This is a genomic window from Pseudomonas sp. DVZ6, assembly GCF_024259445.1.
In the GTDB taxonomy this organism is placed as follows: domain Bacteria; phylum Pseudomonadota; class Gammaproteobacteria; order Pseudomonadales; family Pseudomonadaceae; genus Aquipseudomonas; species Aquipseudomonas peradeniyensis.
In genome coordinates, this window is sequence record NZ_JANCLM010000004.1 from 111,700 (window position 1) to 163,807 (window position 52,108).

The 52,108-nt window shown below is 65.6% G+C and carries 45 protein-coding genes (1 of these 45 cut by a window edge); 22 read left to right on the forward strand and 23 right to left on the reverse strand.

What is annotated here, in order from left to right:
- The 5 genes from NMG10_RS03950 to mtnA all read right to left on the reverse strand — a co-directional run.
- Positions 1–740: the 5' portion of a bifunctional prephenate dehydrogenase/3-phosphoshikimate 1-carboxyvinyltransferase gene (locus NMG10_RS03950; RefSeq protein WP_232856451.1), read on the reverse strand. 1,468 nt of this gene lie to the left of the window's left edge; 740 of the gene's 2,208 nt are visible here — the first part of the coding sequence; it begins with the start codon at positions 738–740; the stop codon falls past the left edge of the window.
- A 128-nt stretch (positions 741–868) separates the two neighbouring features.
- Positions 869–1,963 carry a prephenate dehydratase gene (gene pheA, locus NMG10_RS03955; RefSeq protein ID WP_254463855.1) on the reverse strand — a complete coding sequence of 365 codons (1,095 nt, stop codon included), beginning with the start codon at positions 1,961–1,963 and terminating at the stop codon, positions 869–871.
- Positions 1,963–3,048, reverse strand: a complete 1,086-nt coding sequence (serC, locus tag NMG10_RS03960) for a 3-phosphoserine/phosphohydroxythreonine transaminase (RefSeq protein WP_232856434.1) — start codon at positions 3,046–3,048, stop codon at positions 1,963–1,965. The genes pheA and serC overlap by 1 nt, the downstream gene beginning before the upstream one ends.
- Positions 3,049–3,279: 231 nt before the next feature.
- Positions 3,280–6,042: a DNA gyrase subunit A gene (gene gyrA, locus NMG10_RS03965; protein WP_254463856.1), complete on the reverse strand. Its 2,763-nt coding sequence runs from the start codon at positions 6,040–6,042 to the stop codon at positions 3,280–3,282.
- A gap of 248 nt (positions 6,043–6,290) precedes the next feature.
- Positions 6,291–7,367, reverse strand: coding sequence for an S-methyl-5-thioribose-1-phosphate isomerase (mtnA, locus tag NMG10_RS03970; RefSeq protein WP_203647632.1), 1,077 nt, complete (start codon positions 7,365–7,367; stop codon positions 6,291–6,293).
- Positions 7,368–7,478: 111 nt separating this feature from the next.
- On the opposite strand from mtnA, the gene NMG10_RS03975 reads away from it, so the two are divergent.
- From NMG10_RS03975 to NMG10_RS03990, 4 genes are all read left to right on the forward strand, one after another.
- Positions 7,479–8,804 carry a TRZ/ATZ family hydrolase gene (locus tag NMG10_RS03975; protein WP_232856436.1) on the forward strand — a complete coding sequence of 442 codons (1,326 nt, stop codon included), beginning with the start codon at positions 7,479–7,481 and terminating at the stop codon, positions 8,802–8,804.
- 63 nt (positions 8,805–8,867) lie between these two features.
- Positions 8,868–9,566 (forward strand): bifunctional 2-polyprenyl-6-hydroxyphenol methylase/3-demethylubiquinol 3-O-methyltransferase UbiG, encoded by a 699-nt coding sequence (gene ubiG, locus NMG10_RS03980; protein WP_050704607.1) that lies wholly within the window; start codon positions 8,868–8,870, stop codon positions 9,564–9,566.
- A gap of 2 nt (positions 9,567–9,568) precedes the next feature.
- A complete protein-coding gene (gene mupP / locus NMG10_RS03985) occupies positions 9,569–10,240 on the forward strand; it encodes an N-acetylmuramic acid 6-phosphate phosphatase MupP (protein WP_102684341.1) in 672 nt (223 codons plus the stop codon).
- A gap of 139 nt (positions 10,241–10,379) precedes the next feature.
- Positions 10,380–11,120, forward strand: a complete 741-nt coding sequence (locus NMG10_RS03990) for a YciK family oxidoreductase (RefSeq protein ID WP_203647634.1) — start codon at positions 10,380–10,382, stop codon at positions 11,118–11,120.
- A gap of 244 nt (positions 11,121–11,364) precedes the next feature.
- Here the strand turns inward: NMG10_RS03990 and NMG10_RS03995 are convergent, their stop codons facing one another.
- From NMG10_RS03995 to NMG10_RS04025, 7 genes are all read right to left on the reverse strand, one after another.
- Entirely contained in the window at positions 11,365–12,150 is a 786-nt protein-coding gene (locus tag NMG10_RS03995) for a TenA family transcriptional regulator (RefSeq protein ID WP_203647635.1), read from the reverse strand.
- Between the two features lie 38 nt (positions 12,151–12,188).
- Positions 12,189–14,645, reverse strand: a complete 2,457-nt coding sequence (locus tag NMG10_RS04000) for an EAL domain-containing protein (RefSeq protein WP_203647636.1) — start codon at positions 14,643–14,645, stop codon at positions 12,189–12,191.
- Positions 14,646–14,873: 228 nt separating this feature from the next.
- Positions 14,874–16,706: an ABC transporter ATP-binding protein gene (locus NMG10_RS04005; RefSeq protein WP_232856437.1), complete on the reverse strand. Its 1,833-nt coding sequence runs from the start codon at positions 16,704–16,706 to the stop codon at positions 14,874–14,876.
- The gene (locus NMG10_RS04010; protein WP_254463857.1) at positions 16,699–17,331 is read right to left on the reverse strand and encodes a DsbA family protein; all 633 of its coding nucleotides are present in this window, start codon (positions 17,329–17,331) and stop codon (positions 16,699–16,701) included. The genes NMG10_RS04005 and NMG10_RS04010 overlap by 8 nt, the downstream gene beginning before the upstream one ends.
- Before the next feature lie 3 nt (positions 17,332–17,334).
- Positions 17,335–18,267 carry a rhodanese-related sulfurtransferase gene (locus NMG10_RS04015; protein ID WP_110736504.1) on the reverse strand — a complete coding sequence of 311 codons (933 nt, stop codon included), beginning with the start codon at positions 18,265–18,267 and terminating at the stop codon, positions 17,335–17,337.
- A gap of 204 nt (positions 18,268–18,471) precedes the next feature.
- Complete coding sequence (locus NMG10_RS04020; protein ID WP_203647638.1) at positions 18,472–18,768, reverse strand: BolA family transcriptional regulator; 297 nt, start codon at positions 18,766–18,768, stop codon at positions 18,472–18,474.
- A gap of 10 nt (positions 18,769–18,778) precedes the next feature.
- The gene (locus tag NMG10_RS04025; protein ID WP_050704598.1) at positions 18,779–19,303 is read right to left on the reverse strand and encodes a DUF2059 domain-containing protein; all 525 of its coding nucleotides are present in this window, start codon (positions 19,301–19,303) and stop codon (positions 18,779–18,781) included.
- A 153-nt stretch (positions 19,304–19,456) separates the two neighbouring features.
- Between NMG10_RS04025 and NMG10_RS04030 the strand changes: the two genes are divergently transcribed.
- On the forward strand, positions 19,457–20,851 hold the full coding sequence (locus tag NMG10_RS04030) for a class II fumarate hydratase (protein WP_232856440.1): 1,395 nt from the start codon (positions 19,457–19,459) through the stop codon (positions 20,849–20,851).
- A 139-nt stretch (positions 20,852–20,990) separates the two neighbouring features.
- On the opposite strand, the gene NMG10_RS04035 is transcribed toward NMG10_RS04030, so the two are convergent.
- Both NMG10_RS04035 and pap read right to left on the reverse strand, forming a co-directional pair.
- Complete coding sequence (locus tag NMG10_RS04035) at positions 20,991–21,941, reverse strand: DMT family transporter (RefSeq protein ID WP_203647639.1); 951 nt, start codon at positions 21,939–21,941, stop codon at positions 20,991–20,993.
- Between the two features lie 196 nt (positions 21,942–22,137).
- On the reverse strand, positions 22,138–23,631 hold the full coding sequence (pap, locus tag NMG10_RS04040) for a polyphosphate:AMP phosphotransferase (protein ID WP_232856441.1): 1,494 nt from the start codon (positions 23,629–23,631) through the stop codon (positions 22,138–22,140).
- Between the two features lie 135 nt (positions 23,632–23,766).
- Here pap and mnmC point away from each other — a divergent pair, with 135 nt between their 5' ends.
- From mnmC to NMG10_RS04065, 5 genes are all read left to right on the forward strand, one after another.
- Positions 23,767–25,737, forward strand: a complete 1,971-nt coding sequence (gene mnmC / locus NMG10_RS04045) for a bifunctional tRNA (5-methylaminomethyl-2-thiouridine)(34)-methyltransferase MnmD/FAD-dependent 5-carboxymethylaminomethyl-2-thiouridine(34) oxidoreductase MnmC (RefSeq protein ID WP_232856442.1) — start codon at positions 23,767–23,769, stop codon at positions 25,735–25,737.
- Positions 25,738–25,984: 247 nt separating this feature from the next.
- Positions 25,985–27,772, forward strand: coding sequence for an N-acetylglutaminylglutamine amidotransferase (locus NMG10_RS04050; protein WP_254463858.1), 1,788 nt, complete (start codon positions 25,985–25,987; stop codon positions 27,770–27,772).
- Between the two features lie 3 nt (positions 27,773–27,775).
- Positions 27,776–29,521: an N-acetylglutaminylglutamine synthetase gene (gene ngg / locus NMG10_RS04055; RefSeq protein ID WP_254463859.1), complete on the forward strand. Its 1,746-nt coding sequence runs from the start codon at positions 27,776–27,778 to the stop codon at positions 29,519–29,521.
- A gap of 181 nt (positions 29,522–29,702) precedes the next feature.
- On the forward strand, positions 29,703–30,887 hold the full coding sequence (locus tag NMG10_RS04060; RefSeq protein WP_203647644.1) for an osmoprotectant NAGGN system M42 family peptidase: 1,185 nt from the start codon (positions 29,703–29,705) through the stop codon (positions 30,885–30,887).
- Positions 30,888–31,063: 176 nt separating this feature from the next.
- Complete coding sequence (locus NMG10_RS04065) at positions 31,064–31,291, forward strand: YheU family protein (RefSeq protein WP_203647645.1); 228 nt, start codon at positions 31,064–31,066, stop codon at positions 31,289–31,291.
- 7 nt (positions 31,292–31,298) lie between these two features.
- On the opposite strand, the gene csrA is transcribed toward NMG10_RS04065, so the two are convergent.
- A complete protein-coding gene (gene csrA, locus NMG10_RS04070; protein ID WP_203647646.1) occupies positions 31,299–31,484 on the reverse strand; it encodes a carbon storage regulator CsrA in 186 nt (61 codons plus the stop codon).
- Between the two features lie 124 nt (positions 31,485–31,608).
- Entirely contained in the window at positions 31,609–32,424 is an 816-nt protein-coding gene (locus NMG10_RS04075) for an SDR family oxidoreductase (protein WP_203647647.1), read from the reverse strand.
- A 202-nt stretch (positions 32,425–32,626) separates the two neighbouring features.
- On the opposite strand from NMG10_RS04075, the gene NMG10_RS04080 reads away from it, so the two are divergent.
- On the forward strand, positions 32,627–32,779 hold the full coding sequence (locus NMG10_RS04080) for a DUF3309 family protein (RefSeq protein ID WP_082337667.1): 153 nt from the start codon (positions 32,627–32,629) through the stop codon (positions 32,777–32,779).
- An 80-nt stretch (positions 32,780–32,859) separates the two neighbouring features.
- Here NMG10_RS04080 and NMG10_RS04085 read toward each other — a convergent pair whose 3' ends face one another.
- The 3 genes from NMG10_RS04085 to NMG10_RS04095 form a co-directional block, all read right to left on the reverse strand.
- On the reverse strand, positions 32,860–34,524 hold the full coding sequence (locus NMG10_RS04085; RefSeq protein WP_232856443.1) for a cation acetate symporter: 1,665 nt from the start codon (positions 34,522–34,524) through the stop codon (positions 32,860–32,862).
- On the reverse strand, positions 34,521–34,832 hold the full coding sequence (locus NMG10_RS04090) for a DUF485 domain-containing protein (protein WP_110736475.1): 312 nt from the start codon (positions 34,830–34,832) through the stop codon (positions 34,521–34,523). Before NMG10_RS04090 ends, NMG10_RS04085 begins: the two co-directional genes overlap by 4 nt.
- Before the next feature lie 247 nt (positions 34,833–35,079).
- A complete protein-coding gene (locus tag NMG10_RS04095) occupies positions 35,080–35,940 on the reverse strand; it encodes a glycine betaine ABC transporter substrate-binding protein (RefSeq protein ID WP_254463860.1) in 861 nt (286 codons plus the stop codon).
- A 217-nt stretch (positions 35,941–36,157) separates the two neighbouring features.
- Between NMG10_RS04095 and NMG10_RS04100 the strand changes: the two genes are divergently transcribed.
- Entirely contained in the window at positions 36,158–37,705 is a 1,548-nt protein-coding gene (locus NMG10_RS04100) for a beta (1-6) glucans synthase (RefSeq protein WP_254463861.1), read from the forward strand.
- Between the two features lie 85 nt (positions 37,706–37,790).
- On the opposite strand, the gene NMG10_RS04105 is transcribed toward NMG10_RS04100, so the two are convergent.
- Positions 37,791–38,153 carry a hypothetical protein gene (locus NMG10_RS04105; protein WP_234560819.1) on the reverse strand — a complete coding sequence of 121 codons (363 nt, stop codon included), beginning with the start codon at positions 38,151–38,153 and terminating at the stop codon, positions 37,791–37,793.
- A 217-nt stretch (positions 38,154–38,370) separates the two neighbouring features.
- On the opposite strand from NMG10_RS04105, the gene NMG10_RS04110 reads away from it, so the two are divergent.
- Both NMG10_RS04110 and NMG10_RS04115 read left to right on the forward strand, forming a co-directional pair.
- A complete protein-coding gene (locus tag NMG10_RS04110; RefSeq protein WP_203647652.1) occupies positions 38,371–39,669 on the forward strand; it encodes a serine/threonine protein kinase in 1,299 nt (432 codons plus the stop codon).
- Between the two features lie 73 nt (positions 39,670–39,742).
- Positions 39,743–40,477 (forward strand): VacJ family lipoprotein, encoded by a 735-nt coding sequence (locus NMG10_RS04115; RefSeq protein WP_232532265.1) that lies wholly within the window; start codon positions 39,743–39,745, stop codon positions 40,475–40,477.
- Positions 40,478–40,612: 135 nt separating this feature from the next.
- Here NMG10_RS04115 and NMG10_RS04120 read toward each other — a convergent pair whose 3' ends face one another.
- Positions 40,613–41,761: a patatin-like phospholipase family protein gene (locus NMG10_RS04120; RefSeq protein WP_232856735.1), complete on the reverse strand. Its 1,149-nt coding sequence runs from the start codon at positions 41,759–41,761 to the stop codon at positions 40,613–40,615.
- 270 nt (positions 41,762–42,031) lie between these two features.
- A complete protein-coding gene (locus tag NMG10_RS04125; RefSeq protein ID WP_203647654.1) occupies positions 42,032–42,967 on the reverse strand; it encodes a lipid A biosynthesis lauroyl acyltransferase in 936 nt (311 codons plus the stop codon).
- Between the two features lie 100 nt (positions 42,968–43,067).
- Here NMG10_RS04125 and minC point away from each other — a divergent pair, with 100 nt between their 5' ends.
- The 7 genes from minC (at position 43,068) to NMG10_RS04160 (ending at position 49,824) form a co-directional block, all read left to right on the forward strand.
- Positions 43,068–43,829, forward strand: a complete 762-nt coding sequence (gene minC, locus NMG10_RS04130; RefSeq protein ID WP_203647655.1) for a septum site-determining protein MinC — start codon at positions 43,068–43,070, stop codon at positions 43,827–43,829.
- Positions 43,830–43,925: 96 nt separating this feature from the next.
- Positions 43,926–44,738 carry a septum site-determining protein MinD gene (gene minD, locus NMG10_RS04135; protein ID WP_203647656.1) on the forward strand — a complete coding sequence of 271 codons (813 nt, stop codon included), beginning with the start codon at positions 43,926–43,928 and terminating at the stop codon, positions 44,736–44,738.
- Between the two features lie 3 nt (positions 44,739–44,741).
- Positions 44,742–44,996 (forward strand): cell division topological specificity factor MinE, encoded by a 255-nt coding sequence (gene minE / locus NMG10_RS04140; protein ID WP_023631120.1) that lies wholly within the window; start codon positions 44,742–44,744, stop codon positions 44,994–44,996.
- Positions 44,997–45,143: 147 nt separating this feature from the next.
- Positions 45,144–45,779: an RluA family pseudouridine synthase gene (locus NMG10_RS04145; RefSeq protein ID WP_084941741.1), complete on the forward strand. Its 636-nt coding sequence runs from the start codon at positions 45,144–45,146 to the stop codon at positions 45,777–45,779.
- Between the two features lie 162 nt (positions 45,780–45,941).
- Positions 45,942–47,231 carry a M18 family aminopeptidase gene (locus NMG10_RS04150; protein ID WP_203647657.1) on the forward strand — a complete coding sequence of 430 codons (1,290 nt, stop codon included), beginning with the start codon at positions 45,942–45,944 and terminating at the stop codon, positions 47,229–47,231.
- 224 nt (positions 47,232–47,455) lie between these two features.
- Positions 47,456–47,626 carry a hypothetical protein gene (locus NMG10_RS04155; RefSeq protein ID WP_167388396.1) on the forward strand — a complete coding sequence of 57 codons (171 nt, stop codon included), beginning with the start codon at positions 47,456–47,458 and terminating at the stop codon, positions 47,624–47,626.
- 44 nt (positions 47,627–47,670) lie between these two features.
- Positions 47,671–49,824: a mechanosensitive ion channel family protein gene (locus NMG10_RS04160; RefSeq protein WP_254463862.1), complete on the forward strand. Its 2,154-nt coding sequence runs from the start codon at positions 47,671–47,673 to the stop codon at positions 49,822–49,824.
- A gap of 99 nt (positions 49,825–49,923) precedes the next feature.
- Here the strand turns inward: NMG10_RS04160 and NMG10_RS04165 are convergent, their stop codons facing one another.
- Positions 49,924–50,637: a UTRA domain-containing protein gene (locus NMG10_RS04165; RefSeq protein WP_203647658.1), complete on the reverse strand. Its 714-nt coding sequence runs from the start codon at positions 50,635–50,637 to the stop codon at positions 49,924–49,926.
- A gap of 327 nt (positions 50,638–50,964) precedes the next feature.
- Between NMG10_RS04165 and NMG10_RS04170 the strand changes: the two genes are divergently transcribed.
- Entirely contained in the window at positions 50,965–52,023 is a 1,059-nt protein-coding gene (locus NMG10_RS04170; RefSeq protein WP_050704574.1) for an ABC transporter substrate-binding protein, read from the forward strand.
- Positions 52,024–52,108: the final 85 nt, after the last annotated feature.

Consider the following 52,108-nt stretch of genomic DNA (forward strand, 5'->3'; position numbering starts at 1 on the left):
AGAGTGCGCAGGACCGCCTCGCGGTTGGCGAGGAAGATGTCGTGCCACATGATCGGGTCGCTGCCGGCGATTCTCGTGAAATCGCGAAAGCCCCCCGCAGCGTACCGGAAGATCTCCAGGTTTTCATTGCGCTTGGCCAGCGAATCGACCAGGCCGAAGGCCAGCAGGTGCGGCAGGTGACTGGTGGCGGCCAGGACTTCGTCATGGCGCTCCACCGGCATGTGCTCGACATCGGCGTCCAGCGCGCGCCAGAGGCGATCGACCAGGTGCAGCGCTTGCGGATCGGTTTCCGCCAGCGGCGTGAGGATCACCTTGTGGCGACGGAACAACGCGGCATTGGAAGCCTCCACGCCACTTTGCTCGGAACCGGCGATCGGGTGTCCGGGCACGAAGCGCGGCAGGCGCTCGGCGAACGCTTCGCGAGCGGCGCGCACGACATTGCCCTTGGCACTGCCCACGTCAGTGATCACCGCGTCACCCAGGTCGAGCTGGGCGAGGCGGGCCAGGACTTTCTCCATGGCCAGGATCGGCACCGCCAGCTGGATGACGTCGGCGCCGACACAGGCGGCGGCCAGGTCGGCCTCGCAACGATCGACCACGCCCAGCACCACGGCCTGCTTGCGCGACTCGGCATCCAGATCGACGCCGACCACTTCGCGGCACAGGCCGCTTTCACGCAGCCCCTTGGCGAAGGAGCCGCCGATCAGGCCGAGACCGACCACGACCAGGCGACCGACAATCGGTGCGGATTTGTTTGTTACAGCATCAACCACGAGTGCGAACCCTGTTCAGAAATCAAGACAGCCTGTAAGCCCATCGCGGGACAAGCCTGCTCCCACGAGGCCCGCGATGAACCTTGAAACATACGTCAGAGCACCGCCTTCGGATACGACCCCAGCACCTTCAGCGCCACAGCCTCCTGGCTGATCTGCTCCAGCACCGCCTTGATCAGCGGATCGCGGTGATGGCCGACGAAGTCGATGAAGAACACGTAGGTCCACTTGCCGCTGCGCGACGGACGGGTCTCGATGCGCGTCAGGTCGATGCCGTTCTCGTGGAACGGTACCAGCAGTTCATGCAGCGCGCCCGGCTTGTTGCTCATGGAAACGATGATCGAGGTCTTGTCGTCACCGGTCGGCGGCACTTCCTGGCTGCCGATCATGAGGAAGCGCGTGGAGTTGTCCGGGCGGTCCTCGATCTTCTCGGCCAGACGGGTCAGCCCGTACAGGTTGGCCGCCATGTCACCGGCGATCGCCGCCGAATTCCACTCGCCCTTGACCCGCTTGGCCGCCTCGGCGTTGCTGGAGACAGCCACGCGCTCGACGTTCGGGTAATGGGCATCCAGCCACTTGCGGCACTGGGCCAGCGACTGGGCATGGGAGTAGATGCGGGTGATGCTGTCGGTCTTGGTGTTCTCGCCCACCAGCAGGTGGTGGTGGATACGCAGCTCCACCTCGCCGCAGATGACCATGTCGTGCTCGAGGAAGCTGTCCAGCGTATGGCTGACCGCGCCCTCGGTGGAGTTTTCCACCGGCACCACGCCGAAGTTGACGGCACCGGCCGCCACTTCGCGGAACACCTCGTCGATGGCCGCCATCGGACGGCTGACCACGGCGTGACCGAAGTGCTTCATGGCCGCCGCCTGGGTGAAGGTGCCTTCCGGGCCGAGATAGGCGACTTTCAGCGGCTCTTCCAGGGCCAGGCACGAGGACATGATCTCGCGGAACAACCGCGCCATCTCTTCGTTGTCCAGCGGCCCCTTGTTGCGCTCCATGACGCGCTTGAGCACCGCGGCTTCCCGCTCGGGGCGATAGAACACCGGCGCCTCGCCTTCGGCCAGCGACGCGGTCTTGACCTTGGCCACTTCCTGGGCGCAACGGGCGCGCTCGCTGATCAGCTCGAGGAGCTTCTCGTCGAGGCTGTCGATGCGCACGCGCAGGGCCTTGAGTTCCTGGTCGGACATCAGCCGTGCTCCTTCTCGAATTCAGCCATGTACTGCACCAGCGCCTCGACGGCCTCCAGGCCCAGGGCGTTGTAGATCGACGCGCGCATGCCGCCGACCGAACGGTGCCCCTTGAGATTGAGCAGGCCACGGGCGTCGGCGCCGGCCAGGAAGGCCTTGTCCAGGCGCTCGTCGGCCAGGCGGAACGGCACGTTCATCCACGAACGGGCGTTGTGGCTGATCGGGTTGGTGTAGAACTCGCTGGCGTCGATGAAGCCGTACAGGCGGTCCTTCTTGGCGCGGTTGCGCTGCTCCATGGCCTCGACGCCACCCTGCTCCTTGAGCCATTCGAACACCAGGCCCGAAAGGTACCAGGAATAGGTGGCCGGGGTGTTGTACATCGAACCGTTGTCGGCCGCGATCTTGTAGTCGAGCATGGTCGGGCAGCTGCTGCGGGCGTGGCCCAGCAGGTCTTCACGGACGATCACCACCACCAGGCCGCTGGGGCCGATGTTCTTCTGCGCGCCGGCGTAGATCATGCCGAACTGCGACACGTCGGTCGGACGCGAGAGGATGTCGGAGGACATGTCGACCACCAGCGGCACGTCGCCGGTCTCGGGCACCCAGTCGAACTGCAGGCCGCCGATGGTCTCGTTGGACGCATAGTGGACGTAGGCCGCGTTCTTGCTCAGCTGCCACTCGTTCCGGCCCGGGATGGCCAGGTAGTCGTAGGGCTTGGCGCTGGCGGCGACGTTGACGTTGCCGAAGCGACGCGCTTCCTCGATGGCCTTCTTCGACCAGATGCCGGTCTCGATGTAGTCGGCGGTGCCGTTCTCCGGCAGCAGGTTCAGCGGAATCTCGGCGAACTGCTGGCTGGCGCCGCCCTGCAGGAACAGCACCTTGTAGTTGGAGGGGACGGACAGCAGGTCGCGCAGGTCCTGCTCGGCCTTTTCGGCGATGGCCACGTAGTCGTCGCTGCGATGGCTCATTTCCATCACCGACAGACCCTTGCCGCGCCAGTCCAGCATTTCGGCCTGGGCACGCTGCAGGACAGCATCGGGAAGCGCGGCGGGGCCGGCGCAGAAGTTAAAGGCTCGTTTGCTCACATCCACTCTCGCTCTGCCAAATAGAACAAATCGTAAATCTTCGATGCCAGCGGAAACCCTGTGGGAGCGGGTTTACCCGCGAACAAGGGCGAAGCCCTTGCCATGCACCGCGGTGTCTTCTTCGCGGGTAAACCCGCTCCCACAGGTTATGCGACCAACCTGCGGATCGGGCCAGGCCCTTATCAGTCAAACGGGGCGACCTTGGTCGCCCCGTTCGGGTTGTTGCTTCGGTTATTCCTGAGGCGCCTCTTCGGCACCGGCGTTGTCCTCGCCCGCCGCATCGAGCGGGGCGCCCTCCTCATCCGTCTCGACCAGATCGTCGAGCTCTTCCTCGGAAGGCTCCTGGACACGCTCCAGGCCTACCAGCGTTTCGTCGGTGGCCAGCTTGATCAGCGTAACACCCTGGGTGTTACGGCTCAGGCTGGACACTTCGCCGACCCGGGTACGCACCAGGGTGCCCTGGTCGGAAATCAGCATGATCTCCTCGCCTTCCTGCACCTGGATGGCGCCGATCAGCAAGCCGTTGCGCCCCTTGGTGCCCATGGCGATCACGCCCTGGCCGCCACGGCCGCGACGCGGGAACTTGGACAGCGGGGTGCGCTTGCCGAAGCCACGCTCGGAGGCGGTGAGGATCTGCGCGCCGGACTCGGGGATCAGCATGGAGATGATCTGCTGACCCTTGCCCAGTTTCATGCCGCGCACGCCACGGGCGGTACGGCCCATTTCGCGGACCACGCTCTCGGCGAAGCGGATCACCTTGCCGGCGTCGGAGAACATCATGACTTCCTTGGCGCCGTCGGTGATGGCCGCGGCGATCAGGGTGTCACCTTCCTTGAGCTTCAGGGCGATCAGGCCGTTGGAGCGCGGACGGGCGAACTGCACCAGCGGGGTCTTCTTCACGGTGCCGGAGGCGGTGGCCATGAAGATGTAGGCGCCGGTCGGTTCGGCGGCCCACTCAGGGGTGTCGCCGTCTTCCTCGTCGATCTCTTCGGCTTCCACCAGCTCGCCTTCGATCACGCTGTCGTCGCTGTCTTCCAGTTCCTCGTCGGGATCTGCGTGCTGCTGCAGCGCCTCCAGGTCGATCTGCAGCATGGCGGTGATGCGCTCACCTTCCTCCAGCGGCAGCAGGTTGACCAGCGGACGACCACGTGCGGCGCGAGAGGCCTCGGGGATTTCGTAGGTCTTCTTCCAGTACACCTTGCCCTTGCTGGAGAACAGCAGCAGGGTAGCGTGGCTGTTGGCGACCAGCAGGTGCTCGATGTAGTCCTCGTCCTTGACGCCGGTGGCCGACTTGCCCTTGCCGCCGCGGCGTTGGGCCTGGTACGCGGACAATGGCTGGGTCTTGGCGTAACCACCGTGGGAGATGGTCACCACGCGCTCTTCTTCCGGGATCATGTCGCCGTAGTTGAGGTCGTGGCTGGCGTTGAGGATCTCGGTGCGGCGGACATCGCCGTACTCGGCGCGGATCGCTTCGAGTTCTTCGCGGATTACTTCCATCAGGCGCTCGGCGCTGCTGAGGATGCGGATCAGCTCGCCGATCTGCTCGAGGATCTCCTGGTACTCGGCCAGCAGCTTCTCGTGCTCCAGGCCGGTCAGGCGGTGCAGGCGCAGCTCGAGGATGGCCTGGGCCTGCTCCGGCGACAGGTAGTACTTGCCTTCACGCAGGCCGTACTGCTCCGGCAGGTCTTCCGGACGGCAGGACTCGGCGCCGGCGCGCTCGACCATGACCTGCACCGCGCTGGATTCCCAAGCGGTGCTGATCAGCGCTTCCTTGGCTTCGGACGGCGTCGGCGAGGCCTTGATCAGGGCGATGACCGGGTCGATGTTGGACAGCGCGACCGCCTGGCCTTCGAGGATGTGGCCACGCTCGCGGGCCTTGCGCAGCTCGAACACGGTGCGGCGGGTGACCACTTCGCGACGGTGGCGAACGAACGCTTCGAGCAGGTCCTTGAGGTTCAGCAGGCGCGGGCGACCGTCGATCAGCGCGACGATGTTGATGCCGAACACGCTCTGCAGCTGGGTCTGCTGGTAGAGGTTGTTGAGCACCACCTCCGGCACCTCGCCGCGACGCAGCTCGATGACGATGCGCATGCCGTCCTTGTCGGACTCGTCGCGCAGCTCGGTGATGCCTTCGATCTTCTTCTCTTTGACCAGCTCGGCGATCTTCTCGATCAGCCGCGCCTTGTTCAGCTGGTACGGCAGCTCGGTGACGACGATCTGCTGGCGGCCACCGACCTTGTCGATGTCCTCGATCTCGGAACGGGCGCGCATATAGATGCGGCCACGGCCGGTGCGGTAGGCCTCGATGATGCCCTGGCGACCGTTGATCTGGCCGGCGGTGGGGAAGTCCGGACCCGGGATGAACTGCATCAGCTCATCGACCGTGATGTCGGAGTTGTCGATCAGCGCCAGGCAGCCATCGATCACTTCGCCGAGGTTGTGCGGCGGGATGTTGGTGGCCATGCCCACGGCGATACCGCTGGAACCGTTGACCAGCAGGTTGGGGATCCTGGTCGGCATGACCGCCGGGATCTGCTCGGTGCCGTCGTAGTTGGGCACCCAGTCGACGGTTTCCTTGTGCAGGTCGGCCAGCAGCTCGTGGGCCAGCTTGGACATACGCACTTCGGTGTATCGCATGGCCGCGGCGTTGTCGCCGTCCACCGAACCGAAGTTGCCCTGGCCATCGACCAGCAGGTAGCGCAGCGAGAAGGGCTGGGCCATGCGCACGATGGTGTCGTACACGGCGGTGTCGCCGTGCGGGTGGTACTTACCGATCACGTCACCGACCACACGGGCGGATTTCTTGTACGGCTTGTTCCAGTCGTTGCCCAGTTCGCTCATCGCATACAGAACGCGGCGATGCACGGGCTTCAAGCCGTCACGCGCATCGGGCAGCGCTCGCCCGACAATAACGCTCATCGCGTAGTCGAGGTAAGACTGTCTCAGTTCGTCTTCGATATTGACCGGGAGGATTTCTTTGGCCAGTTCGCCCATGAGAAGCCTGATTCCTTTTTCTGGTGAAACTTCGCCTGATCCCTCGAAGGACGAACGAAGCTCGCCGCCGCAGCGCATATAGGGTGCGACGACTTACGACAAATCAATGAGTTGTGACATGGATCTGCGCAATGAAGGCCGCCGTAAAGAGCAGCCTTGGAAACTGCCGGATGGTATCACAAACACGGGACGCATGGGAGATGTGGCAGGTTGCCTTGCAGTGCCATCCAAACGGGTGAAAAAACGCCTCAATGGAGGCGCTTTCGACACATCAACTGGGCGATTTTCGCCGTATCCGGGCGCTCGACCACACCCTTCTCGGTAATGATCACATCAATCAGGTCCGCCGGCGTGACATCGACCACCGGATTGTAGGCCTCGACATCGGCCGTCACCTGGATGCCCGCCACTTCCAGCAGCTCTTCCTCGCCACGGGTCTCCAGCGGAATGTCCTCGCCGGTGGCCAGGTTCAGGTCGATGCTGGTGCTCGGCGCCACCACCATGAAGCGCAGGCCATGGTGCATGGCGGTCACCGCCATCTGGTAGGTGCCGATCTTCGCCGCCACGTCGCCATTGGCGGCGATGCAGTCGGCACCGACCACCACCCAGGTGATGCCCTTGGTCTTCATCAGGTGGCCCATGGCCGCGTCGGCGACCACGGTCACCGGCACGCCGTCGGCGGCCAGCTCCCAGGCGGTCAGGCGCGAGCCCTGCAGCCAGGGCCGCGACTCGCAGGCGTAGACCTGTTCGACCATGCCCTCCAGGGTCGCGGCGCGGATCACCCCCAGGGCGGTGCCGAAGCCACCGGTGGCCAAGGCGCCGGCGTTGCCGTGGGTGAGCAGGGCCTGTTCGCTGCCCTGATGGCGGCGGATCTGCTCGACGCCGAACTGGGCCATGGTCAGGTTGGCCTCGCGATCGCTTTCGTGGATGGCCACCGCCTCGGCCTCCATCACCGCCAGCACGTCCTCGCCGGGACGCAGGCGCTGCAGGCGTTCGCGCATGCGATTGAGCGCCCAGAACAGGTTGGCCGGGGTCGGACGCGCCTCGCCCAGCAACATGAAGTCTTCCTCGAGGGATTCCTCCCAGCCTTCGCCCTCGGCCAGTCTCCGGCGCAACGCCAGCACCAGGCCGTAGGCGGCGCAGATGCCGATCGCCGGGGCACCGCGCACGGCCATGTCGCTGATCGCCTCGGCCACCTCGGCCGCCTCGGTGCAGGCCAGCCAGCACTGTTCCAGCGGCAGCAGGCGCTGGTCGAGCAGGTACAGCACGCCGTCGCGCCACTCGATGCCCGTCACCGTCTCCGCCGCCATCAGTTGCTCGCGCATCGCCTCTCCCCGTCGCCCTGGCATCAAAAGCCGGCGATTATAGCGACCCTCAGCCGCGGACGCTCGGGTATACTGCGCGTTTAGCCGAACCGACCCAGGTATATGCCGCGCATGCCCACCGCCACTCCCCTCCTCGACCTGCTGCTTGTGCCGGACTGGCTGGTCCCCGTGGAGCCGGCCGGCGTGGTGCTCGAAGGCCATGCGCTGGGCGTTCTGGACGGCCGGATCGCCTGGCTCGGCCCCCGCGAGCGGGCGCCCATGGCCCGGGAGGTACGCGAGCTGCCCGACTGCGTGCTGACGCCCGGACTGGTCAACGCCCACGGCCACGCCGCCATGGTCCTGTTCCGCGGCCTGGCCGACGACCTGCCGCTGATGACCTGGCTGCAGGAACACATCTGGCCGGCCGAGGGCCGCTGGGTGGATGAAGCCTTCGTGCGCGACGGCACCGACCTTGCCATTGCCGAGCAGCTCAAGGGCGGCATCACCTGCTTTGCCGACATGTACTTCTTCCCCCGCGAGGCCTGCGACCGCGTGCACCAGAGCGGCATCCGCGCGCAGATCGCCGTGCCGTTGCTGGACTTCCCGATCCCCGGCGCGCGCACCCCGGACGAGGGCCTGCACCTGGCCATCGAGCTGTTCGGCGACCTGCGGCACCACCCGCGCATCACCGTCGCCCTCGGCCCGCACGCGCCGTACACGGTCAGCGATGCGAACCTGGAGAAGATCCGGGTGATCGCCGACCAGCTCGACGCACCGCTGCACATGCATATCCACGAGACCGCCGGCGAAGTCGAGCAGGCGCTCAAGGACAACGGCGAGCGCCCGCTGGCCCGCCTCGCCCGCCTGGGCCTGCTGGGGCCAAACCTGCAGGCGGTGCACATGACCCAGGTCAGCGACGAGGATCTGGCCCTGCTGGTAGAAAGCAACACCAGCGTGGTCCACTGCCCCGAATCCAACCTCAAGCTGGCCAGCGGCTTCTGTCCGGTGGAGCGCCTGTGGCAGGCCGGAGTGAACGTGGCGGTGGGCACCGACGGCGCCGCCAGCAACAACGACCTCGACCTGCTCGGCGAAACCCGTACCGCCGCGCTGCTGGCCAAGGCCGTCGCCGGCTCGGCCACCGCCCTGGACGCCCACCGGGCGCTGCGCATGGCCACGCTCAACGGCGCCCGGGCGCTGGGTCTGGAGGCGACGACCGGCTCGCTGGAAGTGGGCAAGGCCGCCGACCTGGTCGCCTTCGACCTGTCGGGGCTGGCGCAGCAGCCGGTGCACGACCCGGTCTCGCAACTGATCTACGCCACCGGCCGCGATTGCGTGAAGGACGTCTGGGTCGCCGGCCACGCCCTGGTGCTGGACCGCCGCCTGACGCGAATGGACGAGCAGGCCCTGGCCGCCAATGCCCGCGCCTGGGGAGCCCGCATCGGCGGGCGCAACGAATAACCGGGCGCCAGCCATGGCTGGCGCCCCGTGACACTTTCATAGAAGCTTCAGAGGACTGTTCAGATGAGCAACGTCGACCACGCCGAAATCGCCAAGTTCGAAGCCCTGGCCCACCGCTGGTGGGACCGCGAGAGCGAGTTCAAGCCACTGCACGACATCAACCCGCTGCGGGTCAACTGGATCGACGAGCGCGTCGCCCTCGCCGGCAAGAAGGTGCTGGACGTCGGCTGCGGCGGCGGCATCCTCAGCGAGGCGATGGCCCAGCGCGGCGCCACCGTGACCGGCATCGACATGGGCGAGGCGCCGCTGGCGGTGGCCCAGCTGCACCAGCTGGAGTCCGGCGTGGCGGTGGAATACCGGCAGATCACCGCCGAGGCCCTGGCCGAGGAGATGCCTGAACAGTTCGACGTGGTCACCTGCCTGGAGATGCTCGAGCATGTGCCCGATCCTTCGTCGGTGATCCGCGCCTGCTACCGCATGGTCAAGCCGGGCGGCCAGGTGTTCTTCTCGACCATCAACCGCAACCCCAAGGCCTACCTGCTGGCGATCATCGGCGCCGAGTACATCCTCAAGATGCTGCCGCGCGGCACCCATGACTTCAAGAAGTTCATCCGCCCCTCCGAGCTGGGTGCCTGGAGCCGCGCCGCGGGCCTTGAGGTCAAGGACATCATCGGCCTGACCTACAACCCGCTGACCAAGCACTACAAGCTGAACAACGACGTCGACGTCAACTACATGATCCAGACCCTGCGCGAGGAATGAGCATGCGCCTGCGAGCAGTACTCTTCGACATGGACGGCACCCTGCTGGACACAGCGCCCGACTTCATCGCCATCTGCCAGGCGATGCTCGCCGACCGCGGCCTGCCGGCCATCGACGACGCGCGCATCCGCGAGGTGATCTCCGGCGGCGCCCGCGCCATGGTCGCCGCGACCTTCGCCATGGACCCCGAGGCCGACGGCTTCGAGGCCCTGCGCCTGGAATTCCTCGAGCGCTACCAGCGCGACTGCGCGGTGCACAGCAAGCTGTTCGACGGCATGCCGGAGCTGCTGGCCGACATCGAGAAAGGCAACCTGTTGTGGGGCGTGGTCACCAACAAGCCGGTGCGCTTCGCCGAGCCGATCATGCAGCGCCTGGGCCTGGCCGAGCGCTCGGCCCTGCTGATCTGCCCGGACCACGTGAAGAACAGCAAGCCCGATCCCGAGCCGCTGATCCTGGCGTGCAAGACCCTGGACCTGGACCCGGCCAGCGTGCTGTTCGTCGGCGACGACCTGCGCGACATCGAGTCCGGCCGCGACGCCGGCACCCGCACTGCGGCGGTGCGCTACGGCTATATTCATCCAGAGGACAACCCCAACAACTGGGGCGCCGACGTGGTGGTGGACCACCCGCTGGAACTGCGCAAGGTGATCGACAGCGCGCTGTGCGGCTGCTGAAGAACCAACAGTCATAGACGCCCGTGGGAGCGGGCTTGCCCCGCGAGGCTGCCCGCCCAGGCAATGATGGTGTCCGCCCTGACGCCATCGCGGGGCAAGCCCGCTCCCACGGAGCTATGCCATCAACAGGGAACCCGTTATGTTCGACTACACCGCCCGCCCCGACCTGCTCAAGGGCCGAATCATCCTGGTCACCGGCGCCGGCCGCGGCATCGGCGCCGCCGCCGCCAAGGCCTACGCCGGCCTGGGCGCCACCGTGCTGCTGCTGGGCAAGACCGAGGCCAACCTCAACGAGGTCTACGACCAGATCGAGGCCGCCGGCCATCCGCAACCAGTGGTGATCCCGTTCAACCTGGAAACCGCCCTGCCCCACCAGTACGACGAACTGGCGGTGATGATCGAGGAGCAGTTCGGTCGCCTCGACGGCCTGCTCAACAACGCCTCGATCATCGGCCCGCGCACGCCGCTGGAGCAGCTGTCGGGCGACAACTTCATGCGCGTGATGCACATCAACGTCGACGCCACCTTCATGCTGACCAGCACCCTGCTGCCGCTGCTCAAACTGTCGGAGGACGCCTCGGTGGTGTTCACCTCCAGCAGCGTCGGGCGCAAGGGCCGGGCCTACTGGGGCGCCTATGGCGTGTCGAAGTTCGCCACCGAGGGGCTGATGCAGACCCTGGCCGACGAGCTGGAAGGCGTGGCGCCGGTGCGCTCGAACAGCATCAACCCGGGCGCCACGCGCACGGCGATGCGCGCCCAGGCCTATCCGAGCGAGAATCCGCAGAACAACCCGCTGCCCGAGGACATCATGCCGGTGTACCTGTACCTGATGGGGCCGGACAGCAAGGATGTGAACGGGCAGGCGCTGAACGCGCAGTAAAACCCATCGCGGAGCAAGTCGCATCGGCGAACCGCCGCTCCCACATATGCTGCACGACAACTGTAGGAGCGGCCTTGTGCCGCGATAGGGCTGCGCAGCAGCCCCAGGATTTCAGCGTTGATGCAGTAAAGCTGGGGCTGCTGTGCAGCCCTATCGCGGCACAAGGCCGCTCCTACAGCGAACGTGCAAGTTCATTGAGTGTGCGGTTTGCCGGCGAATAGGCCTGCAAATCCAACGACTATCCTCAGCCCGCCGCCAATGCCGGGCGCAGACGCCCCTGCTGACGCCCTTCGAGCTGCATGCAACGCTCCAGGAACAGGAACATGCAGTCGTAGCTCTTGCAGATCGCCCGACGCAGCTCGGTACGCAGCCCCAGCGTCGGGCTCTCGCCTGCCAGGGTGCAGATGATCTCCAGCGCCTCCCACGGGTGCGCGTCATCGTACTGCGCATGCATCTTCAGCCACTTCATCGCGCGCTTGCGGGTGTCCTCGGGGAAACCCTGGGCGTAGGTGTCCTCGGCGCAGACCACCGCCGACCACTCGCCGGTGGCACCTTCGATGGCGTAATTGGTGGCCGCCATGGCGATGGCCAGCGACTCCGTGGCGCACACCCGCCAGCACCAGTCGTTGAGGCCATTGAGCTCTGGCGGCACCTCCTGGGACTGCAGCTCATGCAGATGGACGCCGTGCGCCTGGCACCAGTGCACCCAGTAGTCGGCATGGTTGAGCTCGACCCGGATGTTGCGCATCAGCCAGCGACGCGCCATGTCTTCGCCGGGGTGTCGGGCGTAGCGGGTCTTGGTCAGGTTGTGGGCCATGTAGAGGGAGAACTGCTCGACCACCGGCCAGCCGCCGATCAGGTACTGGCGGATGGTCGACTGCTTGAGCTGGCCATCGCGCAGTCGCTGGTAGAACTCATGCTCCACCACCCGGCGCTTGCTTTCGCGGCAATCCTCTATCAGTTGTTGGGCCCACTGCGGATAACTGGCCGGATCCATCAATGGTCCGATCCTTACGAACGCGTCGATCACTGTCAGCTCCTTGATTCCCTGTGATTTCCGGGCGTTGTTCAGCGAAAGGTCCCCGGCGCCCGGTGCAGAAGGGGCCTCGCGGCAATCCGTTGGCGCTGCAGGCTGTCGCAGGTGAAGACCTGCGGGCGTTCGATGAGGTATCCCTGGGCGTAGTCCACGCCGATCTCCTGCAAAGCCTGCTCGATCAGCGGCGTCTCGACGAACTCGGCAATGGTCCGCTTGCCCATGACGTGACCGATGTGATTAATCACTTCGACCATCGCCCGGTTGATCGGGTCATCGAGCATGTCTTTGACGAAACTTCCGTCGATCTTCAGGAAGTCTACAGGCAAATGCTTCAAATAGGCGAATGACGACATTCCGGCGCAGAAGTCGTCGAGGGAGAATCTGCAGCCCAGTCCTTTCAATTCATTGATGAATCGGATCGCGCTGCCCAGATTGGCGATGGCGCTGGTTTCGGTAATTTCAAAACAGATCAGCCGTGGCGGGATGTCGAACTCGCTGAACAGCCGTTGCAGGTACTCGAGGAACTTGTCGTCGCCGATGCTCGAGCCCGATAAATTGATGGCGCACATCGCCAAGGGCCCCTCCCGACCTTCGTCCAGGCACTGGCGGATTACCTGGAACACGCTGCGCACCACCCAACGGTCGAGCGCGGTCATCAGGCCATAGCGCTCCGCTGCGGGGATGAAACTGTCGGGCAGGATGGTGCGCCCGCTTTCGTCGTGCAGGCGCAGGAGAATCTCGATATGCCCGGGGCTCTCGTGGGGGTGCAGGGGGGCGATCTCCTGGGCGTAGAGGCAGAAGCGGTTTTCCTCCAGCGCCACGTGCAATCGCTGGATCCAGGCCATCTCGCCAAAGCGCATGGACAATTCGCTGTCGTCGGCGTGATACACCTGGACCCGGTTGCGGCCCTTCTCCTTGGCCATGTAGCAGGCCATGTCCGCCGCACGCAACGACGCCTCCAGGGTGCTGGGCACCTGGGCGATGTGCACCAGGCCGAGGCTGACCGTGGTCACGAAGGGGCGCCCCTTCCACACGAAATGCAGGCTCTGCACGGCCTGGCGTAACTGCTCGGCAATCCGCTCGGCCTGCTCCGGCGGGCAGTTCTCCAGGAGCACGCCGAACTCGTCGCCGCCCAGGCGCGCCAGGGTGTCACCCTCGCGCAGGCCCGACTGCAGTACCGCGCAGATATGCCGCAGCAGCTCGTCGCCGGCGGCATGGCCGCAGGTATCGTTGACCAGCTTGAACTGGTCGAGGTCGAGGAACATCAGCGAATGGCGCCCGGCCTGGCGGGCCAGGCCGTTGAGCGCCTGCTCCAGGCGGTATTCGAACTCGCGGCGGTTGGCCAGCCCGGTCAGGGCGTCGTGAGTGGCCTGCCAGGACAGGTTGGCGATGTACTGGCGCTCCTGGGTCATGTCGTGCAGCACCACCACGATGCCACTGACCTGCCCCTCTGTAAGAATGGGCGAGCCCACCAGGTTGACCGACACCGTACTGCCGTCCAGGCGCTGGATCAGCCGGGCATGCTCGGCGCCGCCCTTGAGGCTGCCGCTGAGCACCTGCTCGACCAGCGTCAGGCTGTCGCCCTCGGCATTCTCGTCCAACAGACTGAACAGCGCCGCCAGCGGCAGGCCCTGGGCCTGGACCGCCTGCCAGTGGGTCAACTGCTCGGCGGCCGGGTTCATGTAGCTGATGCAACCATCGACATCGGCGGTGATCACCGCATCGCCGATCGACTCCAGGGTGATCTGCGCCCGCTCCTTCTCCTCCTGCAGCGCGCTGGCGAACGCCTGGCGCTGGGCCAGCAGCTTGCTTGAACGCCGCCAGGCCATGGCGATCAGGAACAGCGCGGTGGCCAGGTTGGTCAGCATCAGCACCTTGAGCAGCATCCGCGAGCCTTCGCCCAGGGCATCGCTGAAGGCCTTGGCGGCGGGGGTCACGCCGTCATTGATGGCGACGATGCGCGCCTTCCAGTTGGCCACCTGGTGCGGGTCGATCACGCCGCCGGCGAAGCCTTCGCGCATCTGCTGGGCCAGCACGTCGAGCTGACGCAGGTAATCGTCACCGATGTCCCAGTAATCGATGGCGGTTTCCATATAGCTGATATGCCGGAAATTGCGATAGAACCAGATGATCCGGGCGACGTCCTCGGGATGGTTGCCACCCTGCAGCACACCCTGGCGCGCTGCTTCCAGGTCCGGTTCAGGTCGGTCCAGGGCCAGGCGCAGGTTGTGATCGCCCTGGGGTACCAGGATCGCCCGGCGGTAGCGGGCATAGGTCAGCGGATCGCGGTCGTCGGCGTAGAGGTTGAGGTAATAGATGGCGTCCTTCTGTGCCTTGGACCACAGGCTCTCGCCCGCCACGTAGGCGCGCACGGCGGACAATGCATAAAGGCTCAGACTGCCCAGCAGTACCTGGAAAACCACAACGGCGACGAAGGGCCAGATGATACCCAGCAGCCTTGGCGCTTCGAGAGTCCGATTTCCCTTCATGTAATCCCTGTCATGGCGGCAGATAAGGCACGAATCGACCTAGACAAGCACAGCGTAGGCCATTTGCCATGCCTGTGGCGTGGTTTTTGATGACGGGGAAAGGGGCGCAGCACCTGTAGGAGCGGCCTTGTGCCGCGAAAGGGCTGCGCAGCAGCCCCACAAGATCGCCGGGGGCCGCTCTGCGGCCCTTTCGCGGCACGAGGCCGCTCCTACATGGACGTAGGTGGCTCAGGTCTGCTGCAGGTGACCGTAAAGCTTGGCGTACAGGCCGCCCTCGGCGATCAATTGCTGGTGGCCGCCGTCCTCGGCCACATGGCCGCCGTCGAACACCAGCACGCGGTCGGCCTGCTTCACCGCCGACAGGCGGTGGGCGATGATCAGCGTGGTGCGGCCGCTGAGGAAGCGCGCCAGGGCCAGGTGCAGGTTGTACTCGGTGGCGGCGTCCAGCGCCGAGGTGGCCTCGTCGAGGATGACCACCTTGGGCTCGGCCAGCACCATGCGGGCGATCGCCAGGCGCTGGCGCTGGCCGCCGGACAGGCGCACGCCGGAGCGCCCGACGATGCTGTCCAGGCCCTGGGGCAGCGCGGCGATGGTGCCGTCCAACTGGGCGATGCGCAGCGCCTGCCAGCAGGCATCGTCGCTGCAATCGCGGCCCATGGTCAGGTTGGCGCGCACGCTGTCGTTGAACAGCGACGGATGCTGCAGCACCACCGCGACGTTCTCGCGCAGGGTCTCCAGGCCGATCTCCTGCAGGCTGGAGCCGCCGAAGCGGATGGTCCCGGCCTGGGCGCTGTACAAACCCAGCAGCAGTTGCACCAGGGTGCTCTTGCCACCGCCGCTGGCGCCGACGATGGCAACCTTCTCGCCCGGGGCGATGGACAGGTTCAGCTGATCCAGCACCGGCTCGTCGGCGTAGGCGAAGCGCAGGTCGCGCACCTCGATGCCGACCGTCTCGCGCCCGGCGAACGGGTCGCTGCCCGCGGGGTACTGCGGCTCGTCGGCCCGCGCCAGCAGCTCGTTCAAGCGGCTCAGCGCGCCTCCGGCGGCGTAGTAGGCATATTGCAGGTTCAGCAACTGCTCCACCGGGCCGATCATGAACCACAGGTAGCTGAACACCGCCAGCATCTGGCCGATCGACAAGTCGGAGAACAACACGGTGAGCATCGCCGCGGCACGGAAGATGTCGATGCCGAACTGGAACAACAGGCCACTGGCCCGGCCACTGGCATCGCTCTTCCACTGCGAGGCCACCGCGTAGTCGCGCACCTCGCGGGCACGCAGGCCAAGGCGACCGAGGAAATAGCCCTGGCGGTTGCCGGCACGGATTTCCTGGATCGCATCGAGGGTCTCGGTCAGCGCCTGGGTGAAGCGCGCGGTGCTGTCGTTCTCGAGTTTCTTCAGGTGCTTGACGCGCTTGCCCAACTGCACGGTGAAGAAGATCACCAGCGGGTTGAACAGCAGGATCAGCAGCGCCAGCTGCCAGTGCATCCAGATCAGGATGGCGGCGGTGCCGGTCAGCGTCAGCACCGCCACCAGGAAGCGGCTCAGGGTTTCGCCGACGAACTTGTCGAGGGTGTCCAGGTCGGTGACCAGGTGGGTGGTCACCGTACCGCTGCCCAGGCTTTCATATTCCTTGAGCGAAATGCGCTTGAGCCGCTCGATCAGGCGGATACGCAGGCGGTAGACGATGTCCTTGGCCAGGCCGGCGAACAGCTTGGCCTGGACCACGTTGAACGCCAGCGCCGCCAGGCGCAGGCCCAAGGTGGCGCAGAGCATCAGGCCGATATAGCCCGCGGCCACCTGCCAGCCAGCGGGCAGGAAGTTGTTCATCCACTTAAGCGCGGCGTCACCATGGCCCAGCAGCACTTCGTCCACCAGCAGCGGCAGCAGCAACGGGATCGGCACACTGCACAGGGCGGCGAGCACGGCTACCAGGTTGGCAGTCCACAAAGCCTTCTTGTGGTGCAGGGCCAGGCGGCGGATTTCCGCCCAGCTCAGGCGATCAGGCACAGCGGGGGACTTCCCTGGCACAGGGTCTGGCGACCCTGGCAGGTCAAGCACAGGCGGCCTGCTGCAGCCAGCGGCCGAGCAGCGACTGCAGGCTGTCCAGCGACTGGTAGCCGTTGGTCAGCAGGGCCAGCTGACCATTGCGCTCGGCCAGCAGCGTGGGGAAACCGGCAATGCCCAGGTCCTGTACCCAGCCGAAGTCGGCGCTGGTGGCGGCGCGGGTATCGGCATTGGTGAAGCACTGCGAGAACGACTCGCGGTCGAAACCGGCCTGTTCGGCCAGCTCCACCAGCTGCGGGGCGCGGGTGACATCCAGCCCCTGCTCGTAGAACGAGCGCTGGATCAGCTTGAGCAGCGTCCAGGCCCGCTTGTCGTCCAGCTCACGCGCCGCGACCAATGCGCGGCACGCAGGCTCGGTGTCGTAAACAAAGCCGTCGGGCATCGCGCCGTCGAAGCGGAACGGCTGCCCGGTGGCGTCATGCACCGCCTGCCAGTGCTCGAGGATGTACTTGCGGGTCGAGGCATCCAGGGCGCTGCCGCCGCTGCGCAGGCCACCGGGCACCAGGCGGGTGACGACACCCGCCTCACGCGCCTGGGCGATCAGCGCCTCGGCCACCGGGGCGAAACCCCAGCACCAGGAACACATCGGGTCCATCACATAGAGCAGGCGTGCGGACATGCATCAGGCCTCGGCTTTGTAGTTGTAGCCGATCGGGTGTGGCTGGTTGCGCGCCTTGGCCAGTTCGATCTGCTTCTGGCGGTCGATGGCGCTGCGCCGGGTCTTCTCGCTCAGGCTGTCCCAGCAATGCGGGCAGCTCACGCCTGGCGAATAGTGTTCCGACTCCCGGTCCTTCACGTCGATCGGGTGGCGGCAGGCATGGCACTGGTCGTACTCGCCCTCGCTCAGGTCGTGACGCACGGTGACCCGGTTGTCGAAGACGAAGCAGTCGCCGTCCCAGAGGCTTTCTTCCTGGGCTACTTCCTCGAAGTATTTCAGGATGCCGCCCTTAAGATGATAGACGGCTTCATAGCCCTCACCGAGCATGTAGCTGGAGGCCTTCTCGCAGCGGATGCCACCGGTGCAGAACATGGCGACCTTCTTGTGCTTGCTCGGGTCGAAGTTGGCCTTGATGTAGTCGGGAAACTCGCGGAAGGTCTCGGTCTTCGGGTCGATGGCGCCCTTGAAGGTGCCGATGGCCACTTCGTAGTCGTTGCGGGTGTCGATCAGCAGCACTTCCGGGTCGCTGATCAAGGCGTTCCAGTCTTTCGGATCGACGTAGGTGCCGACCGCCTTGTTCGGGTCCACGCCCGGCACGCCGAGGGTGACGATCTCTTTCTTGAGCTTGACCTTGGTACGGTAGAACGGCTGCTCGTCGCAATACGACTCTTTGTGGTCGACATCCACCAGGCGTGGGTCGCTGCGCAGCCAGGCCAGCAGCGCGTCGATGCCTTCACGGGTGGCCGAGACCGTGCCGTTGATGCCTTCGTTAGCCAGCAGCAGGGTGCCTTTGACGCCGTTGTCGGCCATGGCCTTGAGCAGCGGCTCGCGCAGTTCGACGTAGTCTTCCAGGGTGACGAACTTGTACAGCGCCGCCACGACGATCGGTTGGGTCATGAATCTGAAACTCCTGGTGGTTGCCCTCGTAAGGGGCGGACCGGGTTTGACATAAAAAGCATGGGGGCGCTTTGCGCCCCTTTCGCGGCACAAGGCCGCTCCTACAGGGAACTGCATACTCCTGTAGGAGCGGCCTTGTGCCGCGAAAGGGCTGCAAAGCAGCCCCCGGATTTTGCGAGATTGTACCAGAACGACGGAAAGGATTCAGTGCCCGCCGCCGGCGCACACCGGCGAGGCTGGCGCCGCGCCGACTGCCGCCCATTCCTCGGGCGTGTAGGTGTGGATCGCCAGGGCGTGGATCTCGCCCATCAGCTCACCCATGGTGGCGTAGACCTTCTGGTGGCGCTTGACGCTATTCAGCCCGGCGAACTGCTCGCTGACCAGCACCGCCTTGTAGTGCGTTTCCTGGCCACGGCTGTGCATGTGGCTTTCGTTGCGCACTTCGAGGTGGTCGGTGCCCAGCGGCGCCAGCTGCTGTTCGATGCGTTGCTGCATGTTCATCGCGTCAGGCTCACTTCTTCGCCGGAGCGGCTGCCTTGCCGGCGCTCGGGTCGAGTTCCTTGGTCATGTCGTCGAGCAGCTTGTTGACCACCGGCACCGCCGGTTCCAGGCTCTGCTGGGTCAGCTGGGCCGACTGCTGGGTGACCTTGGGCATCTCGCGCAGGACTTTCTTGCCCAGCGGCGACTCGTAGAACTTGACCAGGTCGTTCAGCTCGGCCTCGGTGAAGGTCGCGGTGTACAGGTCGACCATCTTCGGCTTGAGCTTCTTCCAGCCGATGGCGTTGTCCAGGGCGGCGTTGGCCTTGGCCTGATAGCTGTCGAGCACGGTTTTCTTGGCAGCCGGCGCCTTGGTCTGTTCGAAACGCTGGGCGAACATCTGCTGGACCTGCATGTACACCGGGGTGCCCAGCTTGTCGGCATTGGCCAGGGTCAGGAATTTCTCGGCGGCGGCATTGTGGCTCGCGGTGGCGGCGAGTACCTGGCCGCTGGCGCAGGCCAGGGCAACGGCGGCAAAGAGGACACGAAGACGGGTCATTGCATTTCCTTCAAGAAAGGGAGGCGAGTACCTCAGGGTAGAGCATTCTGCGCCGTGATGGCGAAGTGCTCAAGTGGCACGACGAGCGACTGAACCGCTGTGTCGAATCAGGGCCTAAACTGCGATTTCTGACTACAAAGGAGTGAGCGCAGCATGAGCCGTATCGAGACAGACAGCCTGGGCCCGGTCGAAGTTCCAGAGGACGCCTACTGGGGTGCGCAGACCCAGCGTTCGCTGATCAACTTCGCCATCGGCAAGGAGCGCATGCCGCTGGCGGTGCTGCACGCCCTGGCGCTGGTCAAGAAAGCCGCTGCCCGGGTCAACGACCGCAACGGCGACCTGCCCGCCGACATCGCCCGGCTGATCGAGCAGGCCGCCGACGAAGTGCTTGCCGGCGACCACGACGAGCAGTTCCCGCTGGTGGTGTGGCAGACCGGCAGCGGCACCCAGAGCAACATGAACGTCAACGAGGTGATCGCCGGACGCGCCAACGAACTGGCCGGCAAGGGTCGCGGCGGCAAGCTGCCGGTGCACCCCAACGATCACGTCAACCGCTCACAGAGCTCCAACGACTGCTTCCCCACCGCCATGCACATCGCCGCCGTCCAGGCCGTGCATGAACGACTGCTGCCGGCGATCACCGAGCTGTCGGGGGGGCTGGCCGAACTGTCGGCGCGCCACACGCACCTGGTCAAGACCGGGCGCACGCACATGATGGACGCGACGCCGATCACCTTCGGCCAGGAGGTCTCGGCCTTCGTCGCCCAGCTCGACTACGCCCAGCGCGCCATCCGCGCGACGCTGCCGGCGGTCTGCGAGCTGGCCCAGGGCGGCACCGCCGTGGGTACCGGCCTCAACGCCCCGCACGGTTTCGCCGAAGCCATAGCCGCGGAGCTGGCGGCGCTGTCCGGCCTGCCGTTCGTCACCGCGCCGAACAAGTTCGCCGCCCTCGCCGGACACGAGCCGCTGACCAGCCTGGCCGGCGCGCTGAAGACCCTGGCCGTGGCCCTGATGAAGATCGCCAACGACCTGCGCCTGCTGGGCTCCGGCCCGCGCGCGGGGCTTGCCGAGGTGCGCCTGCCGGCCAACGAGCCGGGCAGCTCGATCATGCCCGGCAAGGTCAACCCGACCCAGTGCGAGGCACTGTCGATGCTGGCCTGCCAGGTGCTGGGCAACGACGCGGCGATCGGCTTTGCCGCAAGCCAGGGCCATCTGCAGCTGAACGTGTTCAAGCCGGTGATCATCCACAACCTGCTGCAGTCGATCGAGCTGCTGGCCGATGGCTGTCGCAACTTCCAGCAGCACTGCGTGGCCGGCATCGAGCCGGATGCCGGGCAGATGGCCGCGCACCTGGAGCGCGGGCTGATGCTGGTGACGGCGCTGAACCCGCACATCGGCTATGACAAGGCGGCGGAAATCGCCAAGAAGGCCTACAGCGAGGGCAAGACCCTGCGCGAAGCGGCGCTGGAGCTGAAGTACCTGACCAATGAGCAGTTCGACCAGTGGGTAAGGCCGGAGAACATGCTGGCGCCTGGCGGGAAAGGCTGACTCATCACCTGTAGGAGCGGCCTTGTGCCGCGAAAGGGCTGCGCAGCAGCCCCAGGATTCGGCATTTAATACAAAGATCGCCGGGGCTGCTGCGCAGCCCTTTCGCGGCACAAGGCCGCTCCTACAGGTACCGCGAGGGTTATTGAGCCTGGCTCTTCGCTCTCCACCCCGCGATCAGCGACGGCCCCAACGCCACCAATGCCGACCCCAGCACCACCGTCACCGCCCCGACATAGCCCAGGCCATTGATCTGCTCGGCATGCACGTAATCCGGCCACAGCCAGGCCGCCAGCGCCACCGCGACGAACGTCACCAGCGGCGTCAGTGCCAGGGTCGCGCTGACCCGCGAGGCCTCCCAATGTGCCAGCGCCTCGGCGAACGCGCCATAGGCCACCAGCGTGTTCAGGCAGCAGGCCAGCAGCAACCAGCCCTGCAACGGGCTGAGCTGCAACACCTCCAGCGGATGCACCCAGGGCGTGAGCAGCAGTGCGCAGCACAGGTAGATCACCATCATCACCTGCTGCGAGTTCCACACCGTCAGCAGTTGCTTCTGGCTCAAGGCATAGAACACCCAGATGCTGGTCGCCAGGATAATGGTCAGCACGCCGGTGGTGTAGGTGCCAAGTGATGTGAGCAGCTCTTCCAGGCGCTGGTTGAAGAACAGCCCGAATCCCGCCAGCAGCACCAGCAGGCCCAGGCCCTGCCCCAGGCTGAAACGCTCCTTGAACACGAACACGCTGGCCACCAGCAACAGCACCGGCCCCAGCTGCACGACCAGTTGCGCGGTGCCGGGGCTGAGCAGGTTGAGGCCGACCAGGTACAGCACATAGTTGCCGACCAGGCCGGCCACCGCGACGGCCACCAGGCCCTTGCCCTTCATTCCAAGACGACTGAACGACGGCAGCCGCCGATTGGCCGCCAGCCAGGCGAACAACAGGCCGCCGGAAACGCTCAGGCGGTACCAGGTGACGGTTACCGGGTCCATCACCTGCAGCACCTGCTTGAGCTTGATCGGCAGGATGCCCCAGAGCAACGCGGTCAACAGCGCCAGCAGAAGGCCCTGGACCCAGCGTCCGGAAGAAATGTGCATGGTGTCCTCGAGTCGAGCCTTGGTGGGGGAAGGTGCAGTCTACGGGCTTGGCGGGGAACGTGTGGCGGGAAAAGATTTCATCAGGTCATTCCCTGGATGCATGCTTAATGCGTGGGCGGGCTTTCGTAGGAGCGGGCTTGCCCCGCGATTGCAGGCTCGGCCCTATCGCGGGGCAAGCCCGCTCCCACGAACTCGCTTACTTCTTGTCCTTGGCGAACGCCGCCTCCAGTGCCTGGTTGATCGTGCGCAGCACCTTCACCCGCGCCCAGCGCTTGTCGTTGGCCTCCACCAGGGTCCACGGCGCGATCTCGGTGCTGGTGCGGTCGACCATGTCGCCCACCGCCTCGGAATAGACGTCCCACTTGTCGCGGTTGCGCCAGTCCTCCTCGGTGATCTTGTAGCGCTTGAACGGGATCTGCTCACGCTCCTCGAAGCGCTCCAGCTGGGTCTGCTGGTCGATGGCCAGCCAGAACTTGACCACCACCACCCCGGCGTTGCTCAACTGCTCCTCGAAGTCATTGATCTCGCCATAGGCGCGCATCCAGTCCGCCGGGCTGCAGAAGCCCTCGACCCGCTCCACCAGCACCCGGCCATACCAGGAGCGGTCGAAGATGGTGAACTTGCCCCGCGCCGGAATGTGTCGCCAGAACCGCCACAGGTATGGCTGGGCACGCTCTTCCTCGGTGGGCGCGGCGATTGGCACAATGCGGTACTGGCGCGGATCCAGCGCCGCCGCCACGCGGCGGATCGCCCCGCCCTTGCCGGCCGCGTCGTTGCCTTCGAACACCGCCACCAGGGCGTGGCGGCGCATGCGCTTGTCGCGCAGCAGACCGGCCAGGCGCGCCTGTTCGGTGACCAGCTGTTCCTGGTAGTCGTGCTTGTCCAGGCGCAGGGTCATGTCCAGGGCGCCGAGCAGGCTCTTCTGGTCGATGCTGCGCCCCAGCGGCGTGACGTTACCCTGATGCTTGCCCTTGGGGTTGTTGGCCAGGGCGGCCTGCAGGCCCTCCAGCAGGATGCGCCCGACTGCCAGGCTGCGGTAGTGCGGGTCGACGCCCTCGATCACATGCCAGGGCGCGTAGTCGCGGCTGGTGCGGCGCAGCACACGCTCGCCGAAACGCACGAAACGGTCGTAGGTTTCCGACTGCTGCCAGTCCAGCGGGCTGATGCGCCAGTTGTGCAGCGGATCTTCCTTGAGCGCCTTGAGTCGCGCCTTCATCTGCTTCTTGGACAGGTGGAACCAGAACTTGATGATCAGCGCGCCTTCGTCGCAGAGCATCTGCTCCAGGCGCTCGGCGCCGGCGATGGCCTGGTCGAGCACGGCATCCTTGAACTGGCCGTGCACGCGGCCTTCGAGCATCTGGCTGTACCAGTTGCCGAAAAACACGCCCATCCGCCCTTTCGGCGGCAACGCCCGCCAGTAGCGCCAGGCCGGTGGCCGGGCCAGTTCCTCGTCGGTCTGCTGGTCGAAGGTGCGCACTTCGATCAGTCGCGGGTCCATCCACTCGTTGAGCAGCTTGACCGTCTCGCCCTTGCCGGCGCCCTCGATGCCGTTGATCAGCACGATCACCGGGAAGCGCGCCTGCTGCTTGAGTTCGTACTGGGCTTCGAGCAGCGCCTCGCGCAGGGCGGGGACTTCTGCTTCGTAGGTGTCCTTGTCGATGCTGTGACCGATTTCGGCGGATTCGAACATGGAGGGCTCCTTCAATGGATAAGCAAGATTAGCGGATTTGCGCCATCCGTATCGATCCTGTCGCGCCTTGCGATAAGACCGGCACTCGCCGCTCGGATCGCTTAAAATCCGTCATCCGCTGCAACCGAGCCGACCATGTCCGACACCACCCTCCCCCTGCACGCCCAGATCGACTGGGACGACCAGGGCCGCCCCCACTCCCGGCAATACGACGATGTCTATTTCGCCGTCAACGAAGGCATCGACGAGACCCTGCACGTGTTCATCGAGCAGAACCACCTGCGCCAGCGCTTCGCCGAGCTGGCGCCGCGGGACTGCCTGGTGATCGGGGAAACGGGCTTTGGCACCGGCATGAATTTCTTCTGCGCCTGGCAGCTGTTCGCCGAGCTGGCCCACGCCGAGGCGCGCCTGCACTTCGTCAGCGTGGAAAAGTACCCCCTGAGCCGCGACGACCTGGAGCGCGCCATGCAACTGTGGCCGGCGCTGGCGGCCTTCACCCGGCCCCTGCTCGATCAGTACGTGGCGATCCATCCGGGTTTCCAGCAACTGAGCCTCGATGACGGCCGCGTCACCCTCACGCTGATGATCGGCGATGCGCTGGCGCAACTGCCGCAACTGGACGCGTGCATCGACGCCTGGTTTCTCGACGGCTTCGCCCCGGCGAAGAACCCCGACATGTGGACGCCGGAGCTGTTCGCCCAGTTGGCGCGGCTATCGCACCCCGGCACCACCCTCGGCACCTTCACCACCACCGGCTGGGTCCGCCGCTCGCTGATCGAGGCCGGCTTCACCATGAAGAAGGTGCCCGGTATCGGCAAGAAGTGGGAGGTGATGCATGGCGTCTACAGCGGCGCGCCAGCCGCCCCCGCGGCGCCCTGGTACGCACGCCCGGCGCCCTTGCCGGGGCCACGCGAGGCGCTGGTGATCGGTGCCGGCCTGGCGGGCAGCGCCACGGCGCGCAGCCTGGCGGCCCGGGGTTGGCAGGTCAGCGTGCTGGAGCGTCACGACGGGCCGGCCCAGGAGGCCTCGGGCAATCCCCAGGGCGTGCTGTATCTCAAACTGTCCGCCCATGGCACCGCCCTGTCGCAGATGATCCTTTCCGGCTTCGGTTACACCCGTCGCTGGCTCGAGCACCTGCAACGTGGCCAGGACTGGGATGCCTGCGGTGTGCTGCAACTGGCCTTCGACAACAAGGAAGGCGAACGCCAGGCCAAGCTGGCGACCGCCTTCGACAACAGCCTGCTGCGCCAGCTCGACCGCGAACAGGCCGAAGCCGTGGCAGGCGTGGCGCTGGCCAGCGGCGGCCTGTTCTACCCCGAGGGTGGCTGGGTGCACCCGCCGGCGCTGTGCCAGGCGCAGCTGGACCATCCGCGCATCCGCCTGCTCGGCCATGCCAACGTCATCGCGCTGCGCAAGGCCGACGGTCTGTGGCAGGCCTGGGACGGCGAGCGCCTGCTGGCCAGTGCGCCGCTGGTGGTGCTGGCCGGGGCTGCCGATGTCCGTGACTTCCCGGCTTGCGCCGGGTTGCCGCTCAAGCGCATTCGCGGGCAGATCACCCGCCTGCCGGCCACCGTGGCCAGCCAGGAACTACGCACGGTGGTCTGCGCCGACGGCTACGTCGCGCCACCTCGCGGCGATGAGCACACCCTGGGCGCCAGCTTCGACTTCCACAGCGAGGACCTGGCGCCGACCGTGGCCGAGCACCAGGGCAACCTGGCGCTACTGGATGATATTTCCGCAGACCTGGCCACCCGCCTGCGCACCGCCGAGCTGGATCCGGCGCAACTACAGGGTCGGGCAGCGTTCCGTTGCACCAGCCCGGACTACCTGCCCATCATCGGGCCGCTGGCCGATGTCGAGGCGTTCAACCAGGCCTACGCCATGTTGGCCAAGGATGCGCGACAGGTGCCCGATGTGGCCTGTCAGTGGCTGGAGGGGCTGTATGTGAACAGTGGGCATGGGTCGCGGGGATTGATTACTGCACCGCTGTCCGGGGAGCTGATTGCGGCGTGGGTCAGTGGTGAACCATTGCCGGTGCCCCGAGCCGTGGCCGAGGCCTGCCACCCGAACAGGTTCGCGTTGCGCCGGTTGATTCGCGGTAAATAGCGGGATTGCTGGGGGCGCTGTGCGCCCCTTTCCGGCCGGTCCGACACCTCGGCAAGGCCGCTCCTACACAGGCGACCGCGATCTCCTGTAGGAGCGGCCTCGTGCCGCGAAAGGACCGCACAGCGGTCCCAGTCCCCGACAACCACATATAACAGATTGATCTAAAACTCTCACAAGCTACCCCGGTCCCTACCTAAGTGCCCACCTTCGCGGCACACCTCCCCAACGGCAAAACCGGTAAGGACTTATGTGCGGATTAGCAGGAGAGTTACGTTTCACCCCCATCGACCAAGCCCCTCGCCCGGCGGACCTCGCCGCGGTGGAGCGCATCACCCACCACCTGGCGCCCCGCGGCCCCGACGCCTGGGGCTTCCATAGCCAGGGCCCGATCGCTCTCGGCCACCGGCGCCTGAAGATCATGGACCTGTCCGACGGCTCGGCCCAGCCCATGGTCGACAACACCCTGGGCCTGGCGCTGGCCTTCAACGGCGCCATCTACAACTTCCCCGAACTGCGCGAGGAGCTACAAGCCCTGGGCTACAGCTTCTGGTCCAACGGCGACACCGAGGTGCTGCTCAAGGGCTACCACGCCTGGGGCGCGGCGTTGCTGCCCAAGCTCAACGGCATGTTCGCCCTGGCCATCTGGGAGCGCGACAACCAGCGCCTGTTCCTGGCCCGCGACCGTCTGGGCGTCAAGCCTCTGTACCTGTCGCGCAACGGCGAGCGCCTGCGCTTCGCCTCGACCCTGCCGGCACTGCTCAAGGGCGGCGATATCGACCCGGTGATCGACCCGGTGGCACTGAACCACTACTTGAACTTCCACGCCGTGGTACCGGCGCCACGCACCCTGCTGGCCAATGTGCAAAAGCTCGAGCCCGGCACCTGGATGCGCATCGACCGCCATGGCGAGGTCGAGCGCCAGACCTGGTGGCAACTGCACTACGGCCCGAACCCGGACGAACGCGAACTCGACCTGGAGGGCTGGACCAGCCGCGTGCTCGATGCCACCCGCGACGCCGTGGCGATCCGCCAGCGCGCCGCGGTGGACGTCGGCGTGCTGCTCTCCGGCGGCGTCGACTCCAGCCTGCTGGTCGGCCTGCTGCGCGAGGCCGGCGTGGACGACCTGTCGACCTTCTCCATCGGTTTCGAGGACGCCGGCGGCGAGCGCGGTGACGAGTTCCAGTACTCCGACCTGATCGCCAGGCACTACCACACCCGCCACCACAAGCTGCGCATCGCCGAGCACGAGATCATCGAACAGTTACCGGCGGCCTTCCGCGCCATGAGCGAGCCGATGGTCAGCCATGACTGCATCGCCTTCTACCTGCTCTCGCGGGAGGTGGCCAAGCATTGCAAGGGCGTGCAGAGCGGCCAGGGCGCCGACGAGCTATTCGCCGGCTACCACTGGTACCCGCAGGTGAACGGCGCCGAGGATGCCTTCGGCGCCTATCGCGAGGCGTTCTTCGACCGCAGCCACGCCGAATACCGCGCCACCGTGCAGGCGCCGTGGCGCCTGGACAACGACGCGGCCGGCGACTTCGTCCGCGAACACTTCGCCCGCCCCGGCGCGCCGGACGCGGTGGACAAGGCCCTGCGCCTGGACAGCACGGTGATGTTGGTGGACGACCCGGTCAAGCGGGTGGACAACATGACCATGGCCTGGGGCCTGGAGGCGCGCACGCCGTTCCTCGACTACCGCCTGGTGGAGCTGTCGGCGCGCATTCCGGCACGCTTCAAGCTGCCCGACGGCGGCAAGCAGGTGCTCAAGCAGGCGGCGCGTCGGGTCATTCCCCACGAAGTGATCGACCGCAAGAAGGGCTATTTCCCGGTTCCCGGCCTCAAGCACCTGCAAGGCGCCACCCTGGACTGGGTACGCGAGCTGCTGACCGACCCCAGCCAGGATCGCGGGCTGTTCGACCCGGCCATGCTCGACCGCCTGCTGAGCAACCCCCACGGCCAGCTAACCCCGCTGCGCGGCTCCAAGCTGTGGCAGTTGGCGGCCCTGAACCTGTGGCTCAGCGAACAAGGAATCTGACCGATGAAAGCCCACGAGATCGCCTATGGCCAGCGCCTGCTGCGCGGCCAGGCGCCGTCCTACGAGCGCTTGCAGGCACGCCTGGCCGGCGACGGCAGCGACCCCCACGACCAGCCGCGAGCCGTGCATTGCGGCTGGGGGCGGCTGCTGATCGGGCATACCTACCCCGATCCGCTCAGCCTGGCCGAAGCGCTGCTGCAAGAGCAGGCCGGCGAGCGCGACATCGCCCTGTACGTCGCCGCCCCGCAGCAGGTACTGGCCCAGGCGCCGCAACAGCTGTTCCTTGACCCGTCGGATACCCTGCGCCTGTGGTTCACCGACTACCGGCCGGCGCGGCGCGTGTTTCGCGGCTTTCGCATTCGCCGGGCGCAAGGACCGGCGGACTGGCAGGCGATCAATGCGCTGTACCAGGCCCGCGGCATGCTGCCGGTCGACCCCGAACTGCTCACCCCACGCCACCTCGGCGGGCCGGTGTACTGGCTGGCCGAGGACGAAGACAGCCACGCGGTGATCGGCAGCGTAATGGGCCTGGACCACAGCAAGGCCTTCGACGACCCCGAGCACGGCTGCAGCCTGTGGTGCCTGGCGGTGGACCCACAGTGCACCCGCCCGGGCGTCGGCGAAGTGCTGGTGCGTCACCTGATCGAGCACTTCATGAGCCGTGGCCTGGCCTGCCTCGACCTGTCGGTGCTGCACGACAACCGCCAGGCCAAGCGGCTGTACAAGAAGCTTGGTTTGCGTACCCTGCCGACCTTCGCCATCAAGCGCAAGAACGGCATCAACCAGCCGCTGTTCCTCGGCCCCGGTCCCGAGGCCGGGCTCAACCCCTATGCACGGATCATTGTCGACGAGGCGCTGCGCCGGGGCATCGAGGTGCAGGTGGAGGACGCGGGTGTAGGGCTGTTCACCCTGACCCTGGGCGGACGGCGCATCCGCTGTCGGGAATCGTTGAGCGACCTGACCAGCGCCGTGACCATGACCCTCTGCCAGGACAAGCGTCTGACCCGCCAAGCCCTGTACAACGCGGGTCTGCAGGTACCGGCGCAGCAACTGGCGGGCAATGCCGATGACAACCAGGCATTCCTCGACGAGCACGACACGGTGGTGGTCAAGCCGGTGGATGGAGAGCAGGGCCAGGGGGTGGCGGTCAATATCACCACGCTTGAAGCGCTGAGCCATGCCGTGGAACAGGCCCGCGTCTTCGACAGCCGCGTGCTGCTGGAGAGTTTCCATGCAGGCGTCGACCTGCGCATCGTGGTGATCGGCTACGAGGTGGTGGCGGCTGCAATCCGCCATCCGGCCCAGGTGATCGGCGACGGCAAGCACAGCCTCCGTGCGCTGATCGAAGCCCAGAGCCGGCGCCGCCAGGTGGCCACCGGCGGCGAGAGCCGCATTCCACTGGACGAAGAGACCGAGCGCACGCTCAAGGACGCGGGGCTGGGCTACGACGACATCCTGCCCGCCGGGCAACGATTGGCCGTGCGCCGCACCGCCAACCTGCACACCGGCGGTACCCTGGAGGATGTCACCGCGCGCCTGCACCCGGTACTGGCCGATGCCGCCGTGCGTGCTGCCCGCGCCCTGGAAATCCCGGTGGTGGGCCTGGATTTGATGGTCCGCGATGCCGAACATCCGGACTACGTGATCATCGAGGCCAACGAGCGTGCGGGATTGGCCAATCATGAACCGCAGCCTACGGCCGAGCGCTTTGTCGATTTGTTGTTCCCACATAGCCGACCTGTGGCCTGACAACCCCTCGTTATTTGTAGGAGCGGCCTTGTGCCGCGAAAGGGGTGCGAAGCGCCCCCAGGATTTCAGCTTCGCTGCATCTATCGCCGGGCCCGCTTTGCGGGCCTTTCGCGGCACAAGGCCGCTCCTACAAAGGCCTTGCCCGCAGTTTGGAAATTTCACCCCGACCGGAGACCTGGACATGTCCGAACGACTCCCCGAACCCGATCTCGACTACCTCAAACGTGTGCTGCTGGAGATGCTCGCCATCCCCAGCCCCACCGGCTTCACCGACACCATCGTGCGCTATGTCGCCGAGCGCCTGGACGAACTGGGCATCCCCTTCGAGCTGACCCGTCGCGGCACCATACGCGCCACGCTGAAGGGCCGCCAGAACTCGCCCGACCGCGCCGTCTCGGCGCACCTGGACACCATCGGCGCCAGCGTGCGCCAGTTGCAGGACAACGGTCGCCTGGCCCTGGCACCGGTGGGTTGCTGGTCGAGCCGCTTCGCCGAGGGCAGCCGGGTCAGTGTGTTCACCGATACCGGCGTGTACCGCGGCAGCGTGTTGCCACTGATGGCCAGCGGGCACGCCTTCAACACCGCCATCGACCAGATGCCGATCAGCTGGGAACACGTTGAAGTGCGCCTGGACGCCTACTGCGCCACCCGCGCCGATTGCGAGGCGCTGGGGATCGCCATCGGTGACTGCGTTGCCTTCGATCCGCTGCCGGAGTTCACCGAAAGCGGCCATATCAGCGCCCGCCACCTGGACGACAAGGCCGGCGTGGCGGCCTTGCTGGCGGCGCTCAAGGCCGTGGTGCAAAGCGGCCGTCAGCCACTGATCGACTGCCACCCCTTGTTTACCATCACCGAGGAGACCGGCTCGGGCGCCGCGGCCGCCCTGCCCTGGGACGTCAGCGAATTCGTCGGCATCGACATCGCCCCGGTGGCGCCGGGGCAGGCCTCCAGCGAGCACGCGGTGAGCGTGGCCATGCAGGATTCGTCCGGTCCCTACGACTATCACCTGTCGCGCCACTTGCTGAAGCTGGCCGGCGATGCTGATTTGCCGGTACGCCGCGACCTGTTCCGCTACTACTTCAGCGACGCCCACTCGGCGGTGACCGCCGGGCACGATATCCGCACCGCCCTGGTGGCCTTCGGCTGCGATGCCACCCATGGCTACGAGCGCACCCATATCGACAGCCTGGCGGCGCTCAGCCGGCTGCTCGGCGCCTACCTGCTCAGCCCGCCGGTGTTCGCCAGCGACTCGCAGCCGGCCAATGCCTCACTGGAGCGCTTCAGCCACCAGCTGGAACACGACGCGCAGATGGAAAGCGATACCCGGGTGCCGGCGGTGGACAGCCTGGTGGGCAACAAAGGCTAAGCTCAAACGCCTATCCCTGTAGGAGCGGCCTTGCGCCGCGAACGGGTCGCGTAGCGGCCCCTGGATCAAAGATCGCCGGGGCCGCTTTGCGGCCCGTTCGCGGCACAAGGCCGCTCCTACAAGGGAATTGCAAATTCACGTAGCATGCCCCCATTCCCACAACCACTGCCCAGACCATGCTGATCCCCTACGACCAACTCGAAGCCGAAACCCTGACCCGCCTGATCGAGGACTTCGTCACCCGCGACGGCACCGACAACGGCGACGACACCCCACTGGAAACCCGCGTGCTGCGGGTACGCCAGGCCCTGGCCAAGGGGCAGGCGTTCATCCTGTTCGACATGGACAGCCAGCAGTGCCAGTTGCTGGCCAAGCATGACGTGCCGCGGGAGCTCTTCGAGTAGCCGGCCTTCAGGCCTGCTGCTTCTCCAACTCCAGTGCCTTGATGCGTTTGTACACCTCGACCCGGTGCACCTCCACTTCGCGCGGCGCGCAAATGCCGAAACGGACCTGGCCGTTCTCCACGGACATCACCTGGATCCTGATGTTGTCGGAAATGACGATGACCTCGCCCACTTCTCGTCCGATTACCAGCATGCTCCGATCCTCCCGCTCAATGGAAAATCGGAGACTGCCCCGCCAGCTTTGGCCTACTCAATCCTTCTTCGGATAAATAGACATGCCCTACTGGCGAGGGTAAAAAAACCTACAGAAACTTCCCTCAATGTGCGGCTTTGCGTGCCTTCGCCCGCATTTTCACCGCCATGTCCGCCATTTCATCGTACAGCCGCTGGGGCGACTGGCATTTGAGCTGCCAGGCCTGACGCCCGGCTTCGTGGGGCAGGATCAGGAACTCGCCAGCCGCAACCCGCTGATGGATATACTCGGCGATATCGGCGGCATTGATCGGCGAGCCTTCCAGCAGTTTGCCCACCTGCGCCTTCATCGCCGGATCCGGCCCGCGGAACGAGTCGAGCAGGTTGGTCTGGAAGAACGACGGGCACACCACATGCACCGCCACCTCGACCTGGCGCAGCTCCACCAGCAGGCTCTCGGACAAGGCCAGCACCCCGGCCTTGGCCACGTTGTAGTTGCTCATGCCCGGCCCCTGCATCAGGGCGGCCATGGAGGCAATATTGATGATCCGCCCACGGCTGCGCTCGAGCAGCGGCAGGAACGCCTTGCAGCCCTTGACCACGCCCATCAGGTTGACCGCGATCTGCCAGTCCCAGTCCTCCAGGGACAAATCGGCGAAGAACCCGCCCGACGCCACCCCGGCATTGTTGACGATCACGTCGATGCCGCCGAGCTTCTCCTCGCAGGCCTGGGCCAGGGCGGTGAGCTGGCTGTAGTCGCGCACGTCGCAGCGCTGGATGAAGCCGTCACCACCGGCGCCACGCACCAGCTCCAAGGTCTCGCGCAGGCCCGCTTCATTGACATCGGCCAAGGCCAGGCGCCAGCCATCGCGGGCCCAGCGCAGGGCGATCTCGCGACCAAGGCCGGAGCCGGCGCCAGTGATCATCATTCGGTTGTGCATGGTCAGCTGCCTTGAACAGTGGGATTGGCCTGGAGTCTAGCCAGAACGCGGGCCACAGCGGTGCAGCATCAGAATGCTGAATGAGGATTCATCCACCCGGGGCCTGCACAACCGATGGAATCTTTGCCCACCGCCAACGGTCGGAACAGTAAGCGCCCAGCATTCCGAGGCCCTTGACCCTCAACTACGCAAGGACTCCATCATGACCACGATCCTCATCATCATCCTGATCCTGCTGCTGGTCGGTGGCTTACCGGTCTTCCCGCACTCGCGCAGTTGGGGCTACGGTCCTTCCGGCATCATCGGCGTGGTGCTGGTGGTGTTGTTGATCCTGTTGCTGCTCGGTCGGATCTGAGCCAGCCATTGCAGCTGGCTCCCTGTTGAACGAAAACGCCCCGGCAAGCCGGGGCGTTTTCGTTCAGGCAACAACCAGGATCAGTGGGAAACCGCCCCGCTGGCCCCAAGGCCGGTCTGCGAACGGACGAACTGCGGGAAGAACAGCGCGCGCTCGTTCTCGGCAGCCTTGGACTTGTCGGTGACCGAGAAGAACCAGATGCCGGCGAAGGCAATGATCATCGAGAACAAAGCCGGGTACTCGTACGGGTAGATGGCTTTCTCGTGACCGAGGATCTGCACCCAGATGGTCGGGCCCAGGACCATCAGGCCCACCGCGCTGACCAGGCCCATCCAGCCGCCGATCATGGCGCCGCGGGTGGTCAGTTTCTTCCAGTACATCGAGAGCAGCAGCACCGGGAAGTTGCAGCTGGCGGCGATGGAGAAGGCCAGGCCGACCATGAAGGCGATGTTCTGCTTCTCGAACAGGATACCCAGGCCGATCGCCAGCACGCCCAGGGCGATGGTGGTGATCTTCGACACGCGGATCTCGTCCTTGTCGTTGGCCTTGCCCTTGCGCCAGACGCTGGCATACAGGTCATGGGACACCGCCGAGGCACCGGCCAGGGTCAGGCCGGCGACCACCGCCAGGATGGTGGCGAAGGCCACCGCCGAGATGAAGCCGAGGAACACGCTGCCGCCCACGGCATCGGCCAGGTGCACCGCCGCCATGTTGTTGCCGCCGATCAGGGCGCCGGCGGCGTCCTTGAAGTCGGGGTTGGTGCTGACCAGCAGGATCGCGCCGAAGCCGATGATGAACGTCAGGATGTAGAAGTAGCCGATGAAGCCGGTGGCGTACAGCACGCTCTTGCGCGCTTCCTTGGCGTCGCTGACGGTGAAGAAGCGCATCAGGATGTGCGGCAGACCGGCGGTGCCGAACATCAGCGCCAGGCCCAGCGAGAACGCCGAGATCGGGTCCTTGACCAGGCCGCCCGGGCTCATGATCGCCTCGCCCTTGGCATGCACCTTGATCGCCTCGGAGAACAGGGTGTTGAAGTCAAAGCCCACGTGCTTCATCACCATCAGCGCCATGAAGCTGGCACCGGACAGCAGCAGCACCGCCTTGATGATCTGCACCCAGGTGGTGGCGAGCATGCCGCCGAACAGCACGTACAGGCACATCAGGATGCCCACCAGGATCACCGCCACGTGGTAGTCCAGGCCGAACAGCAGCTCGATGAGCTTGCCGGCACCGACCATCTGCGCGATCAGGTAGAACGCCACCACCACCAGCGAACCGGAGGCCGACAGGGTGCGGATCTCCTTCTGCCCGAGGCGGTACGAGGCCACGTCGGCGAAGGTGTACTTGCCCAGGTTGCGCAGGCGCTCGGCGATCAGGAACAGGATGATCGGCCAGCCGACCAGGAAGCCGATGGAGTAGATCAGGCCGTCGTAGCCCGAGGTGAACACCAGTGCGGAAATACCCAGGAACGAGGCCGCCGACATGTAGTCACCGGCAATCGCCAGGCCGTTCTGGAAGCCGGTGATCTTACCGCCGGCGGCGTAGTAGTCGGCCGCCGACTTGTTGCGTTTGGAGGCCCAGTAGGTAATGCCCAGGGTGAAGGCGACGAAGGCCACGAACATGGCAATCGCCGAGACGTTCAGCGGCTGTTTCTGCACCTCGCCGGTCAGGGCATCGGCGGCCCACACGGCGGGTGCGAAAGCGCCGCAGGCCAGGACGGCCAGGGTTTTGGCGTGACGGATCATTGCTTGGCCTCCTCGAGAATGGCCTTGTTCAGTTCATCGAACTCGCCGTTGGCGCGACGCACGTAGAGCGCGGTGAGCACGAAGGCCGAGAGGATCAGGCCGACGCCCAGGGGAATGCCCCAGGTGATCGACGACTCGGGGCTGAGCTTGGCGCCCAGCACGTGCGGGCCATAGGCGATGAGGAGGATGAAGGCGCAGTAAAGGCCGAGCATGATCGCCGAGAGAATCCAGGCGAAGCGCTCGCGCTTGGTAACCAGTTCCTTGAAGCGCGGACTGTTCTGTATCGATTGGTAAATGCTGTCGTTCATTGTTTTTGTCCTAGCAGCACAGAGTAGGGATAACCCGACTCCAACTTTATGCTGCCGCTGGACGCCAACCAGACGACCTTAGTCTTAGATGCAACGGTGTTTTACAGTTTTCGCAACAACCAAAACCCGAGTAGGGGCATTCGCGGGTAAACCCGCTCCCACAGGTAAGCCACAATGTTCAAGTTTGTGGTGATCCTGTGGGAGCGGGTTTACCCGCGAAATGGTCGCACTGGCCTCTACGGCGAGGTTACTTGCCGGTCCACTCCTTGACCCGCTCCGGATGCTTGGCCACCCAGTCCTTGGCAGCGGCCTCGGGCTTGGCGCCTTCCTGGATCGCCAGCATCACCTCGCCGATCTCATCCTTGGACTGCCACTGGAACTTCTTCAGGAACTCGGCCACTTCCGGCGCCTTGCTCGCCAGTTCCTTGCTGCCGATGCTGTTGACCGTTTCGGCGGCGCCGTACACGCCCTTGGGGTCCTCAAGGAACTTGAGTTTCCACTTGGCGAACATCCAGTGCGGTACCCAGCCGGTCACGGCGATGGACTCGTTCTTCTTGTAGGAGCGGCCCAGCTCGGCGGTCATCGCCGCGCCGGAGCTGGCCGTCAGTTTGTAGCCGGTCAGGTCGTAGTCCTTGATGGCCTGCTCGGTCTTGAGCATGACCCCGGAGCCGGCATCGATGCCGACGATCTTGTTCTTGAAGCTGGCATCGGTCTTGAGGTCGGCGATGCTGCTGGCCTTGACGTACTCGGGGACGATCAGGCCGATCTTGGCATCCTTGAAGTTCGGCCCGTAGTCGACGACGTTGTCCTTGTTCTTGGCCCAGTACTCGCCATGGGTCACCGGCAGCCAGGCCGAGAGCATGGCGTCGAGCTTGCCGGTGGCCACGCCCTGCCACATGATCCCGGTGGCCACGGCCTGCAGCTTCACGTCATAGCCGAGTTTCTGCCTGATCACCTCGGCGGCCACGTTGGTGGTGGCCACGCTGTCCGACCAGCCGTCCACGTAACCGATGCTCACTTCCTTGGCCATGGCCTGCGCAGTGCTCATGGTCAATACCAGGGCGGCGCCCACACTCAGGAAACGTCGTACTCTTGTAAAAGTCGCCATCAAAGCATCCCCTCGTCAGGTCTTGGAGAGAGCATCATCGACCTGCCCCCGCGCACGACCTGCTCTGTCAGCGACCTCCAGCGAACGATCAGCGACAGCACTGTGCCATTAGCGCCATGCCAGCCGAGCGGCCTGCGCGATCCTTGCATGCCAAAGGCTTGGCGCCGGTCATTTGCGGCTATCATCTAGCCCTTTGTGCTTGCCGACGGACCGCCCGATGCCCAGTAACACCCGACTGCTCCTGCCTGCTTACCTGCTCGCCTGCCTGCTCGCCCTCATCGGGCTGTGGGCGCTCTGGTACGGCCTCGGCAAGCCGGTGCACCTGCCCGATGCGGCGAGCCCGACGCACAAATTGCAGTGCGCGTCCTACACCCCGTTCGACAAGGACCAGTCGCCGTTCGACCAGCCGTTTCGCCTGCGCCCGGCGCGCATGGACGCCGACCTGGCGTTGCTGAGCGAGCGATTCCAGTGCATCCGCACCTATTCGATGACCGGCCTGGAGGCGATCCCGGCGCTGGCCCGCAAGCATGGCCTGAAGGTGATGCTCGGTGCCTGGGTCAACTCAAGCCCCGTGGACACCGACAAGGAAATCGAATTGCTGATCGCCGCGGCCAACGCCAACCCCGACGTGGTCAGCGCGGTGATCGTCGGCAACGAGGCGCTGCTGCGCAAGGAAATCACCGGCGAGCGCCTGGCCGGGCTGATCGAGAAAGTGAAAAGCCAGGTGAAGGTGCCGGTGACCTACGCCGATGTCTGGGAGTTCTGGCTGCAACACCCGCAGATCGCACCGGCGGTGGACTTCCTCACCATCCACCTGTTGCCCTACTGGGAAGACGATCCACGTGGCATCGATGCGGCGCTGGCCCATGTGGCCGAAGTGCGCCAGGTATTCGGCAACCGCTTCGCGCCCAAGGACATCCTGATCGGCGAGACCGGCTGGCCCAGCGAAGGACGCCAGCGTGAGACGGCGGAGCCGAGTCGGATCAACGAGGCGCGTTTCATCCGCGGCTTCGTCGCCCTGGCCGAGGCTAACGGCTGGCGCTACAACCTGATCGAGGCGTTCGACCAGCCCTGGAAGCGTGCCAGCGAAGGCGCCGTGGGCGGCTACTGGGGGCTGTACGATGCCGACCGCCAGGACAAGGGCGTGCTTGAAGGGCCGGTGAGCAACCTGGCGCTGTGGCCGCAGTGGTTATTGGCCAGTGTGATACTGATGCTGACGACCCTGGCTCTGGCCGGGCGCCCGGCAAGCCGCCGCGCCGCCCTGCTGCTGCCGTTGCTGGCGGCCTTGGGCGCCGGCAGCCTCGGGCTGTGGGGGGAACTGATGCGCACCAATGCCCGCTTTGCCGGGGAATGGCTGTGGGCGGTGGCCCTGGCCGGTTTGAACCTGTTGGTGCTGGCCCATGGCGCGCTGGCCCTGGCTCGCAGAGACGGCTGGCGCCAGCGGTTGTTCGCCTGGCTGGAAAAGCATGCCGGCACATGGCTGCTGGCGGCCGGATTCGCCGCGGCGGTGAGCATGCTGGCGATGGTGTTCGACCCGCGCTATCGCAGCTTCCCCAGTGCGGCGCTGCTGCTGCCGGCAGTGGTCTATCTGCTGCGGCCGGTGTCGGCGCGGCGGGCGGAGGTGGCGTTGCTGGCCTTTATCGTGGGCGCTGGAGTGGCGCCGCAGTTGTTCCAGGAAGGGTTGGCGAATCGACAGGCCTGGGGTTGGGCGGTGGTCAGCGTGTTGATGGTTGGCGCGTTGTGGCGCAGCTTGCGCAAAGCCTGATGGCCCATCGCGGGGCAAGCCCGCTCCCACGTTGAGGTCAACGCCTTGTTTGAGCGTGGGAGCGGGCTTGCCCCGCGATACGACCTCAAGCCGTGCGCCGTACCAGCCGCAACCCCGCCAGCACCACGGCAAACACCGCGATGCTCGCGGTATACAGCACCAGCGCCGGAATCCCGAACAACAGCGCCAGCGCCGCCAGCCACCACCCACCTCGGCCAGGCACCAGTTGGCAGAGCAACGCCAACCCCAATGCCCCCCAGGCAATTATCTGGAAATGTATCCCCAACCCCAGCAGCGATCGCACCTGGCATTGCCAGACCTCCCCCGGCACGCTGCACAGCCCGACCCACCGGGCATCCTCCATCAGCCCATAGCGCACGCCATAACTGGCCGCGAGCCACAGCGGCAGGAACAGCAACAGGGCAACGACCGGCCACCAACGCGCCATGCGGATCTCCAATAGCGGTAATCGAAACGTTGCATGATCGCCCAGGGGCCGCGACAAGGCAAAATCATGGCCCTGCAGCTATGTTGCACAAGACAAACGTTGTCCGGCGCGGCAACATCTTGTGCGACGAACGACAGGGCAACGGGCAACTTTGTCCGACTTGTCGTGGTCCTAGCCTGCGAACTGCACGACCTTGCGTTTTCCCTGGGGGACATAAATGCTTCGATCTTTGCGCCTCGCCGCCCTGCTGGGTGGCCTGCTCATGGCTGCGGCCGCTTCGGCGCGGGATATCGACGCGGCGAGCTACGGCTATCCGTTGACCAACCCGTTCGAGGCGACCATCGCCACCACGCCGCCGGAACAGCGCCCGACGCTGCCCAGCGACGACGACATCGACCAGGCCGACTACAGCCTCACCCTGCGCCCGGAGCGCGAGTTCACCCTGCCCGATAACTTCTGGTCGGTGAAAAAACTGCGCTATCGCCTGGCCAGGCAGGACCACGAAGCGCCATTGATCTTCCTGATCGCCGGTACCGGCGCGCCCTATTCCAGCAGCATCAACGAGTACCTGAAGAAGCTGTTCTACCAGGCCGGCTACCACGTGGTGCAGCTGTCGTCGCCGACCAGCTGGGACTTCATGAGCGCCGCCTCGCGCTTCGCTACCCCCGGGGTGACCAGCGAGGATGCCAAGGACCTGTACCGGGTCATGCAGGCGGTGCGCGCCCAGCAGGCACACCTGCCGGTCAGCGAGTACTACCTCACCGGCTACAGCCTCGGGGCGCTGGATGCGGCATTCGTCAGCAAACTCGACGAAACTCGCCAGAGCTTCAACTTCAAGCGCGTCCTGCTGCTCAACCCACCGGTCAACCTGTACACCTCGATCAGCAACCTGGACAAGCTGGTGCAGACCCGGGTCAAGGGCATCGACCGCAGCACCACGTTCTACGAGTTGATGCTGGAGAAGCTCACCCGGTATTTCCAGGACAAGGGCTACATCGACCTCAACGAAGCGCTGCTGTACGACTTCCAGAAGTCGCGCCAGCACCTGTCCAACGAACAGATGGCCATGCTCATCGGCACCTCGTTCCGCTTCTCGGCCGCCGACATCGCCTTCACCTCCGACCTGATCAACCGCCGCGGCCTGATCATCCCGCCGAAATTCCCGATCACCGAGGGCAGCAGCCTGGAGCCCTTCTTCAAACGGGCCCTGCAATGCGACTTCGACTGCTACCTGACCGAGCAGGTAATCCCCATGTGGCGAGCGCGCACCGACGGCAACAGCCTGCTGCAGCTGGTCGACCAGGTGAGCCTGTACGCACTGGAGGACTACCTGCGCGCCAGCCCCAAGATCGCCGTGATGCACAATGCCGACGATGTGATCCTCGGCCCCGGCGACATCGGTTTCCTGCGCCGGGTGTTCGGCGAACGCCTTACGCTCTACCCCCATGGCGGCCATTGCGGCAACCTCAACTACCGCGTCAACAGCGACGCCATGCTGGAGTTCTTCCGTGGTTAACAGACTGCTGCTCGTCACCGCCCTGCTCGCCAGCGGCTGCGCCCTGGCCGAGGAAGTCGCGCCGCGTGCCAGCGTGGTCGAGGCCGACAAGACCGAAACCCTCACCGTGGAGGCCGACGGTTTCGTCGATCCGCTGCGCGAGCTCAAGTTCAACCCCGGCCTGGACCAGCGCGAGTTCGAACGCTCGACCCTCGCCGCGCTGAACATCTACGACCCGCTGGAATCGCTGAACCGGCGCATCTACCACTTCAACTACCGCTTCGACCAGTGGGTGTTCCTGCCGGTGGTCGATGGCTACCGCTATGTCACCCCAGGCTTCGTGCGCACCGGGGTGAGCAACTTCTTCAACAACCTGGGTGATGTGCCCAACCTGTTCAACAGCGTGCTGCAGCTCAAGCCCAAGCGCTCGGCGGAAATTACCGCGCGGCTGATGTTCAACACCATCATCGGTGTTGGCGGCCTGTGGGACCCGGCGACCAAGATGGGCCTGCCCCGCCAGAGCGAGGACTTCGGCCAGACCCTGGGCTTCTATGGGGTGCCGGACGGGCCGTACCTGATGCTGCCGATCCTCGGGCCATCCAACCTGCGCGACACCACCGGGCTGGTGGTCGACTATGTGGGAGAGAAGGAGATCAACTACCTGAACGTGCCCGACACCGCCAGCGACCACCCGGAACTCACCGTGCTGCGGGCGGTGGACAAGCGCTACACCACCAACTTCCGCTATGGGCAGACCAACTCGCCGTTCGAGTATGAGAAGCTGCGGTACGTGTATACCCAGGCGCGCAAGTTGCAGATCGCTGAATAACGGCAACCCCGATCCCCTGTAGGAGCGGCCTTGCGCCGCGAAAGGGCCGCAAAGCGGCCCCGGCAGTCTTGAGATGGGCACACATCCTGGGGCTGTTCTGCAGCTCTTTCGCGGCACAAGGCCGCTCCTACAGGGTCAGGCGGGCAATCCCAGGAACTGACACAACTCCCGCTTCTTGGCCAATGCATCCTTGCGCCCCAGTTCGATCAGCTCGCTGCAATAGCTCGCCTCGAACAGCAGGTAGCTCAGCACCCCCGCGCCGCTGGTCTTGGTAGCGCCAGGCCCACGCAGGAACAGCCTCAGCGCCGCCGGCAGCTCGCGCCGATGACGGGCGGCGATCTCGTCCAGCGGCTGGCTGGGCGCTACCACCAGCACCTCGATCGGCGCCAGCCCCAGGCGCCGGGCGTCCAGGTGCGCCGGCATCAGGTGGCTCAGATGGTTGAGCCGCTGCAGCAGCTCGATATCGTCCTCGAGGCTGTCGATGAAGGTGCTGTTGAGCATGTGCCCGCCGATCTGCGCCAGGCTTGGCTGCTGGCCGCTGAACACGCGCTGGGTCGGCAAGGGCGGCGCCGGGCGCTGGGGGTTGCCACTGACGCCGACCACCAGCACGCGGCTGGCGCCCAGGTGCAGCGCCGGGCTGATCGGCGCCGACTGGCGCACCGCGCCGTCGCCGAAGAACTCATCGCCCAGGCGCACTGGCGCGAACAGCAGCGGGATCGCCGAGCTGGCCAGCAGGTGGTCGATGGTCAGCGGCGTGGGCATGCCGATGCGCCGGTGGCGCAGCCAGGGTTCGATGGTGTCGCGGCCCTGGTAGAAGGTCACCGCCTGGCCGGACTCGTAGCCGAAAGCGGTCACGGCAATGGCGCGCAGCTGATTGGCCGCCAGGGAGTGGGCGATGCCATCCAGGTCCAGGTGTTCATGCAGCAGACGGCGCAGCGGGCGGCTGTCGAGCAGCGCCACCGGCACCTGGCCGCCAAGCCCCAGCAGGCTGTGGCCGACGAAGCGGCTGGCCTGGCGAATCACCCCGGGCCAGTCGCTGCGCAGCACCAGGTGGCTGCGAAAGTTCTGCCAGAAGGCGGTCAGGTGCTGCACCGATTCGGCGAAGCGGGTGGCGCCGCTGGCCAGCTTGACGGCGTTGATGGCGCCGGCGGAGGTACCGACGATCACCGGAAAGGGGTTCGCCGCCCCAGGGGGCAGCAGCTCGGCGATGCCGGCCAGCACGCCAACCTGGTAGGCGGCGCGGGCGCCGCCGCCGGAGAGGATCAGGCCGGTGGTTGGGGACATGCTTCCTTCCTGGATCATAGTTGACAGGTCTGGCCTCTTCGCGGGTAAACCCGCTCCCACAGGTACAGTGCCGGCCTTAGCATATACATACCCCCTGTGGGAGCGGGCTTGCCCGCGAAGAGGCCGGCCCTGCTATAGCAACAGCCAGCCCTTCTTCTTGTCATACCGCCGTTGCTCATCTCTCACAGGCACAGCATCAAGCTCAGCGCTTGCCCAGCCTCTGTGGGAGCGGGTTTACCCGCGAAGAGGCCGGGCCTGCTCTCACAACAGTCAGCGTTTCTTCTTGTCGTACAGCCGTGGCTCGCCCTCGGGCCGCGACTTGAAGCGCCGGTGCGCCCACAGGTACTGCTCGGGACACGCGCGCAGCACGCCCTCGACCCACTGGTTGATACGCAGGCAGTCGGCTTCCTCGGTTTCGCCGGGGAAGTCCTCGAGCGGCGGGTGCACCACCAGACGATAGCCGCTGCCGTCCTCAAGCCGTCGCTGGGTAAACGGAATCACCCGGGCCTTGCCCAGCCGGGCGAACTTGGTGGTGGCCGTGACGGTGGCTGCGGGGATACCGAACAGCGGCACGAAGATGCTCTGCTTGGCGCCATAGTCCTGGTCCGGCGCGTACCAGATCGCCCGGCCCTTGCGCAGCAGCTTGAGCATGCCGCGCACGTCATCACGCTCCACGGCCAGCGAATCGAGGTTGTGGCGCTCGCGGCCACGGCGCTGGATGAAGTCGAACACCGGGTTGCCATGCTCGCGGTACATGCCGTCGATGGTGTGGGCCTGGCCCAGCAGCGCGGCGCCGATCTCCAGGGTGGTGAAGTGCACGGCCATGAGGATGGCGCCCTCGCCTTCGCGCTGGGCGGCCTGCAGGTGCTCGATGCCCTCGATGTGGGCCAGGCGTGCAAGACGGGCCTTTGGCCACCACCAGCTCATGGCCATCTCGAAGAAGGCGATGCCGGTGGAGGCGAAGTTTTCCTTGAGCAGGCGTTGCCGTTCGTCGCCGGACAGTTCGGGGAAACACAGTTCGAGATTGCGCGCGGCAATGCGCCGGCGCTCGCCGGCCACCCGGTACATCACCGCGCCCAGGGCGCGACCCAGCCCCAGCAGGGCGCGGTACGGCAGCTGGGCGACCAGCCACAGCAGGCCCAGGCCCAGCCACAGGCCCCAGAATCGCGGGTGGAGGAAAGAGGATCGAAAACGCGGGCGTTCCATTGAAGCTTCCGGCAAGACATGAGCCCGGCATTCTACATCGGTTGCGGGCAATCGGTCTTATCGCTATAAGTCAGGGCACTTTTTTCGCAACAAGCCGTCTATGCAGACCATGAGCCCCAACCAGACACCCGACAACGCCCCCGTGTTCCAGCTCAAGGGCAGCATGCTTGCCATCACCGTGCTGGAACTGGCGCGCAACGACCTCGAATCCCTCGACCGCCAGCTAGCGGCGAAGGTGGCGCAGGCGCCGAATTTCTTCAGCAACACCCCGCTGGTGCTGGCCCTGGACAAGCTGCCCCATGACTCGGGCGCCATCGACCTGCCCGGGCTGATGCGCATCTGCCGTCATCATGGCCTGCGCACCCTGGCGATCCGTGCCAGCCGCATCGAGGACATCGCCGCGGCGATCGCCATCGACCTGCCGGTGCTGCCGCCGTCCGGGGCCCGCGAACGCCCGCTGGAACCCGAGCCGGAAGTGAAGACGCCCGAGCCTGCACCCGCTCCACCAGCGGCACCGGCCGAACCCGAGGTACGCCCGACGCGGATCATCACCTCGACCGTGCGCGGCGGCCAGCAGATCTACGCCCAGGGCGGCGACCTCGTGGTCACGGGCTCCGTCAGCCCCGGCGCGGAACTTCTCGCCGATGGCAACATCCATGTGTACGGCGCCATGCGCGGCCGTGCCTTGGCGGGTATCAAAGGCAATACCAAGGCGCGCATCTTCTGCCTGCAGATGACCGCGGAAATGGTCTCGATCGCCGGCCAGTACAAAGTCTGCGAAGACCTGCGCCGCGACCCGCTGTGGGGATCGGGCGTGCAGGTCAGCCTGTCCGGCGACGTGTTGAACATCACCCGTCTTTAACGGATACTTGCCGGCATTTTTAGCGCAACTTTTTTCCAGTTGCCGTTTTTTGTATTTGCAGGGACGCCTGTCCCGATTATTTAGGGGTGAAACACCTTGGCCAAGATTCTCGTGGTTACTTCCGGCAAGGGGGGTGTGGGCAAGACCACCACCAGCGCCGCTATCGGTACCGGCCTCGCGCTGCGCGGGCACAAGACTGTCATCGTCGACTTCGACGTCGGCCTGCGTAACCTCGACCTGATCATGGGCTGCGAACGCCGCGTGGTGTACGACTTCGTCAACGTGGTCAATGGCGAAGCCAACCTGCAACAGGCCCTGATCAAGGACAAGCGCCTCGAGAACCTGTTCGTCCTGGCCGCCAGCCAGACCCGCGACAAGGACGCCCTGACCAAGGAAGGCGTCGAAAAGGTCCTGATGGAGCTCAAGGAGCAGTTCGAGTTCGTGGTCTGCGACTCGCCGGCCGGTATCGAAAAAGGTGCTCACCTGGCGATGTACTTCGCCGACGAAGCCATTGTCGTGACCAACCCGGAAGTCTCGTCGGTGCGTGACTCCGACCGCATGATCGGCCTGCTGTCCAGCAAGTCGCGCCGTGCCGAGCAAGGTGACGACCCGATCAAGGAACACCTGCTGATCACCCGCTATCACCCGGAGCGCGTCGAGAAAGGCGAAATGCTTGGCGTCGAAGACGTCAAGGAAATCCTCTCGGTCGAATTGCTGGGTGTGATTCCCGAATCCCAAGCCGTACTCAAGGCCTCCAACCAGGGCATCCCGGTCATCCTTGACGACCAGAGCGATGCCGGCCAGGCCTACAGCGACACCGTCGACCGCCTGCTGGGCAAGCCAAAGCCGCTGCGGTTCATCGAAGTGCCGAAGCAAGGATTCTTCGCGCGCCTGTTTGGAGGCAAATAAACCATGAACCTTTTTGACTTCTTTCGTGGCAGACAGAAACAGAGCAGCGCGTCGGTAGCGAAAGAGCGTCTACAGATCATCGTGGCGCACGAGCGTGGCCAGCGCAGCACCCCGGACTACCTGCCAGCCTTGCAGAAGGAGCTGGTCGAGGTGATCCGCAAGTACGTCAATATCGGCAACGATGACGTGCAGATCGAGCTGGAAAACCAGGGCAGTTGCTCGATTCTGGAACTGAACATCACTTTGCCTGATCGCTGATTCAAGCACTTCCGGCTGATCCTGGGGCTGCCTTGCAGCCCTTTCGCGGCACAAGGCCGCTCCTACACAGGCCCTGCCCCCTGTAGGAGCGGCCTTGTGCCGCGAAAGGGCCGCAAAGCGGCCCCGATTGTCTATAGAGAACCTGCAATGCCGCTGTCGAACATCCAGATCCTTCACGAAGACGCCGCCATCCTGGTGATCAACAAACCGACCCTGCTGTTGTCGGTGCCGGGCCGCGCCGAGGACAACAAGGACTGCCTGATCACCCGCCTGCAGGAAAACGGCTACCCGGATGCCCTGATCGTCCACCGCCTGGACTGGGAAACCTCGGGGATCATCCTGCTCGCCCGCGACGCCGACAGCCACCGCGAGCTGTCGCGCCAGTTCCACGACCGCGAGACGGAAAAGGCCTATACCGCGCTGTGCTGGGGCCAACCGACCCTGGACAGCGGCAGCATCGACCTGCCGCTGCGCTACGACCCGCCGACCAAGCCGCGTCATGTGGTCGACCATGAACAGGGCAAGCACGCCCTGACCTTCTGGCGCATCGTCGAGCGCTGTGGCGATCATTGCCGGGTCGAGCTGACACCGATCACCGGACGCTCGCACCAGTTGCGCGTGCATATGCTGTCGATCGGCCACCCGCTGCTGGGCGACCGACTGTACGCCAACCCCGAGGCGCTGGCGGCCCATGAGCGGCTGTGCCTGCATGCGTCGATGCTGAGCTTTACCCATCCGGTTTCGGGTGAGCGGTTGAAGTTCGAGTGTCCGGCACCGTTCTGATCCATCGGCGCTGGATTCTTCGCGGGTAAACCCGCTCCCACAGGAGAGTGCCTAACTTGAAATCTGCGCGGTCCCTGTGGGAGCGGGCTTGCCCGCGAAGAGGCCGACACAAATTTTCGAGTATTTACGCTAAACTCGCGCCACTGCTGTCTGGAGTGACTTATGCGCGATGCCCTGAACGCCGGCCTGATCGAATTCCTCAAGGCCTCCCCGACGCCCTTCCATGCCACCGCCAGCCTCGCGCAGCGCCTCGAGGCCGCCGGTTACCAGCGCCTGGACGAACGCGACAGCTGGGCCACCGTGCCCGGTGGTCGCTACTACGTGACCCGCAACGATTCCTCGATCATCGCCATCAAGCTCGGCAAGCTCTCGCCGCTGCTGGGCGGCATCCGCATGGTCGGCGCCCACACCGACAGCCCGTGCCTGCGGGTCAAGCCGCAGCCCGAGCTGCAACGCCAGGGCTTCCTGCAACTGGGCGTGGAAGTGTACGGCGGCGCCCTGCTCGCGCCCTGGTTCGACCGCGACCTGTCGCTGGCCGGGCGGGTCACCTTCCGCCGTGACGGCAAGGTCGAGAGCCAGCTGATCGACTTCAAGCTGCCGATCGCGGTGATCCCGAACCTGGCGATCCACCTCAACCGCACCGCCAACGAAGGCTGGCAGATCAACCCGCAGACCGAGCTGCCGCCGATCCTGGCCCAGGTGGCCGGCGACGAGCGCATCGACTTCCGCGCCCTGCTCACCGAGCAGCTGGCCCGCGAGCACGACCTCAATGCCGACGTGGTGCTGGACTACGAGCTGAGCTTCTACGACACCCAGGACGCCGCGCTGATCGGCCTGAACGGCGATTTCATCGCCGCCGCCCGCCTGGACAACCTGCTGTCATGCTATGCCGGCCTGCAGGCCTTGCTGGGTGCCGACAGCGACGAGACCTGCGTGCTGGTGTGCAACGACCACGAGGAAGTCGGCTCGTGCTCGGCCTGCGGCGCCGACGGCCCGATGCTCGAGCAGACCCTGCAGCGCCTGCTGCCCGAGGGCGACGAATACGTGCGCACCATCCAGCGCTCGCTGATGGTCTCGGCCGACAACGCCCACGGCGTGCACCCCAACTACGCCGACAAGCACGACGGCAACCACGGCCCCAAGCTCAACGCCGGCCCCGTGATCAAGGTCAACAACAACCAGCGCTACGCCACCAACAGCGAAACCGCCGGTTTCTTCCGCCACCTGTGCATGGCCGAGGAAGTACCGGTGCAGAGCTTCGTGGTGCGCAGCGACATGGGCTGCGGCTCGACCATAGGCCCGATCACCGCCAGCCACCTGGGCGTGCGCACGGTCGACATCGGCCTGCCGACCTTCGCCATGCACTCGATCCGCGAGCTGTGCGGCAGCCATGACCTGGCACACCTGGTGAAGGTGCTCAGCGCGTTCTACCGCAGTCGCGAACTGCCCTGAGACCGAGTCGCCTTCTTCGCGGGTAAATCGCATCGGCGCACCGCCACTCCCACAGGGATATCATTGTTATTGAGCCCAGTGATATTCCTGTGGGAGTGGCGGTGCGCCGATGCGATTCACCCGCGAAGAGGCCGGCACAGGCGACGCAACTGTCCCGGATCAACGCCCTCCGCGCGCAACCCGCTATGCTTAAGACATGCCCCACAGCAAAAGGATTGCCGTCCATGTCATCCCCCTTCCTCTCCCTCTTCGTGCCGGTGTTCCTGTTCCTGATGCTGCTGACCATCGGCTTCAGCCTGCGCGAGCGCAATGTCGGCGTGCTGATGATGTGGATCGGCACCCTCGGCATCTTCGGCCTCACCTGCTGGAAGATCCTCGAGAAACTGCCGTCGTAAACCACTACACTCGGGCAAACGTTTGACCTGAGGTAGAGTTTCCGGTGCCAGCCCTCCTGCGTTGCATCACGCTGCTGTTCCTGCTGTTCGTCACCCCGGCGCACGCCGCCGGCCTGCCCGGCCTGCTCGGCTCCAGCACACCCGCCCAGCCCGAAGCCAGCGAACCGCTGGGCAAGTCGCTGGACGAGGTGATCAAGAACCTGGAGAACGACCAGCAACGGACCAAGCTGCTGGCCGACCTGAAGAAGCTGCGCGACGCCACCAAACAATCGCAACCCACCGTCGAGCAGGGCGTGCTCGGGCTGATCGGCGGCGCCCTGCACGATTTCGAGCAGCAGTTCAGCGGCGATGCCAGCCCGTTCAAGCGCTGGTCGCTGGAAATCGACCAGGCGCAGGACGAGCTGGCCGCGCTGGTGGTGCCGGTGCACCAGTGGCCGGCGATCCTGTTCGGCTTTGCCGGGGTGATCCTGGTCTGGAGCCTGTTGGCCTACACCTTCAACTGGATCGGCCACCGCGTGCGCCTGCGCTTCGGCCTGACCGAGGAACTGCCCCAGCACCCACGTACCTGGGACCTGGTGCGCTTCGCCCTGCGCAAGCTGGGACCGTGGCTGGTGGCGCTGGTGTTCACCGTGTACCTGAGCTTCGCCCTGCCCTCCTCGCTGGGCAAGTCGATGGCCATGGTGCTGGCCTACGCGCTGGTGGTCGGCACGCTGTTCTCGGCGATCTGCGTGATCGCCTTCTCGCTGCTCGACGGCCCGCATCGCCACCGCGCCCTGCACATCCTGCGCCACCAGGCATTCCGCCCGCTGTGGCTGATCGGCAGCTTCGCCGCGTTCGGCGAGGCGATGAGCGACCCGCGCCTGACCACCGCGCTGGGCAGCCACCTGGCCCACGCCCTGGCCACCCTGGCCAATGTCGTCGCCGCGCTGTGCACCGGGCTGTTCATCCTGCGCTTTCGCCGCCCGATCGCCCACCTGATCCGCAACCAGCCCCTGTCCCGACGACTGACCCGGCGCACCCTGAGCGACACCATCGAGCTGCTCGGCAGTTTCTGGTACGTCCCGGCGCTGATCCTGGTGGCGATCTCGCTGTTCGCCACCTTCGTCTCCGCCGGCGACACCAGCACCGCCCTGCGCCAATCGCTGATGTGCACGGTGCTGGTGGTGGTGTGCATGGTGCTCAACGGCCTGGTCCGACGCCACGCCGCCAAGCCCAGGCGCGCCAACAAGCGCCAGGCGGTCTACACCGAACGCCTGCGCAACTTCGGCTACGTGCTGGTGCACCTGTTCATCTGGCTGGTGTTCATCGAACTGGGCCTGCGTGTGTGGGGTCGCTCGATGATCAGCTTCGCCGAAGGCGACGGCCATGAGGTCAGCCTGCGCCTGCTGGGCCTGGCCGGCACGCTGATCGTCGCCTGGCTGGTGTGGATCCTCGCCGACACCGCCGTGCACCATGCCCTGGTGCGCTCGCGCCGGGGCCTGGCCAACGCCCGGGCGCAGACCATGATGCCGCTGATCCGCAACGTGATGTTCGTGGTGATCTTCATCATCGCGGTGATCGTCGCCCTGGCCAACATGGGCATGAACGTCACCCCGCTGCTGGCCGGTGCCGGCGTCATCGGCCTGGCCATCGGTTTCGGCGCCCAGTCGCTGGTGGCCGACCTGATCACCGGGCTGTTCATCATCATCGAGGACTCGCTGGCGATCGACGACTACGTCGACGTCGGCGGCCACCTGGGCACGGTCGAGGGCCTGACCATCCGCACCGTGCGCCTGCGGGACATCGACGGCATCGTGCACACCATCCCGTTCAGCGAGATCAAGAGCATCAAGAACTACTCGCGGGAGTTCGGCTATGCGATCTTCCGCGTGGCCATTCCGCACAGCATGAACATCGACCAGGCCATCACGCTGATCCGCGAAGTGGGGCAGAAGTTGCGCAACGACCCGCTGATGCGCCGCAACATCTGGTCGCCGCTGGAGCTGCAGGGGGTGGAGAGTTTCGAGTCGGGTTCGGCGATCCTGCGGGCGCGGTTCAAGACCGCACCGATCAAGCAGTGGGAGGTGTCGCGGGCGTTCAACCTGGCGTTGAAGCGGCAGCTGGACGAGGCGGGGCTGGACCTGGCGACGCCGCGGTTGTCGGTGCAGGTGGTGACGGCCGGAGGGGGCCAGATGGCGGAAACCGGGTCCTCCAGTTAGGGCCCTTTCGCGGGTAAACCCGCTCCCACAGGATTGCCACACATTCGAAAATTGTGGGGTCCCTGTGGGAGCGGGTTTACCCGCGAAGAATCCAACACCTTATCCCGCCTGGGCACGGATGCGGATCGCATCGTGGCGCCAATATTCCAGGTCACAGTCGATCAGATGCCCATGCTGGTCACTGTTGACCCGGGTGATATGCAAGCCCGGACTGCCCGCCGAGACCTTCAGCGCCCCCGCCGCCGCCACCGGCAACGCGGTCGGCAGGATCTCGAAACACACCTGCCCATAGTGAATGGCGTACTCCCGCGCGTAGATCTCGGTCAGCGACCGTGCCAGGTCCAGCTCAAGAATCTTCGGGAAGTAGCGCGGGTTGAGGTAGTGCTCGGCATACAGCACCGCCCTGCCGTCGATGCGCCGCAAACGGCAGATCCGCACCACGCTGGACAACGCCGGCAGGCGCAGGCGCGCGCAGATCGACGCCGAGGCCGGCTGCAGGCGCGCCGACAACAACTCGGTGCTCGGTACCCGCCCCTGGTCGCGGACCATCGCATGGAAATGGCTGCGCTCGATCAGGTCGTAGGTCAGCCGCTCGGGCGCGACGAACCAGCCACGGCGCTCCTCGCGGTAGATCAGCCCCTGGGCCTCCAGCTGCACCAGCGCCTCGCGCAGGGTGATGCGCGTGGTGTCGAACACTTCGCTGAGCCTGCGCTCGGCCGGCAGCTTGCCGCCGGGGGCCAGCAGGCCGTGTTCGATCTGCTCCTGCAGGGCATGGCAGATGGCTGTTACCGCGCGCGGTGGCGTCGCTTGCATCAAAGGTTACCTATCTGGACTAGTCCAGCCCCATAACAGGGCATGTGGCGATGGCTACAAGCCTAGGCATGGCTGATGAACATCCTGTGACAAAGCCTCGCCCAGGGACTTGCCAGATCCGGGCCAGGCCACGCGATTCAAGGCTTTCGATGTGGTCTACGCTGTATTCCCAGAGCCATCGGCCTGCCACCCGCGCCCTCTCCTTACATCAAACTGTCACGCAACAGGCCTACCTTGGCTCAAGGTTTGCTGACCTAGACCAAGGGTTCGCAAGCACCGCTTCTGTTCATAACAACGAATGCAAGGCACCCACCAAAGGAGCTTCGGATGAAAAAGTTGTTCATGGCGTCACTGCTCGGTTCGGCCATCGCTTTTTGCACCTCGGCCATGGCCCAGGACCTCAAGGCCCTTGAAGACGCCGCCCGCAAGGAAGGCACCGTCAACAGCGTGGGCATGCCCGATGCCTGGGCCAACTGGAAAGGCACCTGGGAAGACCTGGCCAAGAAGTACGGCCTCAAGCACAGCGACACCGACATGAGCTCGGCCCAGGAGATCGCCAAGTTCGACGCCGAGAAGGACAACGCCAGCGCCGATATCGGCGACGTCGGCGCCGCCTTCGGCCCGATCGCGGTCGCCAAGGGCGTCACCCAGGCCTACAAGCCGAGCACCTGGGACCAGGTGCCGGCGTGGGCCAAGGACCAGGACGGCCACTGGGCGCTGGCCTACACCGGCACCATCGCCTTCATCATCAACAAGGACCTGGTCAAGGAAGGCGAACGCCCAACCACCTGGCACGACCTGGAAAAGGGCAAGTACAAGGTCGCCATCGGTGACGTCGGCACCGCCGCCCAGGCCGCCAATGGCGTGCTCGCCGCCGCCATCGCCTACAAGGGCGACGAAAGCAACATCGAGCCGGGCCTGCAGCTGTTCACCAAGCTGGCCCAGCAGAAGCGCCTGTCGCTGGCCAACCCGACCATCCAGACCCTCGAGAAGGGCGAGGTGGAAGTGGGCGTGGTGTGGGACTTCAACGGCCTGAGCTACCGCGACCAGATCGACCCGAAACGCTTCGAAGTGCTGATTCCGTCGGACGGCTCGATCACCTCCGGCTACACCACCATCATCAACAAGTACGCCAAGCACCCGAACGCGGCCAAGCTTGCCCGTGAGTACATCTTCAGCGATGCCGGACAGACCAACCTGGCCATCGGCCACGCCCGGCCGATCCGCGCCGAGCACCTGAAGCTGCCTGCGGACGTGCAGGCCAAGCTGCTGCCCAACGAGCAGTACAAGGCCGCCCAGCCGATCAAGAACGCCGAAGCCTGGGAAGCGACCTCCAAGGCCCTGCCGCAGAAGTGGCAGGAGCAGGTGATCATCGAGATGGAATAAGCGCCATCATCCTCGTGGGGGGGGGGGGGGGGGGGGGGGGGGCGCGGCCCGGGGGCCCCCCCGCCCCCCCCCCCCCCCCCCCCCC

Bases quoted from the DNA above. Each gene is read 5' to 3' on its own strand.
- pheA (WP_254463855.1), bottom strand. From the start codon at position 1,963: ATGTCCGACCAGGAACTCAAGGCCCTGCGCGTGCGCATCGACAGCCTC.
- gyrA (WP_254463856.1), bottom strand. From the start codon at position 6,042: ATGGGCGAACTGGCCAAAGAAATCCTCCCGGTCAATATCGAAGACGAA.
- mtnA (WP_203647632.1), bottom strand. From the start codon at position 7,367: ATGCGCGAGCAACTGATGGCGGCGGAGACGGTGACGGGCATCGAGTGG.
- NMG10_RS03975 (WP_232856436.1), top strand. From the start codon at position 7,479: ATGCCCACCGCCACTCCCCTCCTCGACCTGCTGCTTGTGCCGGACTGG.
- ubiG (WP_050704607.1), top strand. From the start codon at position 8,868: ATGAGCAACGTCGACCACGCCGAAATCGCCAAGTTCGAAGCCCTGGCC.
- mupP (WP_102684341.1), top strand. From the start codon at position 9,569: ATGCGCCTGCGAGCAGTACTCTTCGACATGGACGGCACCCTGCTGGAC.
- NMG10_RS03990 (WP_203647634.1), top strand. From the start codon at position 10,380: ATGTTCGACTACACCGCCCGCCCCGACCTGCTCAAGGGCCGAATCATC.
- NMG10_RS04000 (WP_203647636.1), bottom strand. From the start codon at position 14,645: ATGAAGGGAAATCGGACTCTCGAAGCGCCAAGGCTGCTGGGTATCATC.
- NMG10_RS04010 (WP_254463857.1), bottom strand. From the start codon at position 17,331: ATGTCCGCACGCCTGCTCTATGTGATGGACCCGATGTGTTCCTGGTGC.
- NMG10_RS04015 (WP_110736504.1), bottom strand. From the start codon at position 18,267: ATGACCCAACCGATCGTCGTGGCGGCGCTGTACAAGTTCGTCACCCTG.
- NMG10_RS04020 (WP_203647638.1), bottom strand. From the start codon at position 18,768: ATGAACATGCAGCAACGCATCGAACAGCAGCTGGCGCCGCTGGGCACC.
- NMG10_RS04025 (WP_050704598.1), bottom strand. From the start codon at position 19,303: ATGACCCGTCTTCGTGTCCTCTTTGCCGCCGTTGCCCTGGCCTGCGCC.
- NMG10_RS04030 (WP_232856440.1), top strand. From the start codon at position 19,457: ATGAGCCGTATCGAGACAGACAGCCTGGGCCCGGTCGAAGTTCCAGAG.
- NMG10_RS04035 (WP_203647639.1), bottom strand. From the start codon at position 21,941: ATGCACATTTCTTCCGGACGCTGGGTCCAGGGCCTTCTGCTGGCGCTG.
- pap (WP_232856441.1), bottom strand. From the start codon at position 23,631: ATGTTCGAATCCGCCGAAATCGGTCACAGCATCGACAAGGACACCTAC.
- mnmC (WP_232856442.1), top strand. From the start codon at position 23,767: ATGTCCGACACCACCCTCCCCCTGCACGCCCAGATCGACTGGGACGAC.
- NMG10_RS04050 (WP_254463858.1), top strand. From the start codon at position 25,985: ATGTGCGGATTAGCAGGAGAGTTACGTTTCACCCCCATCGACCAAGCC.
- ngg (WP_254463859.1), top strand. From the start codon at position 27,776: ATGAAAGCCCACGAGATCGCCTATGGCCAGCGCCTGCTGCGCGGCCAG.
- NMG10_RS04060 (WP_203647644.1), top strand. From the start codon at position 29,703: ATGTCCGAACGACTCCCCGAACCCGATCTCGACTACCTCAAACGTGTG.
- NMG10_RS04065 (WP_203647645.1), top strand. From the start codon at position 31,064: ATGCTGATCCCCTACGACCAACTCGAAGCCGAAACCCTGACCCGCCTG.
- csrA (WP_203647646.1), bottom strand. From the start codon at position 31,484: ATGCTGGTAATCGGACGAGAAGTGGGCGAGGTCATCGTCATTTCCGAC.
- NMG10_RS04075 (WP_203647647.1), bottom strand. From the start codon at position 32,424: ATGCACAACCGAATGATGATCACTGGCGCCGGCTCCGGCCTTGGTCGC.
- NMG10_RS04080 (WP_082337667.1), top strand. From the start codon at position 32,627: ATGACCACGATCCTCATCATCATCCTGATCCTGCTGCTGGTCGGTGGC.
- NMG10_RS04085 (WP_232856443.1), bottom strand. From the start codon at position 34,524: ATGATCCGTCACGCCAAAACCCTGGCCGTCCTGGCCTGCGGCGCTTTC.
- NMG10_RS04090 (WP_110736475.1), bottom strand. From the start codon at position 34,832: ATGAACGACAGCATTTACCAATCGATACAGAACAGTCCGCGCTTCAAG.
- NMG10_RS04095 (WP_254463860.1), bottom strand. From the start codon at position 35,940: ATGGCGACTTTTACAAGAGTACGACGTTTCCTGAGTGTGGGCGCCGCC.
- NMG10_RS04100 (WP_254463861.1), top strand. From the start codon at position 36,158: ATGCCCAGTAACACCCGACTGCTCCTGCCTGCTTACCTGCTCGCCTGC.
- NMG10_RS04105 (WP_234560819.1), bottom strand. From the start codon at position 38,153: ATGGCGCGTTGGTGGCCGGTCGTTGCCCTGTTGCTGTTCCTGCCGCTG.
- NMG10_RS04110 (WP_203647652.1), top strand. From the start codon at position 38,371: ATGCTTCGATCTTTGCGCCTCGCCGCCCTGCTGGGTGGCCTGCTCATG.
- NMG10_RS04120 (WP_232856735.1), bottom strand. From the start codon at position 41,761: ATGTCCCCAACCACCGGCCTGATCCTCTCCGGCGGCGGCGCCCGCGCC.
- NMG10_RS04125 (WP_203647654.1), bottom strand. From the start codon at position 42,967: ATGGAACGCCCGCGTTTTCGATCCTCTTTCCTCCACCCGCGATTCTGG.
- minC (WP_203647655.1), top strand. From the start codon at position 43,068: ATGCAGACCATGAGCCCCAACCAGACACCCGACAACGCCCCCGTGTTC.
- minE (WP_023631120.1), top strand. From the start codon at position 44,742: ATGAACCTTTTTGACTTCTTTCGTGGCAGACAGAAACAGAGCAGCGCG.
- NMG10_RS04145 (WP_084941741.1), top strand. From the start codon at position 45,144: ATGCCGCTGTCGAACATCCAGATCCTTCACGAAGACGCCGCCATCCTG.
- NMG10_RS04150 (WP_203647657.1), top strand. From the start codon at position 45,942: ATGCGCGATGCCCTGAACGCCGGCCTGATCGAATTCCTCAAGGCCTCC.
- NMG10_RS04155 (WP_167388396.1), top strand. From the start codon at position 47,456: ATGTCATCCCCCTTCCTCTCCCTCTTCGTGCCGGTGTTCCTGTTCCTG.
- NMG10_RS04165 (WP_203647658.1), bottom strand. From the start codon at position 50,637: ATGCAAGCGACGCCACCGCGCGCGGTAACAGCCATCTGCCATGCCCTG.
- NMG10_RS04170 (WP_050704574.1), top strand. From the start codon at position 50,965: ATGAAAAAGTTGTTCATGGCGTCACTGCTCGGTTCGGCCATCGCTTTT.